This is a genomic window from Lentzea flaviverrucosa, from assembly GCF_003350445.1.
Classification (GTDB): Bacteria; Actinomycetota; Actinomycetes; order Mycobacteriales; family Pseudonocardiaceae; genus Lentzea; species Lentzea californiensis.
Window position 1 is genome coordinate 340,428 of sequence record NZ_QQAU01000009.1, and the last position, 47,097, is coordinate 387,524.

42 protein-coding genes (1 of these 42 cut by a window edge) are annotated in these 47,097 nt (G+C 70.6%); 21 read left to right on the forward strand and 21 right to left on the reverse strand.

Annotation, left to right across the window (positions count from 1 at the left end; translation table 11 throughout):
* Positions 1-608 carry the 5' portion of a ferredoxin reductase gene (locus DFR72_RS27720; protein ID WP_090063471.1) on the reverse strand. 460 nt of this gene lie to the left of the window's left edge, so only the first 608 of its 1,068 coding nucleotides appear in the window; its start codon is at positions 606-608; its stop codon lies off the left edge, out of view.
* 86 nt (positions 609-694) lie between these two features.
* Here DFR72_RS27720 and DFR72_RS27725 point away from each other — a divergent pair, with 86 nt between their 5' ends.
* Complete coding sequence (locus DFR72_RS27725; protein ID WP_090063472.1) at positions 695-1,837, forward strand: PucR-like N-terminal domain-containing protein; 1,143 nt, start codon at positions 695-697, stop codon at positions 1,835-1,837.
* Here the strand turns inward: DFR72_RS27725 and DFR72_RS27730 are convergent.
* The gene (locus tag DFR72_RS27730) at positions 1,834-2,502 is read right to left on the reverse strand and encodes an 8-oxoguanine DNA glycosylase OGG fold protein (protein ID WP_147290342.1); all 669 of its coding nucleotides are present in this window, start codon (positions 2,500-2,502) and stop codon (positions 1,834-1,836) included. The genes DFR72_RS27725 and DFR72_RS27730 overlap by 4 nt on opposite strands.
* Positions 2,503-2,597: 95 nt before the next feature.
* Between DFR72_RS27730 and DFR72_RS27735 the strand changes: the two genes are divergently transcribed.
* The 6 genes from DFR72_RS27735 to DFR72_RS27760 all read left to right on the forward strand — a co-directional run bounded on the left by DFR72_RS27735 (position 2,598) and on the right by DFR72_RS27760 (position 7,594).
* Positions 2,598-3,143, forward strand: coding sequence for an RNA polymerase sigma factor (locus DFR72_RS27735; protein WP_372511383.1), 546 nt, complete (start codon positions 2,598-2,600; stop codon positions 3,141-3,143).
* A gap of 151 nt (positions 3,144-3,294) precedes the next feature.
* Positions 3,295-4,086: a cupin domain-containing protein gene (locus tag DFR72_RS27740; RefSeq protein ID WP_090063475.1), complete on the forward strand. Its 792-nt coding sequence runs from the start codon at positions 3,295-3,297 to the stop codon at positions 4,084-4,086.
* A complete protein-coding gene (locus DFR72_RS27745) occupies positions 4,083-4,841 on the forward strand; it encodes an ABC transporter ATP-binding protein (RefSeq protein WP_090063476.1) in 759 nt (252 codons plus the stop codon). Before DFR72_RS27740 ends, DFR72_RS27745 begins: the two co-directional genes overlap by 4 nt.
* Before the next feature lie 82 nt (positions 4,842-4,923).
* Positions 4,924-5,685, forward strand: coding sequence for an ABC transporter ATP-binding protein (locus DFR72_RS27750; RefSeq protein ID WP_090063477.1), 762 nt, complete (start codon positions 4,924-4,926; stop codon positions 5,683-5,685).
* The gene (locus tag DFR72_RS27755; protein ID WP_090063478.1) at positions 5,682-7,034 is read left to right on the forward strand and encodes a hypothetical protein; all 1,353 of its coding nucleotides are present in this window, start codon (positions 5,682-5,684) and stop codon (positions 7,032-7,034) included. The genes DFR72_RS27750 and DFR72_RS27755 overlap by 4 nt, the downstream gene beginning before the upstream one ends.
* On the forward strand, positions 7,031-7,594 hold the full coding sequence (locus tag DFR72_RS27760) for a hypothetical protein (RefSeq protein ID WP_143086605.1): 564 nt from the start codon (positions 7,031-7,033) through the stop codon (positions 7,592-7,594). The genes DFR72_RS27755 and DFR72_RS27760 overlap by 4 nt, the downstream gene beginning before the upstream one ends.
* Here the strand turns inward: DFR72_RS27760 and DFR72_RS27765 are convergent.
* From DFR72_RS27765 to DFR72_RS27785, 5 genes are read right to left on the reverse strand one after another with little or no spacing between them, the layout of a single operon-like run.
* Positions 7,591-8,805, reverse strand: coding sequence for a GDSL-type esterase/lipase family protein (locus DFR72_RS27765; protein ID WP_090063480.1), 1,215 nt, complete (start codon positions 8,803-8,805; stop codon positions 7,591-7,593). The two genes, DFR72_RS27760 and DFR72_RS27765, sit on opposite strands and share 4 nt — an antisense overlap.
* 59 nt (positions 8,806-8,864) lie before the next feature.
* Entirely contained in the window at positions 8,865-9,521 is a 657-nt protein-coding gene (locus DFR72_RS27770; RefSeq protein ID WP_090063481.1) for a response regulator, read from the reverse strand.
* Positions 9,518-10,642 carry a sensor histidine kinase gene (locus DFR72_RS27775; RefSeq protein WP_090063482.1) on the reverse strand — a complete coding sequence of 375 codons (1,125 nt, stop codon included), beginning with the start codon at positions 10,640-10,642 and terminating at the stop codon, positions 9,518-9,520. Before DFR72_RS27775 ends, DFR72_RS27770 begins: the two co-directional genes overlap by 4 nt.
* A complete protein-coding gene (locus tag DFR72_RS27780) occupies positions 10,639-11,466 on the reverse strand; it encodes a CPBP family intramembrane glutamic endopeptidase (protein WP_090063483.1) in 828 nt (275 codons plus the stop codon). Before DFR72_RS27780 ends, DFR72_RS27775 begins: the two co-directional genes overlap by 4 nt.
* 10 nt (positions 11,467-11,476) lie before the next feature.
* A complete protein-coding gene (locus tag DFR72_RS27785) occupies positions 11,477-12,523 on the reverse strand; it encodes a MerR family transcriptional regulator (RefSeq protein WP_090063484.1) in 1,047 nt (348 codons plus the stop codon).
* A gap of 206 nt (positions 12,524-12,729) precedes the next feature.
* On the opposite strand from DFR72_RS27785, the gene DFR72_RS27790 reads away from it, so the two are divergent.
* The 9 genes from DFR72_RS27790 to DFR72_RS27830 all read left to right on the forward strand — a co-directional run bounded on the left by DFR72_RS27790 (position 12,730) and on the right by DFR72_RS27830 (position 23,621).
* Positions 12,730-13,701 carry a TerC/Alx family metal homeostasis membrane protein gene (locus DFR72_RS27790; RefSeq protein ID WP_090063485.1) on the forward strand — a complete coding sequence of 324 codons (972 nt, stop codon included), beginning with the start codon at positions 12,730-12,732 and terminating at the stop codon, positions 13,699-13,701.
* Between the two features lie 9 nt (positions 13,702-13,710).
* A complete protein-coding gene (locus DFR72_RS27795) occupies positions 13,711-16,191 on the forward strand; it encodes an excinuclease ABC subunit UvrA (RefSeq protein ID WP_090063486.1) in 2,481 nt (826 codons plus the stop codon).
* A 27-nt stretch (positions 16,192-16,218) separates the two neighbouring features.
* Positions 16,219-17,025 carry an IclR family transcriptional regulator domain-containing protein gene (locus tag DFR72_RS27800; RefSeq protein ID WP_090063487.1) on the forward strand — a complete coding sequence of 269 codons (807 nt, stop codon included), beginning with the start codon at positions 16,219-16,221 and terminating at the stop codon, positions 17,023-17,025.
* A gap of 74 nt (positions 17,026-17,099) precedes the next feature.
* Complete coding sequence (locus DFR72_RS27805) at positions 17,100-18,518, forward strand: amidohydrolase family protein (protein WP_090063488.1); 1,419 nt, start codon at positions 17,100-17,102, stop codon at positions 18,516-18,518.
* The gene (locus DFR72_RS27810) at positions 18,518-19,657 is read left to right on the forward strand and encodes a CaiB/BaiF CoA transferase family protein (RefSeq protein WP_090063489.1); all 1,140 of its coding nucleotides are present in this window, start codon (positions 18,518-18,520) and stop codon (positions 19,655-19,657) included. Before DFR72_RS27805 ends, DFR72_RS27810 begins: the two co-directional genes overlap by 1 nt.
* Entirely contained in the window at positions 19,644-20,411 is a 768-nt protein-coding gene (locus tag DFR72_RS27815) for a citryl-CoA lyase (RefSeq protein ID WP_090003909.1), read from the forward strand. Before DFR72_RS27810 ends, DFR72_RS27815 begins: the two co-directional genes overlap by 14 nt.
* A gap of 3 nt (positions 20,412-20,414) precedes the next feature.
* Complete coding sequence (locus DFR72_RS27820) at positions 20,415-21,281, forward strand: dioxygenase family protein (protein ID WP_090063490.1); 867 nt, start codon at positions 20,415-20,417, stop codon at positions 21,279-21,281.
* Positions 21,266-22,153, forward strand: a complete 888-nt coding sequence (locus tag DFR72_RS27825; protein ID WP_090063491.1) for a quinone oxidoreductase family protein — start codon at positions 21,266-21,268, stop codon at positions 22,151-22,153. The genes DFR72_RS27820 and DFR72_RS27825 overlap by 16 nt, the downstream gene beginning before the upstream one ends.
* 37 nt (positions 22,154-22,190) lie before the next feature.
* Positions 22,191-23,621, forward strand: a complete 1,431-nt coding sequence (locus tag DFR72_RS27830) for an FAD-binding oxidoreductase (RefSeq protein ID WP_245983553.1) — start codon at positions 22,191-22,193, stop codon at positions 23,619-23,621.
* Positions 23,622-23,767: 146 nt separating this feature from the next.
* Here DFR72_RS27830 and DFR72_RS27835 read toward each other — a convergent pair whose 3' ends face one another.
* On the reverse strand, positions 23,768-24,670 hold the full coding sequence (locus DFR72_RS27835; RefSeq protein ID WP_090063493.1) for a S1 family peptidase: 903 nt from the start codon (positions 24,668-24,670) through the stop codon (positions 23,768-23,770).
* 149 nt (positions 24,671-24,819) lie between these two features.
* Here DFR72_RS27835 and DFR72_RS27840 point away from each other — a divergent pair, with 149 nt between their 5' ends.
* Positions 24,820-26,091: a cation:proton antiporter gene (locus DFR72_RS27840; RefSeq protein ID WP_090063494.1), complete on the forward strand. Its 1,272-nt coding sequence runs from the start codon at positions 24,820-24,822 to the stop codon at positions 26,089-26,091.
* Here DFR72_RS27840 and DFR72_RS27845 read toward each other — a convergent pair.
* Entirely contained in the window at positions 26,037-26,483 is a 447-nt protein-coding gene (locus DFR72_RS27845; protein ID WP_245983554.1) for a GNAT family N-acetyltransferase, read from the reverse strand. The genes DFR72_RS27840 and DFR72_RS27845 overlap by 55 nt on opposite strands.
* 85 nt (positions 26,484-26,568) lie before the next feature.
* Positions 26,569-28,848 (reverse strand): proprotein convertase P-domain-containing protein, encoded by a 2,280-nt coding sequence (locus DFR72_RS27850; RefSeq protein WP_211335552.1) that lies wholly within the window; start codon positions 28,846-28,848, stop codon positions 26,569-26,571.
* A gap of 196 nt (positions 28,849-29,044) precedes the next feature.
* On the opposite strand from DFR72_RS27850, the gene DFR72_RS27855 reads away from it, so the two are divergent.
* Positions 29,045-29,929, forward strand: coding sequence for a helix-turn-helix domain-containing protein (locus DFR72_RS27855; RefSeq protein ID WP_090063495.1), 885 nt, complete (start codon positions 29,045-29,047; stop codon positions 29,927-29,929).
* Between the two features lie 33 nt (positions 29,930-29,962).
* Here DFR72_RS27855 and DFR72_RS27860 read toward each other — a convergent pair whose 3' ends face one another.
* Positions 29,963-32,017, reverse strand: a complete 2,055-nt coding sequence (locus DFR72_RS27860; RefSeq protein WP_177224490.1) for a fibronectin type III domain-containing protein — start codon at positions 32,015-32,017, stop codon at positions 29,963-29,965.
* An 83-nt stretch (positions 32,018-32,100) separates the two neighbouring features.
* Positions 32,101-33,387 carry an MFS transporter gene (locus DFR72_RS27865; protein ID WP_090063497.1) on the reverse strand — a complete coding sequence of 429 codons (1,287 nt, stop codon included), beginning with the start codon at positions 33,385-33,387 and terminating at the stop codon, positions 32,101-32,103.
* Positions 33,388-33,542: 155 nt separating this feature from the next.
* Here DFR72_RS27865 and DFR72_RS27870 point away from each other — a divergent pair, with 155 nt between their 5' ends.
* Positions 33,543-34,085, forward strand: a complete 543-nt coding sequence (locus DFR72_RS27870; protein WP_090063642.1) for a class I SAM-dependent DNA methyltransferase — start codon at positions 33,543-33,545, stop codon at positions 34,083-34,085.
* Here DFR72_RS27870 and purU read toward each other — a convergent pair.
* Genes purU through DFR72_RS27895 form a run of 5 tightly spaced genes read right to left on the reverse strand, consistent with a single transcriptional unit; the run spans position 34,082 to position 39,855 of the window.
* Positions 34,082-34,924, reverse strand: coding sequence for a formyltetrahydrofolate deformylase (purU, locus tag DFR72_RS27875; protein ID WP_090063498.1), 843 nt, complete (start codon positions 34,922-34,924; stop codon positions 34,082-34,084). The genes DFR72_RS27870 and purU overlap by 4 nt on opposite strands.
* On the reverse strand, positions 34,924-35,502 hold the full coding sequence (locus tag DFR72_RS27880; RefSeq protein WP_090063499.1) for a sarcosine oxidase subunit gamma: 579 nt from the start codon (positions 35,500-35,502) through the stop codon (positions 34,924-34,926). Before DFR72_RS27880 ends, purU begins: the two co-directional genes overlap by 1 nt.
* Positions 35,492-38,329 (reverse strand): 2Fe-2S iron-sulfur cluster-binding protein, encoded by a 2,838-nt coding sequence (locus DFR72_RS27885; protein WP_090063500.1) that lies wholly within the window; start codon positions 38,327-38,329, stop codon positions 35,492-35,494. Before DFR72_RS27885 ends, DFR72_RS27880 begins: the two co-directional genes overlap by 11 nt.
* Positions 38,326-38,607, reverse strand: coding sequence for a sarcosine oxidase subunit delta (locus DFR72_RS27890; RefSeq protein ID WP_089921464.1), 282 nt, complete (start codon positions 38,605-38,607; stop codon positions 38,326-38,328). The genes DFR72_RS27885 and DFR72_RS27890 overlap by 4 nt, the downstream gene beginning before the upstream one ends.
* Positions 38,608-38,616: 9 nt before the next feature.
* Positions 38,617-39,855 carry a sarcosine oxidase subunit beta family protein gene (locus tag DFR72_RS27895; RefSeq protein WP_090063501.1) on the reverse strand — a complete coding sequence of 413 codons (1,239 nt, stop codon included), beginning with the start codon at positions 39,853-39,855 and terminating at the stop codon, positions 38,617-38,619.
* A gap of 69 nt (positions 39,856-39,924) precedes the next feature.
* Here DFR72_RS27895 and DFR72_RS27900 point away from each other — a divergent pair, with 69 nt between their 5' ends.
* Positions 39,925-40,584 (forward strand): GntR family transcriptional regulator, encoded by a 660-nt coding sequence (locus tag DFR72_RS27900; protein ID WP_090063502.1) that lies wholly within the window; start codon positions 39,925-39,927, stop codon positions 40,582-40,584.
* Here DFR72_RS27900 and DFR72_RS27905 read toward each other — a convergent pair.
* Genes DFR72_RS27905 through DFR72_RS27920 form a run of 4 tightly spaced genes read right to left on the reverse strand, consistent with a single transcriptional unit; the run spans position 40,547 to position 46,825 of the window.
* On the reverse strand, positions 40,547-42,163 hold the full coding sequence (locus tag DFR72_RS27905) for a BCCT family transporter (protein WP_090063643.1): 1,617 nt from the start codon (positions 42,161-42,163) through the stop codon (positions 40,547-40,549). The two genes, DFR72_RS27900 and DFR72_RS27905, sit on opposite strands and share 38 nt — an antisense overlap.
* 5 nt (positions 42,164-42,168) lie before the next feature.
* On the reverse strand, positions 42,169-43,299 hold the full coding sequence (locus tag DFR72_RS27910) for an aromatic ring-hydroxylating oxygenase subunit alpha (protein WP_090063503.1): 1,131 nt from the start codon (positions 43,297-43,299) through the stop codon (positions 42,169-42,171).
* Entirely contained in the window at positions 43,296-45,743 is a 2,448-nt protein-coding gene (locus DFR72_RS27915; RefSeq protein ID WP_170176416.1) for a GcvT family protein, read from the reverse strand. Before DFR72_RS27915 ends, DFR72_RS27910 begins: the two co-directional genes overlap by 4 nt.
* Positions 45,740-46,825 (reverse strand): S-(hydroxymethyl)mycothiol dehydrogenase, encoded by a 1,086-nt coding sequence (locus DFR72_RS27920; RefSeq protein ID WP_090063504.1) that lies wholly within the window; start codon positions 46,823-46,825, stop codon positions 45,740-45,742. Before DFR72_RS27920 ends, DFR72_RS27915 begins: the two co-directional genes overlap by 4 nt.
* A gap of 141 nt (positions 46,826-46,966) precedes the next feature.
* On the opposite strand from DFR72_RS27920, the gene DFR72_RS27925 reads away from it, so the two are divergent.
* Positions 46,967-47,097: helix-turn-helix domain-containing protein (locus DFR72_RS27925; protein ID WP_245983571.1), on the forward strand; the 131-nt coding region annotated here is incomplete at its 3' end.

Consider the following 47,097-nt stretch of genomic DNA (forward strand, 5'->3'; position numbering starts at 1 on the left):
TGCAGCTCGACCAGCTTGAGCGCCTCGTCGGCGACCAGGTCGTGCAGGTCGTTGCGGAAGATCACGTCTTCCTTGCGCGGCGCGGAGTGCACCATCACGACGTCGGCGAGCCGCGCGTCGCGCAGCATGCCCATCGCGGGCGTGATGCCGCTGCCGGCCGTCAGGTAGAGCACCTTGGCGGGCTTGGTGGCGGGCAGGACGAACTCACCGGTGGCCTGGTCGAGCTGGATGACCGTGCCCGGCTTCGTCCTGCGGACCAGGTGGTTGCTGACCTTGCCGTCGGGGATGGCCTTCACGGTGATCGTGATGCGGCCGTCCGCGCGGTTCGTCGGCGACGTCACCGAGTACGCGCGCCACATGCGCACACCGTCGACGTCGACGCCGATCCGGACGTACTGACCGGCGACGTGACCGCGCCAGCCCTTGCCGGGCTTGATCACGATCGTCGCGGCATCGTCTGTCTCGCGGTGCACGGCCTCGATGCGGCCGCGCAGGTCAGCACCGGCGCGGAGGGGGCTCACCAGGTCGAGGTAGTCGGACGGCAGCAGCGGCGTCGTGACCAGCTCAAGCAGTTTCCACGCCCTGCTGCGAAGGGCGGCACTCGTCATGACTCCAGCTTGATGCGCCTCAGGGCGTAAAGTCCTGTCCGCAGGACGTGAATCTGCCGGGCTGGATTGTTCGCAGGGAACAAATCGTGACTCACGCAATGAGGAGGGCCACCGAACTGGCCCTCGATGAGAAGACCGTGACCGCGTTGCGGGCGGTCCTGAGGCCGACCGCCGACGAAGTGGTCCGCGCCATCATCACCGAGGTGCCGAGCTATGCCAACGCACTTTCCGGGCGCATGGGTGGCACCATCCGCCGTGCCGTTCGCACGGCGCTCGGACTGTACTTGGACCTCGCGAGCGGCACGGGCGGGGGCGGCGACGCCAGCGAGGCGGCCTACGAACTCGGCCGCGGCGAAGTCCGCGACGGCCGCTCCATGGACGCGCTGCTCAGCGCGTACCGGGTCGGCGCCCGCGTGGCCTGGCGAGGTCTGGCCGCAGGCGCCGTACCAGCGGGTCTGCCCGCCGCGGAGGTGGCGAAGTTCGCCGAACTGACCTTCGCCTACATCGACGAGCTGTCCGCCGCGAGCGCCGCGGGCCACGCCGACGAACTGGCCGCCCGAGGCCTCGCCCACGAACGCCACCTCGAACAACTGGCCCGGGACCTGCTGGCCGGCGCAAGCGCCGAGGTCCTGCTGACCTCCGCCGGACGCGCAGCCTGGCAACCCCCGACCACGCTGACGGTGGTCCTGCTCCCCGCGTTCCAGGCCCGCCCCGCCTACCGCTCGCTCGACCCCGGCACCCTCGTCCTGGACGACCTGCCGGACACGACCGGCGTGCTGTTCGTGCCCGACGCAGACCGCGCCCACCTGCTACGACAGCTCAACCACCGCAGCGCCGTCGTAGGACCAGCGCGCCCATGGATGCGTGCCTCCGCCTCCTACGAACGAGCCGTACGCGCGCGCTCCCTCTCCCCCGACATCCGCGACACCGAGGAGCACCTCGCCTCCCTCGTGCTGAGCGCGGACCCCGACGCCTACGCCGACCTGCGTGCCCGCGCACTGGCCCCCCTGCTGGCGTTGCCGGCCACAACGGCCCGGCGCCTCGAAGAGACGCTGCGCGCCTGGTTGCTGCACCACGGCCGGCGCGAGGAGGTGGCCGCTGCCCTCTTCGTGCACCCGCAGACCGTCCGGTACCGGATGGGGCAGTTGCGGGACCTCTTTCCGGATCTCGGGTCTCCGCAGCGGGTTTTGGAGTTGACGCTGGCGGTGGGTCTGCCTTTGACGGATTAGTTTTGGTCAACACTGAAGATATTGAACAGCGTGAGTTCGATCTCGTCGGGAGTGCAGTGGTTCTCGCGGCCCCATCTCGCCAGAAGGCCGCAGTAGCGCTCGTAGGTTTCCGCAGGCCAAGGGCCTTTGCGGTGCAGCGAGGTCCAGCCGCACCGTTCGCGCAGCACGGTCGCCACGCGGCGGTCGAGGATCAGGCACGGGTGGTCCGGTGCTCCCCCACCGGCGAAGTACAGGAACTTCGTGAAGAACGACGGGCCGAGGTACCGGATTTCGTTGCGGACACCAGGCCTGAACAGCGCGAACGCGGCGCCGGGGTCGCTGCGGGCCCGGTCGGCGGCTTCGGTCAGCAGTTTCTCGCAGCGCGGTACGTCCGCAGCGATGCTGGTGAGCCGTTGAGCGTTGAGCCGCAGATACCTGCCAGACCCCCAGGCCAGGGTCCGCCACAGCAGGGTGAACACGTCGTCGGCCGGTGCCCGGACGCCGGCCCTGGTGATCCGGTCTTCGACCGGCGGTGTGCCGGGAAGATGGCGCGCGCTGATCTCGTCGCGCCACCACTCAGGCTTGATCAGGACGGGGCTCTCCACGACCGCCGCGCCGCGAGCCCACTCCGGCAGGCTCAACGTCGACAGGTCTGTCATAGGCATACCGCCTGCATCGCCGACCACGTCAGCCGCCGTTACCCGGCGCGCCGGAGTGGCGCACGCCACAGCGGGACGAGAACCTGAGCCACGATCTCGACGTCTTGCGGAGTGTGAGAGCCATCCGGGGTGAGGCAGGCCTCGACGAGGAGCAGCTCGTGCGCCGGGTCGCACGAGGTGACCGCCGCGCGTTCGAGGAGCTGTACCGCCGCACCTCGCCGTGGTTGACCGTGCGGCTGCGCAGGCGTTGTTCGGACGAGCAGATCGTCGCCGAGGTGCTGCAGGAGACCTACCTGGCCGTGTGGCGGGCCGCGGACGCGTTCGCCGGTGCGGCGGCGGGCGGTACGGCCGTGGGGTGGCTGTGGACCATTGCCGCTCGCAGGCTGATCGACGCGTTCCGCCGCCGGGCCCACCACGCCACGCCACCCGCCGCGGCCGCGCCTGTTCCCGCCGCCGCTGCCGACGAGGAGGTGCTCGACGGGGTGGTCGGGGACGAGGTGGGGGACGCGCTGCGCCGCCTGGCGCCCGAGTTGCGGCAGGTGTTGCAGGCGATGGTGCTCGACGGGCTGTCGGTGCGGGAGACGTCGGTGCTGCTCGGGGTGCCGGAGGGCACCGTCAAGACGCGCGCCCGCCGGGCCCGGATCGCGATGAGGGAGGCCCTGACATGACGACGCACCGCGCCACGCCGGCCAACGGCACCGCCACTCGGCAACCAGGTACGCCCCACGGCAGCGCGGCCACCCATCAGCCCTGCCGAACCCCAGACCACCGGCCCGGCCCGCCCGAGCACCCGCACCACGCGACGCAGGAGGCGCGACCATGACCGCTCACCACCCCAGCGACCACCTCCTGCACCGCTACTCCGGCGGCAACGAGGACATCCCCGCCGACGAGCTGTGGGCCGTCGAGTCGCATCTCGAAACCTGCGCCCCCTGCCGCGCCAGGCTCGCGCCCGAGCCGATCGCCGAGGCGGTGTGGGCCGGCCTCTCGCCGCTCCTCGACCGCACCCCGCAGATGCCGCGCGCGCGGGCCTGGCGTCGGGTGCACGGGTGGGTCTCGCCTGCCGCGGGGCCGTGGCTCGCGATGATCCTGCTGGTCATCGCCGCCGCCATTGCGCTCGACCGGACCGGGTTCGCGGTGGGCGACCGGGTGTCGCTGGTCCTGCTGGTCGCGCCTGTCCTGCCGGTCCTCGGTGTCGCCGCGTCCTGGGGGCGTTCGCTGGACCCCGCGTGGGAGCTGACGGCCGCCACGCCTCGTGCGGGACTGCCTCTGGTCTTTCGCCGCACCGCGGCGGTGCTGGCCGTGGTGGTGCCGGGGCTGGCGGTGGCCAGTTTGCTGACCGGCGCCGGGTTCGCGCGGTGGCTGTTGCCGTGTCTGGCGTTCACGGTGGGCACGCTTGCACTGGGAACGTTGATCGGAGTCACACGCGCCGCGATCGTGTTGATCGTGGCGTGGGCGGTGGCGATCGTGGCGCCGACGATCGCGTTCAGCCGTACGGCCGTCGCGCTCGGTCCGGGCGCGACGCCCGTGTGGATCGTGCTGCTGGGTGCCAGCCTGGTGGTGCTCGTCGTGCGGAGGATGGCGTTCACGCGTCTGGAGGCGAACCGATGACCGCGCCCACCACTTACGCCTGGGAGATCGAGACCCGCGACCTGCGGGCCAGGGCCGGGCGGCGGATGGCCGTCGACGGCGTCACGCTCGCCATGGGGCGTGGCGTGCACGGGTTGCTCGGGCCCAACGGGGCCGGCAAGACGACGCTGATCCGCACGCTCGCGACCGTGTTGAAACCGCACTCGGGCGAGCTATCACTCCTGGGGGGCGTGAACCTCCGCCACCTCCGGCGCCGGATCGGGTACCTGCCGCAGGAGTTCGGGCACTACCGGCGGTTCACCGTGCGGGAGTTCGTGGCGTACGTGGCGTGGCTCAAGGAGATGCGTGACGTCCCGGCGGCCGTGCAGCGCGCCATCGAGAGGGTCGGACTCGCCGACCGGGCCGACGACAGGATGAAGACGTTGTCCGGCGGCATGATCCGGCGGGTGGGCATCGCGCAGGCGATCGTGAACGACCCCGAGATCGTCCTGCTCGACGAACCGACCGCCGGTCTCGACCCCGCCCAGCGCCTCAGGTTCCGCGAGCTGCTCACCGAACTCGGCACCGACGCGTGCGTGGTGGTCTCGACGCACCTGGTGGAGGACGTCGCTGCCGCGTGCACGGACGTAGTGCTGCTGTCCCAAGGAAAACTCGTCTTCCAGGGCACCCCGGACCAGCTCGCGGCCCGGGGCACCGAACGGCACGCGGGCGACAGTCCGCTCGAACGCGGCTACAGCGCCCTGCTCGACATCCCCGACCGGCCCGGCTACTGGTGACCGGCGTCACAGCATTCCGAGAACCTCGCGAGCCCCGCCGCCGTCTAGCCCGTCAAGAGCGGAAACACTTGAGGGAGAACGGATGCAGGCGATCCAAGCCGACAACCTGGTGGTGCGCGTGGGCGGGCGCAAGGGCCGCGACGCGGTGAACGGGCTCAGCCTCGGGCTCGGCCGCGGCGTGCACGGGCTGCTCGGCCCGAACGGAGCCGGCAAGACCACGCTGATCCGCACGCTGGCGACGGTGCAGTCCCCCACCTCGGGGACGTTGTCGTTGCTCGGCACACCGGCCGGCGGCAAGCTGAGGCCCGTCCGGCGCAGGCTCGGCTACCTGCCGCAGCACTTCGGCTACTACAAGCGTTTCAAGGTGCGGGAGTTCGTCGAGTACCTGGCGTGGCTGAAGGAGATGCCACCGGCGCTCATCCCCAAGGCCGTGCGGGAGGCACTCGAACGGGTCGGGCTGTCCGACCGGGCCGAGGACCGCATGAAGTCGTTGTCCGGCGGCATGGTCCGCCGCGTCGGCATCGCGCAGGCGATCGTCAACGAACCCGAGCTCCTGCTGCTGGACGAACCGACGGTCGGCCTGGACCCCGCGCAACGGCTGCGGTTCCGCGAACTCGTCGCCGAACTGGGCCGGGAGGCCTGCGTGCTGATCTCGACCCACCTGGTCGAGGACGTCGCCGCGGCCTGCACGGACGTGGTGCTCGTCAACGAGGGGTCCCTCGTCTTCCAGGGGAGTCCGGCCGATCTCGCCACCGCCGGCACGGCGTCGCACGTCGGTGACAGCCCGATCGAGCGCGGCTACACGGCACTGATCAGCGCGAAGTCCACCGGCGGTGCCTGGTGACCGGGCTGCGCATCGAACTGCGGCGCTCGACCGCGCTCTGGGCCGGGCTGCTCGTGCTGGTGTCCGGCACGGGAATGCTGCTGCTGATCACGTCCGCGAGCTCGAGGTGGACGGCCAACTCGACGTCGGCGGTGCTCGAACTCCGGCTGCCGCTGGCCTACGTGTGGGCGCTCGTGGTCGGATTGGCCGTCCTGCAGGGAATGCGGGACAGCCGCGCGAGGGTGACCGAACTGTTCACCGCCACCTCCCGGCCCGGCTGGGTCAGGCTCGGCACGCTCGCCTCGGCGGTGGCGGGTGTCGTCGCGGTGGCGGGCGCGCTGCTGTGCGCGGGACTGGTGGCCACGGTCGCGTTCGGCGGAGGCTTCGTCTCGATCGGGTTCGTGCCGCTCATGGTGACCGCGGTGCTCGCCCTCGCGTCGAGTGTCCTCCTGGGACTGGCGGTGGGCCGGTTCCTGCCGCACCCGCTGACCGTGCCGGTGGCGCTGGTGGCCACGTTCATGGTCGCGACCAGCGCGGGCCGGGCGCTCGAAGTCCAGTCGCCCGGTGACGAGATCTCCCGGCTGGCACTGCTCACGCCCGTTCTCGACCCGCCGGATTCGGACCTCGTCACGACGTCGACGGCGGTGGACCTGGGTCAGATCGTGTGGTTCACCGGCCTGGGCGTGACGGCGTTCCTCCTCCTCGTCGCACGAACCCACCTCGGCCGCCTGGCCTCTCTCGTGCCGGCCGGTCTGGCGGTCGTGCTCGCCCTGTCGATCATGCCGGTCAAGTACTCCGAGGTGCTGGTGACGGACTCGATCGCGGGGAAGCTGGTCTGCGACGGCGAGGTGTGCCTGAGCCAGGTGCACGCCGTCAGCCTCCCCGTCGTCGCCCCGGTCGGCCGTGACGTCCTGGCCAAGCTCTCGGTGCTGCCCGACGCGCCTTCCGAGGTCCGGGAGGACACGTCGGCGATGGCTCACCTGACCGCCCCCCAACGCGATCGCCGCATCGTCTACGTGCAGTCGCAGGGCTTTCCCAGGCCGCTGAGCATGACGGGTGACCAGCTGCGGCTGGAACTGCTGGCCGGTGCGGGCATCGCCGGTTGTGCCGGCCCGAACACCTTCGACACCAGCGGGGGCGTCGTCCGCTACGTGACCGCCGGGTACTTCAACGGGGAACTGGCCGAACTGGCCTCCGAACCCCTCATGTGGAACAACAGCCGGCTGCGGGGCGACGTCGACGAGGCGTGGCGGCAGTTCCGCGGCCAGCCCGCGCAGGAGCAGCTGAACCGGGTCGTACAGGCGCGGCAGATGTTGCTGGCGTGCGAGGACTCCGAACGCGTGCTGGACGTGCTGAAGGCAAGCCGATGAGGCCGCTCGCGTTGTACGCGCAGTCTCGTGGAGTCCCTGCGGCGCTGGTGGTCCTGCCCGTCGTGGTGCTGATCGCGTGGTCGGCGCTGCACTCGCCGTGGACGCCGCTCAGCGCGTCGCTGACGACGCTGGCCGCCGTGCTGGTGACGACGGCCGGTCTCGCGGGCCAGGACCCGGAACTGGACAGGTCCACCGCCGTGCCGTGGCCGTGGTGGCGCCTCGGGCACCTCCTGCTCGCTGCGGTGGTGGCCGCGATCTCGGTGCTGTTGGTGCAAGAACTCGGCTACGAACCGTTCGTCGCCGCGTTCGTCGTGCGCGACACCGCGGGCATGATCGGTCTGGCCGGTCTCACGGCGGCGGTGGCCGGAGCCCGGCTCGCCGCCACCGCCCCGGTGCTGTGGTGGGCGGTGGCGGCGATCATGCCGCCTGCCGATTCGGTGCTCGGCCGCGTCGTCACGTGGCCGCTCGGCGCCCCGGACGACGTGGTGACCCGCTGGACGGCGGGAGTGCTGTTCGTGGGCGGGATCGCCGCGTACAGCGCGCGCGGCGGCCGTCGTTAGCCGATGGTCTCCAGCGCGACGTAGTCGGCGATCGCCCGCTGTGCCTTGATGTTCACGTGCACGCCGTCACCGACGTCGTACTGGGCGTTGACGCTGTTCGGCCTGATCGGGTCCTCCAGCACCTGGTCGAAGTCCTGCACCGAGGCGCAGGCGTCCGAGCAGTCGCCACCGCGCTTCACGAAGTCGTTGACGGCGTGGCGGTCCACGTTGTTCTGGTCGCTGTAACCGGGCCGGGGCGTGATCGGCGTGACGTGCACGGCGATCCCGGCCTCGCGCAGCCGCTGGAACACCGCACGGTAGCTGGTGACGATGTCGGCGGCGGTGCACCCGTTCGCGAGGTCGTTCGTGCCGTAGTAGTAGATGACATCGGTGACGCCGTGCAGCGCCAGAACATCCCTTTCCAGCCGTGCCAACGCATCCAGGCCGACGAACGGCGCCGGGGTGTTCGGGCAGACGGAACTGGTGGTGCCGCTGATGCCGGCGTTGGCGACGGCGAGCTGAGGTCCGGACGAGGCGACGATGCGGCGGGCCAGCACGTCGGCCCACCGCTTGTTGGTACCGAGCTCGGTGCAGCCGGGGCCGCACACAGTGCTGCCCACGCCGTCGACGACCGAGCTGCCGAACGGCACGACCGTCCCCTTCAGCCGCGGGTTGAACACGTCGACCGCGCTGACCACGTAGGTCGACTGGACCGTCTGCGTGTACGCGTCACCCTGGCCGGCGGTGTGGTCGCCAGAGCCGGGCGGGGTCAGGTAGTTGTCGCGAAACGCGGAGTCGTGCCGGCCGGGCACGACCTCCCCCGCGACGTGCATGCTGACCGCGAGATCGGTGTCCGGCTTGGTGTTCAGCGACGTGCGGTCGCTCCACACCTCGCCGCCCGCGGGGATCGTCACGGTGCGGCGGCCTCCGAACGTCAGGTCGCGCGTGCTCTCCACGGCCGCGCCTCCCGCGCTCAGCGCGACAGTGGTCCGGTCGATCGTCAGCGGCTGCCTGCCGAACGTGTTCTGCACCCGGACGCGGACCGCGCTGCCGCCCTGGCTGAGGTGCGTGATCATGCGCATCGACTGGTCGTGCAGCGTGACGGGGGCGAGGTTCTGCTGCGACTGCGCCCACGAGGTGAACCAGACGGGCCGGTCCGCCACCGCCGACGGTGTCAGCAGCGCGCCCACGGCCAGGACGGTCGACACGATCGCGAGGTTCCGAGTTCTCATCCCCCGGTCCTATCGCCTGGTGACGACCAAGTCACGTCTTGTGATCACCAGGTGAGACGCTACGTCACGAGGCCCCGGCGATAGGCGTAGACGACGGCCTGCACCCGGTCGCGCAGGTCGAGTTTGGTCAAGATGCGCGACACGTACGTCTTCACCGTCTCCTGGCTGATGACCAGGGCCGCGGCGATCTCGCTGTTCGACAGGCCCTCGGCGATCAGCCGGAGGACTTCGAGTTCCCGCGGCGCCAGCTGGGTCTGCGGGACCTCCTCGGCCGGCCGGATGCGCGCCGCGTACCTGCCGACGAGCTGCCGGGTCACCTCCGGCGCGAGCAGGGCGGCACCGCTCGCCACGGTCCGGATGCCCTGCAGCAGCTGGGCCGGTGGCGCGTCCTTGAGCAGGAACCCGCTCGCACCGGCCCGCAGCGCCTCGTAGACGTACTCGTCGAGGTTGAACGTCGTGACCACGAGGACCTTGACCGGGTCGGGGACACCGGCGCCCGCCAGCAGCCTGGTCGCGCCGATGCCGTCGAGCACGGGCATCCGGACGTCCATCACGACGACGTCCGGGCGCAGCCTGCCGGCCAGGTCGACCGCGGCGCGCCCGTCCCCGCACTCCCCCACGACCTCGAGGTCCGGCTGGGCGTCGATGATCGTGGCGAACCCGGTGCGGATGAGCGCCTGGTCGTCGCACACCAGCACGCGGACCGGTGCGGTCACGCCGGGTTCCCCGCGGGGATGCGCGCCCTGACCACGAAACCGCCGTCGCGCTGACCCGCCGAGAACTCGCCGCCCAGCACGTCGACGCGTTCGCGCAGCCCGGCCAGGCCGCGGCCGCTGCCTCCGACCGCCGTGGACGACCTCGCGCCCTCGGTACCGACCTCCACGGTGATTTCCCTTTCGCCGTAACGCACGTGCACGTTCGTCGGGTTGCCGTGCGCGTACTTCAACGCGTTCGTCAGCGCCTCCTGCACGACCCGGTACGCGACGGCCTCGGCGCTGCCCGCGTCCCGCGTCGCCTCGCCCTCCTCCGCGAACTCCACGGGCTGCCCGGCCAGCCGGGTCTGCTCGACGAGCGTGCGCAGGTCCCCGAGCGCTTCCGTGCTGTGGTCGGGGTTCAGCAGGTCGAGCAGGTGCCGCAGGTCGGTCAGCGACCGCCGGCCGGTGTCGGTGATCGCCTGCAACGTCTGGTCCAGCCGGTCGGGGGCGGCGGTCAGGTACCGCGCGGCCTCCGCCTGCACCACCATCGCCGTCACGTGGTGGGTCACCACGTCGTGGAGCTCGCGGGCGATCAACGTCCGTTCCGCGACACGGCTCGCCGCGGCGACGTGCCGGCGGCGTTCCTCCTCGGCACTGCGCGAGAGCCGCAGCCACGCGCCGATCGCCCACAGGGCGGCCACTGCCAGGTAGAACGTGACGAACCCGGCCACGCCTTCCGTGGCCCCGTTCAGTTCCAGCGCGACGGCCAGCCCGGCGTACCCGGCGGAGAGCGCGATCACGGTGCCGCGCCGGTGGTGCGACAGGTGCAGCCCGGCGCTGATCAACGCGATCGACAGGGCCGTGCCGGCGACGGTGTGGTAGCCGCGCAGCTGGTCGGCGGCGAACGCGACCGACACCACCGCGAGGCAGACCAGCGGCCACTTCCGGCGGAAGACCAGCGGCAGGCACTCCAACGCGATCACCGCGATCGCGAGGGCGTCGAACGGCCGGTTCGGCAGTCCGCCGAGCTGCGTTCCCTTGTCGTGCAACGCGGGCACCAGCGATGCCAGCGCGAGCAGCAACGCCAGTGGCGCGTCCTGGACGCGGACGTCCCAGGCGCGCCACCGCTGAAGGCTGATCACGCGGCGAGAGTAGCGGCCGGCGCGGTACGGCCCCGGCGCGGCATGATGTTGCCGCGGCGCTTGGCCAGCCACAGGAACGCCGCCGTGACGACCAGGCCGGCCAGCACCGAGTACACGCTCGCCTCCGGCCCGAACGCCCCGCCGGTGACGAGCGCGGGGCCGGACGTGACGCCGTCCAGCAGCCCCTGCGGCGCGTCCTGACCGGAGACGCTGGTGCTGAAGATGCCGCCCTGCGCGAAGTTCCAGGCGAAGTGCACGCCGATCGGCACCCACAGGTTGCGCGTGGCCACGTACGCGGCGCCGAGCATGAGCCCCGCCTCGATCGCGATGGCGAGCGAGCTCCACACCGTGGCGTTCTGGTTGAAGATGTGAGCGAAGCCGAACACCAGTCCACTCAGGACCAGGGCGAGCCACGTGCCGAGGTGCTCCTCGACGATGCGGAACACGACGCCGCGGTACATCAGCTCCTCGGTCACCGCGACGGCGACCATGAACCCGAGGATCGCGATCATGCCGGGCACCGAGCCCCAGCCGCGCACCTCGTAACCGCCGAGGAAGGTGATGTTCAGGATCACCGCCCCGAACATGGCGAGTCCGACGAGGACACCGCGGCCGAGAGCGCCGGCGGCGATCTTCAGCGAGACCTCGGCGGGCTCGCGGCGTTCGGTCCTGCGCACCACCCAGGCGTACGTGGCCAGTGCCAGCGCGGCCGCGACGACACCGGCGACGAGCGTGAGCGGCGCGTTCCAGCCCAACGCCTGCACGCCGGCGGCACCCACGAACGAGACGGCCGCGACCAAGAGGAACTGCTTCAGAAATCGCATGGCCGGAACGTTAGGGATTTCGCGCGTCCGGAACGTCCCCGTGCGGTGGACATTCGTGTGTAGCTCGCTCGGGGGACACGCTGGCGTTCAGCGCCGCGGACAGCCAGGCGAACGGCATGAACTCGGCGGCCTCCTGGGCGGTCCCGTCGATGATCGCCACCAGCGACTGGTACCGGATGTACGGATCGGTGGACGTGGCGGCCTCCTCGATCGACTCCAGGTGCAACCGCTCGATGTCCATCACATCGGCCGCCAGCTTCTCCCGGTACTCAGGACTGTCCGGGGTCTCGGTGATCTCCCCCAGGTGAGCCGCGTAGAGACCGGCGATCTCGCGCCCCCGCGGCGAGTCCGCCGGCTCACCGGCCTGCTGCGCCTCCTGCGCCCGCACGAAGATCGCGCCTCCCCGTTCGAACGCGCCCACCATCTCCGCCGACGTCATCATCGCGGCGGCCGGCCCGGAGAAGGTCTCCCGCAACGCCTTCTTCACCTCACGGCGGAAGTCCGCGTCCTGCAGGAGGTTCGCCAGCTCGATCCACGCCTCCAGCTGCTCGGTGGACGGCTCGTCCGGCAGGACCAGACGGCCGTTGCGCATGAGCCCGAGGAACTCGGGGCTGACCTCGAGGCCCTCGCTGATCTCGTTCCAGAAGTCGTCGAACAGCCGATCGCGCTCCCCGTCGGACATTCCCACCAGCTTGTGCATGAGGATCACCTGCTCGGCCTCGGTGTGCTGCCGGGCGATCGTCCGCAGCACGGCCTTCCTGGAGCGGATGCGACGGGCCTGGTCGTCCAGGCGGGACAGGTGCGCGGTCGCGAGGTCGGACAGCGTCACCCGTCCCTCCAGCAGGCGCCGGATGTCGTCCAGGCCCGCGTCCAGCTCGCGCAGCGTGCTGACGAACTCCAGCCGGGCGATCGCGTGGACGTCGTAGAGCCGGTGCCCCGCCGCGGTGACCTCGGCGGGGGCCACGATCCCCTCGTCGGAGTAGAACCGGATCGCGCTGACGCTCAGCCCCGTCCGGCGCGCCACCTCTCCGATCGCGTACAGCCTGATGTCGTTCATGAGGCCACTATCGGACCTCAAGCGGCTTGAGATGCAACCCACACGACCGACTTACTTGAGCATTACCAACCCTTTACCTATGCTGACCCGCGAGGGGAGTACTTCCCAAGCGCCTGCCCGGTCAGTACGGACACCCCGAGGTGTCCTCGGGAGGCCACCCGCACCGGGTGAAGGAGACCTCGAACGATCGTGTTCGAGGAGGCTTTGTGCCCGTGCACTCCGTGGCATCGCCCGGTCTGTGGTTCGTGAGCATCGCGGCGTTGCTGGTCCTGCTGGTGGTCGACTTCCTGGTGACCCGCCGCCCGCACGAGGTGTCCGTCAAGGAGGCCGCGGGCTGGTCCGTCTTCTACCTGGCGCTGCCGCTGGTGTTCGGGCTCTGGCTGTGGTTCGAGTTCGGCAGCGGTCAGTCGCTGGAGTTCGTCACCGGGTTCGTGGTGGAGAAGTCCCTCTCGGTGGACAACCTGTTCGTCTTCATGCTGCTGCTCGCCGCCTTCAGCGTGCCGGCGGAGATCCAGCAACGCGTGCTGCTCTACGGCATCGTCGGCGCGTTGGTGCTGCGCGGCATCTTCATCGCGGCCGGCGCCGCGATGCTGTCAGCCGGGACCTGGGCGTTCCTCGTGTTCGGGCTCGTGCTGCTCGTCTCGGCGGTGAAGATCCTGCAGACGGCGCTCGCCGGTCACCCCGAGGCCAAGGACACCTCGAAGATGCGGTCGGTGCGGCTGCTGCGCAGGCTGATGCCGGTCACCGACGACTACCGCGGCACCAGGATGACCGTCCGCGAGAACGGGCGCAGGGCCCTCACCCCGCTCGCGATCGTGGTGGTGGCGATCTTCGCGACCGACGTCGTGTTCGCGATCGACTCGGTGCCGGCGGTGTACGGCATCACCGAGGACCCGTACCTGGTGTTCACCACCAACGCGTTCGCGTTGCTCGGCCTGCGCGCGCTGTACTTCGTGCTGCAGTCGTTGCTCACCAAGCTCGTGCACCTCAACCACGGCCTCGCGGTCATCCTGGCGTTCATCGGGGTGAAGCTGGTGCTGCACTGGGCGCACGGCGTGTGGCCGGCCGTGCCGACGATCCCGACCCCGGTCTCGCTGGCCGTCATCGTGGTGACGCTGGGCGTCGTCACCGTGACGAGCCTGCGTTCCCGCCGCGAGGAAACGGTCGCCGGCCCGTAAGTTCGGTGGATGCAGGAACAGCCTTGGGCCATCGAGGTGCGCGGCGCGCGGGTGCACAACCTCCAGGACGTCGACGTCACGGTGCCGCTGCGCAAGCTCGTCGCCATCGCGGGCGTGTCCGGATCGGGCAAGTCGTCGCTCGCGATGGGCGTGCTCTACGCGGAAGGGTCGCGGCGCTACGTCGAGGCGCTGTCGACGTACACCCGCCGCCGGATGTCCCAGGCACCGCGGGCGGCCGTCGACACCGTCCGGCACGTCCCGGCCGCGCTCGCCCTGCGGCAACGGCCGGGCGTGCCGGGGGTGCGCAGCACGTTCGGCACCTCCACCGAGCTGCTCAACGTGCTGCGCCTGCTGTTCTCCCGGCTCGCCTCACACCGCTGCCCGAACGGCCACCGGCAGGAACCCACGATCGCCGTGGCGCAGGAGCTCGACCTGACCTGCCCCGTCTGCGACGTCACGTTCACCCCGCCGGGCGCGGAGTCGCTGGCGTTCAACTCCGACGGCGCGTGCCCGCACTGCACCGGGACCGGTGTGGTGCGGGAGATCGACGAGGACCGGCTGGTCCCCGATCCCTCGCTCACGATCGCCGGCGGGGCGGTCGCGCCGTGGTCGCTGTTCGGGCTCGCCGTCATGCCCGAGGTCGTCGGGGAGTTCGGTGTGCGTACCGACGTGCCGTACGCCGACCTCACCGACGAGGAACGCGAGATCGTCCTGCACGGTCCCGCGGAGAAGCGCCAGATCCGCGTGCCGTCCAAGGCCGGCCGGGTGTTCGACCTGAACTTCACCTACCGCAACGCGCGGCTGGCCGTCCAGGAGGCGATGGACAACGCCACCACCGAACGCGGCCTGAACCGCGTCACCAGGTTCATCACCACCCAGACCTGTCCCACCTGCCACGGCACCCGGCTGAGCCCGCAGGCGCTCGCCCCTCAGGTCGGCGGGATCGACCTCGCCGAGGCCACCGCCAAGACGCTGGACGACCTGGTCGCCTGGGTTCCGCTCGTCGTGCGGTCCCTGCCGCCGGACATGCTCGCGATGGCCCAGAGCATCACCGGTCAGCTGCTGGGGACCGCGCGGCGGCTGGTCGAGCTCGGCCTCGGGTACCTGAGCCTCGATCGGGCGTCCTCGACGTTGTCCACCGGCGAGCGGCAGCGCGTGCAGCTCGCGCGGGCGGTGCGCAACGAGACGACCGGCGTGCTCTACGTGCTGGACGAGCCGTCCATCGGCCTGCACCCGTCCAACGTGGACGGACTGCTCGGCGTGGTGCGGGACCTGTTGCGGGACGGCAACTCCGTGGTGCTCGTCGACCACGACGTCCAGGTGCTGCGCGAGGCCGACTGGCTGATCGAGATCGGGCCCGGTTCCGGAGCGGAGGGCGGGCGCGTTCTCGCCACCGGCGACGTCACCGCGCTCGCGGAGGACCCGGACTCGTTGCTGGGCGGCTTCCTCGTCGGCCGCGAACCGGTCGTCGTGCGGCCTCGGGCCGGTGACGACGAGATGTTCGAGCACGGCCGCATCCACCTCGCCACCCGTCCGTTGCACACGGTCCACGCCTTGGACCTGGACCTTCCGCAGGGGCGCCTCACCGCCGTCACCGGCGTGTCCGGCTCGGGGAAGACCACGCTGGTCCTCGAGAGCCTCGTGCCCGCGCTGGAGGCCAAGAACTCCGGCACGAGGCTGCCCGCCTGGGTCGAGGAGGTCGACGCCGGATCGATCACGCGGGTGAACGTGGTCGACGCGACCCCGATCGGCGTCAACGTCCGCTCCACCGTCGCCACCTACAGCGGTGTCCTGGACGACCTCCGGCGCGCCTACGCGGCCGGCGCGGAAGGCCTGACCGCGAGCGACTTCTCCTACAACACCGGGTCGTTGCGGTGCCCGCGCTGCGAGGGCACCGGCGAGATCTCGCTCGACGTGCAGTTCCTGCCGGACGTCGACATCGCCTGCCCGGACTGCGGCGGCACCCGCTACTCCCCCGCCGCGAGCGCGTTCCGCCGCACCGAGGACGGGATCACCCTGCCCGGGCTGCTCGCGCTGACCGTGCGGCAGGCCGTCGAGCACGTGCGGGACATGCGCCGGGTCCGCACCCGCCTGCAGGCGTTGATCGACCTGGGCCTGGGCTACCTCACCCTGGGCGAGGCCACCACCGCGTTGTCCGGCGGCGAGGCGCAGCGGCTGAAGCTCGCCTCCGAACTGGACCGCGACCAGGCGAACGCGCTGTTCGTGCTGGACGAGCCCAGCGTCGGCCTGCACCCGCTCGACGTCCGCACGCTGCTGTCGGTGATCGGGCGCCTCACGGACAGGGGCGCGACCGTCGTCGTCATCGAGCACGACCTCGACCTGATCGCCAACGCCGACCACGTGGTCGACATGGGACCCGGCGGCGGAGCGGCGGGCGGCACGATCGTCGCCGCGGGAAGTCCGCAGGAGGTCGTCTCGGCACCGGGCAGCCTGACGGGCCGGTACCTCGGCAAACACCTCACTGCTTAACGGACAAGTGTCCGATATCGTGAGCACATGCCTGCTCGCCCTGACACCGGCCCCGACTTCATCGAGGCGCTCGCCCGCGGCCTGGACGTGATCCGCGCGTTCCGGCCGTTGCGCCCGGTGATGACGCTCAGCGAGGTCGCGTCGGCCACCGGGCTCGCACGGCCGACCACGCGCCGCATCCTGCTCACGCTCGCCGAACTCGGGTACGTGCGGCAGAGCGAGGCCGGCTTCGCGCTCACGCCGCGGGTGCTCGACCTCGGCGTCGCGTACGTGCGGTCGATGGGCCTGTGGGACGTGGCCCGACCGCACATGGAACGGCTGTGCGCCCGCACCAACGAGTCCGTGTCGATCGCGCAGCTCGACGGGCCGGACATCATCTACGTCGCGAGGGTCGCCGTGCCGAAGATCGTCACGCTGTCCGTGCAGATCGGCACGCGGTTCCCGGCACTGCCGACCTCGCTGGGAAAGGTGCAGCTCGCCGCCCTCGCGCCGGACGAGCTGGAGGCCGTGCTGGCGCAGCCGACCCGGTCCGGCCTGATCTCGCGCTGGCAGCCGGACGTGGCCGAGCGCGACGCCGAGCTGCGCGACGTCCGGGCGCGCGGGTGGGCGCTGACCGACGAGCAGCTCGCGCTGGGCATCCGGTCGGTCGCGGCGCCGTTGCGCGACGGGAGCGGCAGGGTCGTGGCCGGGATCAACGTCAACTGCCACGCGTCCGAGACGTCGGTCGAGCACATGGTCGAGCACCACCTGCCGCTCCTGCTGCAGGTCGCGGGCGAGATCAGCGCCGACTTCGCGCGGCTCGGCACGGTGCCGCACGAGGTCGTCGCGTCCTGAGGGGTTGACCAGCGGCCGTCGACGGTTGACGATTCAACGGACACCTGTCCGTCAGACGGTCAAGGGAGTTCCCGATGAGTTCCGTCGTCCTGAGAAACGGCACTGTCCTGACCATGGACGGCCGCCAGCCGCTCGTCGACCACGACGTCCTCGTCGCCGGCGACCGCATCGCCGCGATCGGGCCGAGGCTGGAGGTGCCGGAGGGGACCGTCGAGGTCGACGCCACGAACGGCATCGTCATGCCGGGCATGATCGACACGCACCGGCACATGTGGCAGACCGCGATGCGCGGCTACGGCGCGGACTGGACGCTCACGCAGTACTTCGTCTGGTACTACCTGGAGTGGGGCAAGGTCTTCCGGCCGCAGGACATCCACGCGGGCAACCTCCTGGGCGCCGCCGAGGCGCTCGACGCCGGGGTCACCACGACCGTCGACTGGTCGCACGGCCTGCAGACCACCGAGCACGCCGACGCCGCCGTCGACGCGTTGCAGGCGGTGCCCGGGCGGTTCGTGCTGGCCTACGGCAACATCCAGGACAGCCCCGCCGCCTGGACCGCCACCCCGGAGTTCCGCGACTTCGTCTCCCGCCGCATCACCGGCGACGACATGCTGGGCTTCCAGCTCGCGTTCGACGTCACGGGCGACCCGTCGTTCCCCGAGAAGGCCGCCTTCGAGGTCGCCCGGGAGCTCGGCGTCCCCGTCACCACGCACGCCGGTGTGTGGGGCGCGACCAACGACGACGGCATCAGACTGATGTACGACAACGGCTTCATGACGCCGCAGTCGATCTACGTGCACGCGGCGACGTTGTCCGCCGACTCGTACCACCGCATCGCGGCGACCGGCGGCTCGATCTCCGTGTCGACCGAGAGCGAGCAGAGCGCGGGCCAGGGCTACCCGCCCACCTGGGCGATCCGCGAGCACGGCATCCCGGTGTCGCTGTCGATGGACACCTCGGTGTGGTGGAGCGGCGACCTGTTCTCGGCGATGCGAACGACGTTGGGCGCCGACCGATCGCGCGAACACATGGCCGCGCACGGCAACAACGACACCGTCACGCACTCGTCGCTGCGGGCCGAGCAGGTCGTGCAGTGGGCGACGATGGGCGGTGCTCGGGCGTTGGGACGCGACGCGGACCTCGGCAGCCTGGAGGTCGGCAAGAAGGCCGACATCGTGTTGCTGCGCAACGAGAACTCCCCCGCGATGTTCCCGATCCTCAACCCGTACGGGCACGTGGCGTTCCAGGCGCAACGGTCCGATGTGGACACGGTGATCGTCGACGGCCGGATCGTGAAGCGCGACCACAGGCTCGTCGGCGTCGACCTCGACTCCATCCGCGCCCAGGTGTCGGGCACCGTCGACCACCTGCGGGCGCAGCTCGGCGAGGAGGCGTGGGCGAAGGGCATGAACCCCGATGTCCCGGAGTCCAAGGTGCTGGACAACCCCTACACCTACACCGAGTACCGCGGCGACACCCGGACGTCCGTCTGATGGGCGGTCCACTCGAAGGCCTGCTCGTAGCCGACTTCTCGCGCGTGCTGGCGGGCCCGTACGCGACCATGCTGCTGGCCGACATGGGCGCCTCGGTCGTCAAGGTCGAGGGACCGGCCGGCGACGAGACGCGCACGTGGACGCCGCCCGTCCGCGACGACGTCTCCACCTACTACCTGGGCGTCAACCGGGGCAAGCGGTCGATCGCCCTCGACCTGCGCTCCGAGGACGACGCCGCGCTGGGACGGGAGCTCGCCCGGCGCGCCGACGTGGTGATCGAGAACTTCAAGCCCGGCGGCCTGGCCAAGTACGGGCTCGACCACGCCTCGGTCAGCGCGTCGAACCCGCGCGTCATCTACGCGTCGATCACGGGTTTCGGTTCCGGGGAGGGCAGGCACGTCCCCGGTTACGACCTGATGGTGCAGGCGATCTCCGGGCTGATGAGCCTGACCGGAGACCCGGACGGGCCGCCGTACCGCGCGGGCATCTCGGTGTTCGACGTGATGGCGGGCAACCACGCCGTGATCGGCGTCCTCGCCGCGCTGCGCCACCGCGACCAGACCGGGCAGGGCCAGCTCGTCGAGGTGAACCTGCTGTCGTCCGCGCTGACGGGACTGGTGAACCACAGCTCCGCGTTCGTGGCGGGGGACGTCGTGCCGTTCCGCATGGGCAACGCGCACCCCAGCGTGTTCCCCTACGAGCCGCTGCCGACCGCCGACAACGACCTGATCGTCGCGGCGGCCAACGACGGCCAGTTCCGGCGCCTGTGCGAGGTCCTGGAGTTGTCCGAGGTGCCGGACGACCCGCGGTTCGCCCGCAACGCCGACCGCACGCGCCACCGCGAGGAGCTGCGGCCGATCCTGGTGGAACGGCTGCGGGCCCGTGGCGCCGTCGAGTGGTTCGACCTGCTCGTCGCCGCCGGGGTGCCCTGCGGGCCGATCAACACGATCGACGGCGGGTTCGCCATGGCCGAACGGTTCGGGCTCGACCCCGTCGTGGTCGTCGGGGACGTGCCGACCACCCGGCACCCGATCCGCTTCTCGGAGACACCGGCGGTCTACCGGCTGCCGCCGCCCGAACTGGACGAGCACGGCGAGGAGCTGCGCACGTGGCTGGAGGAGGACCGTGACGGTCTATGAAACGGCGCTCGGCGCGTCCACGCCCGACACGATCACGTTGCTGGGGCAGGACCTCGCCCGTGACGTGATGGGCACCGTCGGGTTCGGTGAGCTGGCGTTCTGGCTCGCCACCCAGCGCAGGCCGAGCCCCGGCGAGACGCGGCTGTTCGAGGCGGTGCTGGCCGCCCTCGCCGACCACGGGTTCACACCGACCGCCATCGTCAGCCGCCTGACCTTCCTGTCGGCCCCCGACTCCGTGCAGGGCGCACTGGCGGCGGGGCTGCTCGGCGGCGGTTCGCGGTTCCTCGGCGTCACCGAGGACGCCGGCCGATTCCTCAACTCCGTGGTCAGCGCTCACGCGCCCCGGGAGGACTGGGACGCCCTCGCGCTGGAAACCGTTCGGGCGCAGGGGAAGGCCCGCATTCCCGGGCTCGGGCACCACGTGCACAAGAACGGCGACCCCCGCACGCCACGCCTGTTCGAGATCGCCGAGGAGGAAGGCCTGGTCGGGCCGCACCTCTCGCTGTTCGCCGCGATCGGGCGCGTTCACCCGCAGGTGCTCGGCAAGACGTTGCCGCTCAACGGTGCCGGCACGTGCGGCGCGGTGCTCGCCGACCTCGGCCTGCCGCTGGAGTTGTTGCGCGGCTTCGCGTTGCTCGCCCGCACCGCCGGCCTCATCGGGCAGCTCGCCGAGGAGCTGCGCAACCCCGTCGCCAACCAGATCTTCCTTTCCGTCGACACGAATACCAGGTCTGTCGCGCCTGTCGAGGAGTGAGCAATGCAGCTCGTCACCGAGGACAACATCACCGCGCTCGCGGAGCAGCGCTGGGCCACCGCGAAGGACCCGCGGACCGCGCAGCTCATGACCGCGCTCATCCGGCACCTGCACGGGTTCGCCCGCGAGGTGCGGCTCACCGAGGCCGAGTGGATGACCGCGGTTCAGTGGCTCACCGCGACCGGGCAGATCAGCGACTCCAAGCGCGAGGAGTTCATCCTCGCGTCGGACGTGCTCGGCCTGAGCATGCTGGTCGTGCAGATGAACCACCGCTTCGACGCGGGCGCGACACCGGCGACCGTGCTCGGGCCGTTCCACGTCGACGGCTCCCCCGAGCTCGGGTTCGGCGGTGACATGTCCGACGACGTCGACGGAACTCCGCTCTACCTCACCGGAACCGTGCGATCGCTGGACGGTGCGGCGGTGTCCGGGGCCGTGCTGGACGTGTGGCAGGCCGACGCCGAGGGCGCGTACGAGGCGCAGCTCGAAGTGGACGAGGCACGGCTGCGCGCGAAGTACCGGGCCGAGGCGGACGGCACCTACTGCGTCCGCACGATCACGCCGAAGGGGTACGCGATCCCGATGGACGGGCCGGTCGGCGCGTTGATCGAGCAGACCGAGATCAGCCACTTCCGGCCGGCGCACGTGCACTTCCTGCTCACCGCCGAGGGGTACGAACCGCTGATCACGCACCTGTTCGAGGAGGGCGCGGAGTACCTCGACAGCGACGTCGTGTTCGGCACCAAGCAGGAGCTCGTGGTCAGGTTCCAGCCGCGCGAGCCCGGTCCGACGCCGGACGGCGGCACGTCCGCGGTGCCGTGGGTGCTCGCCGAGTTCGACTTCGTGTTGCAACCGTGCGCGCCGCAGTAGTCGTTCGTCCCGGTCAGCCTCCGTCGCTCGTTGACCGGGACGAGCCCTTCGGCGAGGTCGTCGTGGACGTCCTCGCCGCGCCCATCACGCCTCTGGACCGCCTGTGCGCCAGCGGCACGTCCTACTTCGGCGTGCCCGCGACGCCCTACGTGCCCGGGGTGCAGGGGGTCGGGACCGTCGGCGGGCGGACGGTGTGGTTTCCCACCAGTGCCGGAATGGCACCCGGCGACGGGAGCATGGCCGCGAAGGCGGTGGCGCGGGAGGAGGACCTGGTGTTCCTGCCGGACGTCGACCCGGTCGTGATGGCGGCGCTCGGGTTGTCCGCCGTCGCCGCGCACATGGCGTTGAGCAGCCTGGCACCGGGCGAGACCGTGGTCGTGCTCGGTTGTGGCGCCGTCGGTCAGGCCGCGATCCAGCTCGCCCGGCTCGCCGGTGCCGGACGCGTGGTGGCCGCGGCGCGTTCGGCGGAAGCCCGTGCACGCGCGGTGCGGGCGGGAGCGGACGTCGTGGTGGCGCTGGAGGACGTGGCCGGCGCCGCCCAGGGCGCCGACCTGCTGATCGACCCGCTGTTCGGCGCTCCCGCCGCCGCGGCCGCCCAGGCGTTGCGGCCAGGTGGCCGGTGGGTGAACCTAGGCGGATCAGCCGGCGAGACGTCCCCGATCACGTCGGCCACGTTGCGCAGCAGGTCGTTGCGGTTGTCCGGCTACACCAACAACGAGCTGACCGGGCGGCAGCGGGCCGACGCCATCGCCGTGATCGCCCGGCACGCGGCCGATGGCGTGCTCACCGTCGACCACGAGGTGGTGCCGCTGGACGGCGTCACCGACGCGTGGGACCGCACCGCTCACGGCCGGGTCGTGCTGACCGTGTGAAGTCGCCGGGCTGATCATGGCGTGCCACCATGATCAGGTGGATCGACGCAGGTTTCTGAAGGTCGCGGGCCTCGCCGGTGCCGGTGCCGCACTCGCGGCCTGCACCTCCTCCCCCACTTCGCCCGTTCCGCCACCGTCCAGTTCGTCCGTTCCGAGTGGACCGCCCGACTGGACCGCCCTGCGCTCCCGGCTGTCCGGCAGACTCGTGCTGGCGGGCGACGACGGGTTCGCCTACCAGGGCTTCAACCCCGTGTGGGACGCCCGGAAACCCGCCGCCGTCGCCAAGGTCACCTCGGCGGCGGACGTGCAGGCCTGCGTCGAGGCGGTTCGCGGACGTGCGGCCGTCGCCGCCCGCAGCGGAGGTCACAGCTACGCCGGGTACTCGTCGCCGCCCGGCGGCCTGCAGGTCGACCTGCGCGGCATGGCCGGCATCGAGGTGTTGCCCGGTGACCAGGTGCGGATCGGGTCCGGCGCCGCCCTCGGTGACGTGTCGAGGACGCTGGTCGCGTCCGGGCGGTGCCTGCCGACCGGCACGTGCCCGTCCGTCGGGATCGCGGGCCTGACGCTCGGTGGCGGCATCGGCGTTCTCTCCCGCAAGTACGGGCTGACGTGCGACCACCTGGTGTCGGCGACGGTGGTCACGGCCTCCGGAGAACTGGTCACGACGTCGGCGCAGCAGGAGCCCGACCTGTTCTGGGCGTTGCGCGGCGGCGGTGGCGGCAACTTCGGGATCGTCACCGAGTTCGTGTTCTCCACGGTGCCCGCGCCGGACGTCACCGTGTTCTCGCTGTCGTACCCGGCCGGTGCCGCGGCGGACGCGCTCGGCGCGTGGCAGGCGTGGATCGCGAAGGCACCGAACGAACTCTGGTCGAACGTCGTGGTGCGCGGCGGCGCCCAGCCGAGCTGCCGGATCGGAGGGTGCTTCGTCGGCCCCACCGGTGCGCTCACCTCGCTGGTGAACCAGCTCCCGGCGCCGGCGCAGCGGTTCGTCCAGGCCCAGACCTACGCGGAGGCCACGCAGTACTTCGCGGGTGGCCCGATCACCCGCGAGTCGGCCGTGGCGTCGTCGCGCGTCGTGGGTGAGCCGATCAGCGACCCCGCGAAGGCCGTGGACCTGCTGGCGGGCCAGTCGGAGGAGACGTACCTGATGTTCGACGGGCTCCGCGGCGCGGTGGCCGACGCCGCGCCGGACGCGACCGCGTTCCCGCACCGCAAGGCTCTCGCGAACGTGCAGATCTACCTCAAGACGCCGCCCGAGGCCGCCGAACAGGCGCGCGGCACGCTGGCGACGATCCGCGACGGGCTCGGCGCGCTGGTCGGCGACGCCGGGTACGTCAACTACATCGACCCGCAGATGCCGCGGTGGGCGCAGGCGTACTACGGCGGCAACCTCGCCCGGCTGCAGGACGTCGCGGCCGAGTACGACCCTGATCACGTGTTCACCTTCGCGCAGGCGGTGTCCCGGTGACACCGGACCAGTGACGTCGTGACCGTTGGCGCACAACGATGGTGACGCCGCACGCGACACGTCCGGCACGGTGGACCGGGCCGGACGCCAGCGCGTGCGGCGCCGGATCAGGTTGCGTCCCGTGAGCAGGCGGGACGCCGCCTGAGTCAGGGGATGCGTGCGCCCACCGCGGCGAGCGCACGGGTGACGGGCTGGAAGAACGTCACGCCGCCGCTGCGGCAGTCGCCACTGCCGCCCGAGGTCAGGCCGATCGCGTTGCCGTTGACGGTGAAGAGCGGGCCGCCGCTGTCGCCGCCCTCCGCGCACACGGTCGTCTGGATGAGACCGGTGACGCGTCCCTCCGGGTAGTTCACGGTGGCGTTGAGACCGGTGACACGACCGGCGCGCAGTCCTGTCGTGCTGCCCATGCGCTGGACCTGCGTGCCGACCCGGGCCTCGGCGGCGCGCTGGATCCGCACCTTGCGGCCGTTGCCGGTGTCGACCTCGCTGGGCGCGTCGGTGTTGCGGTTGTTGTAGGTGAGCAGGGCGAAGTCGCCGTTGCCCGGGAACGTCGAGCGCGCGACGGTGGCTGCGGCGCGACCACCCGGTGTGAGGGAGAACTGCCTGCCCGCGGCCGTGCAGTGGCCTGCGGTGAGGATGCCGGGACGGCCGTCGTCCGTGACGACGTTGAAGCCGAGCGAACAGCGGCTGCCGCCGGCGAAGATCCCGTCGCCGCCCTCGGCGAACAGCCTGAACGTGCCCGCGGTGCGTTGCAGCCTCACCCCGGCGCCCATGCCCTTCACCGTGGACACCAGGTTGTCCCACTTGGCGCCGGTCACGGTGCTGTCGGCGGTGACGAGGACCTCGTTCGTCGACGGGTTGACGGCCCACGCGGTGCCCGGCGCGGAAGCCTTCTCCCGCAACGTCTCGGTGGCCTGCGCGGGGGCCGTGCGCACCTCCGGTGCCGCCTGGCTCGCGGTGAACGTCGAGGCGGTGATCGCCACGGCGACGAGTCCGATGGCGCCCGCGATCACCTTGACCCGGCGGTTGTCGTCGTGGTGCTTGCCCATGTGGCGCCCTCTCGTTACCGGATTGAGATCCGCTCCTGTCTGGGTGTACGTACGGCGAGGCGCTCCGGTTTAGGTGAATCGCCGGAACAGGAATGATCGACGACCCGCCTGCGGATGTCCTCTTAGGACACACAGGTCAAGATGGGGGCATGAACTCGCTGTTGCTCGCCGCCGCGTTCGCCATGGTCGTCAGATCGCTGGCGGCGAACCGGCTGGACCGCTGGAACCTCGGCGCGCCGCTCGTGATGGTGCTGGCCGGGGTCGCGGTCGGCCTGTTCGAACCGAACGCCATCGCGGAGGGCCTCAACACCGAGTCGGTGCAGCACGCGGCCGAGATCATCCTCGCGGTGCTGCTGTTCGTCGACGCCACGGAGGTCCGCGCGGGCCGGCTGTGGGGCGCCTATCCCGGCCTCGTGGCGCGGGTGCTGCTCGTGGCCATGCCGGTGAGCATCGCGGTGGCCGCGCTGCTGGGCTGGCTGCTGTTCCCCGCCCTGCCGTGGGCGGTGCTGCTGCTGGTCGCGTGCGTGACGGTGCCGACCGACTTCGCCCCGGCGGAACGGCTGGTGCGCGATCCGGGGCTGTCGGTGCGGGTGCGCGGCACGCTGAACGTCGAGAGCGGCTACAACGACGGCATCGTGTCGCCGCTGTTCCTGTTCGCGCTGATCCTGGCCGGGGACCACACCCAGGAACGCACGCCGCTGGAGGCGCTGGGCACGGTGCTGCCGTTCGCGGTGAAGGCCCTGGTCGTCGGTGTGGTGATCGGCGCTCTGCTGGGCTGGCTGATGGACCGGGCCCACCAGGCGGGCTGGGTGAGCGACCAGTCCGCGCGCGTCGCCGTGCTGCTGGCGCCGCTGCTCACCTTCACCGCGACGGTCGCGATCGACGGCAACGGCTTCGTCGCCTCGTTCGTCTGCGGCATCGCCTTCCGGTACGTGCACCGGCTGCTCAAAGCCCGCCGGGTCCACACCGGCCGGGCCGAGGCGCGCACGGACGCGCTGAACACCGACCTGCACCTGCTCGAGGACGTCACCGGGCTGCTGACGATGACCATGTGGTTCGTGGTCGGCATCGCGGCGGTGCTCACGTTCTACCTGGGCGTCTCGTGGCAGGTCCTGCTCTTCTGCGCGGCCGTGCTCACCGTGGTCCGCCTCGGGCCCGTGTTCCTCGCCCTCACCGGCTCGCGGATGCCCCGGCGCGAACGCCTGCTCGTCGGGGCGCTGGGGCCGCGCGGCACGACCACGATCGTGTTCGGCCTGCTGGCCTTCAACCGGCTGCCGGAGGGCGACGCCGCCGACACGATCCTGACGATCACCGTGGTCTGCGTGCTGGGCAGCGTCGCCCTGCACGGCGTGGGGGCAGCGCCGTTTCAGAGGCTCTTGGCGAAGTGGAACGCGGGGATCACGAAGCCCGACGCCAGGTAGAGGCGGTGCGCGTCGTGCCTCGGCGTCCCGGAGTCGAGGTGCACGCCCGCGCAGCCCAGGCGGCGGGCTTCCTCGTCGACCCACCGCAGCAGGGCGCCCGCGTGGCCCCGACCGCGAGCGGACGGCAGCGTGCTCAGGTCGTCGATGTAGAGGTGCGGCCCGGCGTAGAGGTTGGTCATGTGCCGGAATCCGGCCAACGAGACGAGACGGTCCGTCTCGTCGTAGGCGACGACGAGCCGGTAGCCCTCCCGCCGCTGGGCACGGACGAGCTCGGCGAACTCGCCGGCGTCGGTGAGGTGCGGGCGGAGTTCGCGCATCACGTCGAACGCCAGGGCGGTGTCCCCGCCATCCAGTTCGGCGATGGTGCGGGTGATGGTGTCGCGTGTGGTCACGGTGACGATGTTCGCCGAACAAGTGGCCTCTCAGAATACCCAGTGCAGGTATAAACCAAGAGGCCACTTCCCGAAGCCGGCGGACCTACGGGGCCAGGTTGACGCCCCACGTGTCGATCCTGCCGACATCGGACGGCCCGAGGTCCTGGACGCGGAGCTTCCACGTGCCGTTCGCGGTCTCGCCCGACACGTTGGCCGTGAAGGTGCGGTCGATGTCGTCCGCGGAACCGCCGGAGCGGTTGTGCAGCGTGTACGACGTGCCGTCCGGTGCGATCAGGGCCACCGTCAGGTCACCGACGTACGGGTGCACGATCCGCACCGTCACCACCGAAGCGGCGGACGGAGTGGAGGAACACCCGGAGATCACGACGTCGCTGTTGACCGCCGCACCCGCGTCCGGGATGGCGACGTCGTTGGGGTTGGTGCCGGAGCAACTGCCGCCACCGCCGCCCGTGACGGTCAGCGAGTAGGTGGCCGTGCGGCTGGCCGAACCGGCAGCCGTGACCGTCACCGGGTAGGTGCCCGCCGCGACGGACGCCGTGGTGCTGATGGTGAGCGTCGAGCTCGATCCCGTTTGGACGGACGCGGGGCTGAACGAGGCCGTTGCGCCGGAAGGAAGCCCGGACGCGGACAGCTGCACGGTCTGCGGGTCGCCGCTGACCGTCGCGGTGCCGACCGTGGCCGAGACCGACGAGCCCGCCGCCACCGAACCGGACGCCGGTGACACCGACACGGAGAAGTCCGCGCCCGGCGTACCGGTACCGACAGCCGACTTCCACACGGTGTAGGCGATGCCGTCGACGGCGCGGTTGAGGTGCGTGTCGCTGATGTTCGCGGTGGTGTCGCAGGACGCGTGGTAGCAGGGGTCGAACGCGCCGCCCGAGGTGCCGCCCCACTTCGTCGCCTGCGCCGCGGTCTTGCGGGCGCTCGCACCCATGGCGTAACCGGACGCCGGGATGCCCGCGTTGGTGAAGGACGCGTCGTCGGAACGGTTGCGGCCCTCGGTGTTCTCCTCCGGCTGCAGACCCAGGGAGTCCCAGTACGCCTTCATGTGCGTGGACTGCGCCGAGGTGATGTTGTTGATGAAGTAGCCGCCGTTGACCGAGCCCACCATGTCGAAGTTGTGGTAGGTCTTGATCTTCGTGCGCTCGGTGGACGGGAGCTGCGAGACGTAGAAGCGCGAGCCGTTGAGGCCCTGCTCCTCGTCGGTCCACCAGCCGAAGCGGACCTTGTTCAGCATCGACGGGTTGCGCTGGGCGAGCACGAGCGCGGTCTCCAGCAACGCCGACGAGCCCGAGGCGTTGTCGTTGATGCCGGCGCCCGCGGACACGCCGTCGAGGTGGGCACCGAACATGTAGACGTTGTTCGCGTTGCCACCGGGCCATTCCGCGATCACGTTCGGACCGGCGCCGGTGGTGCAGCCCGAGGTGCAGGGCTGCTCGGTGACGGTGTAGCCCGCCGCGGTGAGCTTGTCCTTCACGTACGTCACCGACGCGCGGTAGCCGGCCGAGGTCGAACGCCGGTTGCCGCCGTTCTGCGAGGCGATCGTGCCGAACGCGGTCAGGTGCGCCTTGACCGCGTTGATGTCGATGTCCGGGATCTGCGGGCCGGTGCCGCCGGTGACCGTCAGCGTGTAGGTCGCGGTCTTGGTCGAGCCGCCCGCGGCCCGCACGGTGATCGGGTAGGTGCCCGACGAGATCGACGCCGTGGTGCTGATCGACAGCGTGGAGTTCGTGCCCGTCGTGACGGACGAGGGGCTGAACGACGCGGTGGCGCCGGAGGGCAGGCCGGTCGCGGTCAACGCGACGGTCTGAGCCTGGCCCGCGGTGGTCTGGGTCTGGACGGTCGTCGAGGCCGTGGAGCCCGCCGCCACCGAACCGGAGGCGGGCGAGACGGCGACGGAGAAGTCGTTCGCCGGGGTCGAGCCGCCGAGGTTCAGCGACCACGTGTCGATCCGGCCGACGTCGTTGTTCGCGTTGTCGTTGACCCGCAGCTTCCACGTGCCGTTCGAGGTCTCGCCCGACAGGTCGACGGTGTAGGTCTGGTCGATGTTGTCCGCGGAACCGCCGGAGCGGTTGTGCAGGACGTAGGCGGAGCCGTCCGGGGCGACCAGGCTGACCTGGAGGTCACCGACGTAGGTGTGCACGATCTTCACCGGCACCGTGGCGGTGGCCGACGGGACCGAGGCGCACTCGCTGATGGCGATCGGCGACTCGACGGTCGTGTTGTCGCCGATCGTCACGTCGCTGTCGTTGGTGCCGGAGCACCCGGCCAGCGCGGCGGGTGCGGCCGATGCAGGGACGGCCAGCGCTGCCACGGTCATCGACACCAGTGCTGTGGCGAGCAGAGATCTTCTTCTTCGCACAGTCGGGCTCCTTCGCAGGGATGCAGGGTCACGCGACCGTAGCCGTCGAAGTCACGGCCGACATCCGGCCTTTCGGATGGTTGTCGTCACGATTGAGCTGCGTCGATCCGCCGATGTCCGATTTCACTTTTAAGTCACGGCTTCCGTTGCGCCATCAGAGGGATAGCGTCGAGAACCCGGCAGGAAGGAGACATCGATGTCGCTCTCCCCAGACACGCCTCCCGGCTTCGCGGACACCCTGCGCGAGGCCGTCGCGGCACGCGGCCTGTCCCTGGAACGGATCCGCGACCACCTCGCCCGCCGCGGGGTGTCGGTCAGCCTCGCGACGCTGAGCTACTGGCAGACGGGTCGCAGCCGTCCAGAACGCCGTGCGTCGCTCACGGCCGTCGGTCATCTCGAAGAAGTGCTGGCGCTCGAACCCGGTGCGTTGTCGGAGCTCCTGGGGCCCGCCCAGCGCGGAGGCCGGCGTCAGAGCACCATCAGCGCGTTCTGGCCGGTGCCGTCGGTGATAGACGACGTTGTCGGCGGGGTCGACACGCGCTGGGACTCGCGGCTGACCCGGATCAGCCAGCACGACCGCGTGACGGTCGGACCGGAGCGCGGCGAACGGTCCTACGTGTCGCGGCAGGTGCTGCGGGCCGAGGAGGACGGACCGGACCGGTGGGTGGTGATCCTGCACCTCGACGAGCACGACCGGCCGTTGCCGTCGATCAGGCCGCTGCACAACTGCCGGCTCGGACGCGTCGTGACCCGGCCTTCCGAGGGACTTCTCGTGGCGGAGCTGATGTTCCGGACGCCGTTGCGCCGGGGTCAGACCGTGATCACCGAGCACGAGCTGGTCAACCAGGCGCCATACCCGCCGGCCACCAACTACTCCCGCAAGTTCCGCCGGCCGGTGCACGAGTACGTCCTCGAGGTCACCTTCGACGCCCTGGCCTTGCCCCGCACCTGCCGCCGGGTCGTGCGGGACGCGGACGGTGGGCGGCAGTCGTTCGGCGTCCGGCTGGACGAGGGGAACTCGGTGCTGGGCGTCGCCCTGAAGTTCGGGCCCGGTTGCTACGGGTTCGAGTGGACCTGGTGAGCGGCTGACCGCCCACCAGGTCCGCTCTCCTCCTCAGACCGTGAGCGACCAGCTGCTCAGGACGCCCGTGTCACCGGGACCGTTGTCCCCGATGCGCAGCGTCCAGGTGCCGCTCGCGGTCTCCCCTGCACCGGGGACCACGGTGAACGTCTTGCCCGCCGGGAACGGGTGGCAGCTGTAGCCGCCGCCGGGCGTGCGCATCAGCGCGTACGCGCGGCCGCTCGGGGCGACGAGCGTGACGTTCAGGTCTTCCAGGCACGTGTGGGTGGCCTCCACCTTGACCGTGACGGGGTTCTTGGCGGGGCCGGTGGCGGTGGATCGCACCGCGCTGACGGCCACCTGGAAGTCGCGGATCGGGTAGTCCGTGTCGTTGGTGAACGTGCGGCCGCCGGTGTTGCCGGACGACGTGCGCGCGTTGACCTCCGCCGACTGCTTCGACTGGTTTCCGGCCGCGTCCACCGCACGGATGGAGAACGTGTACGCGGTGTCGGCGTTCAGTCCGGTCACGGTCGCGGTGGTGCCCGTGACCGTCGTGGCGACCGTGCTGCCGTTGAGCACCTCGTAGCCCGTCACGCCGACGTTGTCGGCCGACGCGTTCCAGGCCAGCGAGACGCTCGACGCCGTGACGCCGGTCGACCGGAGGTTGTCCGGCGCGGTCGGCGGTTCCTCGTCCGCGGTACCCGGCTGGGTGCGGGCGGTGACGGCCGCGCTGGCCGCCGATGCGTTGCCGGCGGCGTCCTTGGCCTTGATGGTGAACGTGTAGTCGTTGTCCGCCTTGAGACCGCTCACGGTCGCCGTGGTGCCGGTGACGGTGGTGGCGAGCGTGCCGCCGTTGTAGACGTCGTAGCCCGTCACGCCGACGTTGTCCGTCGAGGCGTCCCACGCCAGCGAGACGCTCGACGCGGTGGTGCCGGTCGAGCGCGCGTTGCCGGGGACGCTGGGCGCGGCGGTGTCGTCCGAGCCCCCGGTGACGAGGGTCAGGTTCCACTTGCGCAGGGCCTCGTTGACCGGCTGGAAGATCGACAGGTCGGCGTCGTTGGTCGGGTTCTGCACGCACTGCGACGGGCCGCCGTCGTGCAGGCCGACCGCCTTGTCGCCGAGCAGCCACGCGCCGCCGGAGTCGCCGCCCTTGGAGCACGCGGTCGTCCAGGTGAGCCCCTCGATCACCAGGCCGCCGCCGTAGTCCACGGCCTTGTTCGTGTACTTGACCTCGCCGCACTGCCACTTCGAGGTGTTGCCCGAGTGGCAGACGCGGTCGCCGACCATCGCCTCGGCCGAGCCGGTCACCGTGATCGCGGGCTGGCCCCAGGTGTTGACCGCCGCGGACAGGTTCCAGCCGGCCTCGGTCACCGCGACCACGCCCATGTCGCCCTCGCGGGCGTTCACGCTGCGCGAGCCGCCGACGTTCGAGGTGCCGATCCTGTTCTGCTGCCCGGACTGCCCGTACGCGGCCTGGTTGGCGTCGTTGGTGCAGTGCCCGGCGGTGAGGAAGTGCTTGCCGCCGTTGGCGTCCGTCGCGGCGAACCCGACCGAGCAGTACGTCTCCGACCCCGGCCACCACGGGCTGCCGGCCTGCACGGTGCCGGCCTGCTGCCGTTGCTGGGACTTGGTCTCCGAGACGTGGACACCGTCGCCGAGTGCGCGCGCCTTCTCCAGGAACCGTTCCGTGGCTTCGGTTTCGCGGGTGGTGTTGACCGTGACGTCGACCTGGTTGTCCCGCACGTCGACACCCCAGCTGTACACGCCGGGCACGCCGTCGCCGATCAGCTTCTTGACGTCGCCGAGCAGCTTTTCCAAGTCGGCGGCACTGCGTCGCACCACCACGGCGTTGATGCCCTCGGCACGTGCCTGGCGTGCGGCTTGCTCGTCCGGGACGGCGACGGTGAGCTTGCCCGCAGCCGAGTCGAACCAGTGGCCGGCGAGCCGGCCGCGCAGGTCCTGCGACAGGCCCTTGAACCGCTGGTGTGCCTCGTTCTGCTGCTGGGAGCCGACGTCCGGCTGGACGGCGGCTGCCGCGCCCGGAACGACCGTGAACGCACCGAGCGCCAGGACCGATCCGCACGCGGCAGCGATGATTTTGCTGCGCATTCGCATGAGTGGAACTCCTTCAAAGGCAGGGTGTGGAAACGGTATTCCGGCCTGCCTCGAAGGCGCATTGTTTAACTGTTCAGTCAGCGCGGCCAGCGCGCGTGTTCGTCGTTGATGCGGAACTCGTGGGCGTGTTTCCACACAACGCCCTCGGCATCACGATGTTCGTGCTCGACCACTTCCGGATCGTGCGTGGGCCAGAAGTTCACGGCGATCATCGCGGCCACTGCGGTCACCGCGCCGAGAACCAGGAAGGCCGTGGCCGTGCTAGCGGACGTCGCCACCCAGCCCGCAAGCGGGTAGCAGAGCAGCCAGCACGCGTGGGACAGCGCGAAGTCCGCGGCGAACAACGCCGGGCGGTCCGCGGGATCGGCGGAACGGCGCAGGAGGCGCGCGCCCGGCGTGAGGGCCAGCGAGCACCCGGCTCCGATCAACGCCCACAACACCAGCAGCGTCTGCCAGTGCCAGGCGAACACCGTCCCCGCGAACAGCACCACGACCAGCACGACCGCCGCGCGCAACACCACGACGCGATCGGCGAAGCGGTCGAGCAGCCTGGGCAGCGCGAGTGCCGCGACGAGCGACCCCAGACCGTTGGCGGCCAGTGCGACGGCGACGTCGGACGCATCGCGGCCGAGGCCGTCCCGCACGTGCGCCACGGTGTTCACGAACACCATCGAGCCCGCGGCCGCCGCTGCCAGGTGCACGGCGAGAAGCCCGCGCAGCCGCGGGGTGGCGAGGTAGATGCGGATGCCACGGGTGGTGGCGTCGTACCAGTTACCCTTGCACGGCAACGGTTTCGGGCGCGGCAGCACCACGGACAGCACGAGCAGGGCCGACGCCGCGAAACCGAGGGCGGTGCCGAGGAACAGCTCGTGGAAGCTCACCAGCGCCAGAGCCGCGGCGGCGAGCGCCGGGCTGAGGAGGCTCTCCAGGTCGTAGGCCGTGCGCGACAACGTGATCGCGCGGGTGTAGTCCCGTTCGCCGGGCAGGACGTCCGGGATGGTCGCCTGGAACAACGGCGTGAACGCGGCGGACCCGGCCTGCAGCAGGAAGATCAGCACGTAGACCTGCCACACCTCGCCGACCCACGGCAGCACCGCCGCGACCCCGGCGCGGACGACGTCCAGCGCCACCAGCACCGCCCGGCGAGGCAGCGCGCCGAGCAACGCCGTGGCGACCGGCGCCACGGTGACGTAGGCGATCATCTTGATCGCCAGCGCGGTGCCGAGCACGGCCCCGGCATCGGGTCCGGCCAGGTCGTAGGCCAGCAGACCGAGCGCGACGGTCGCCAGTCCCGTTCCGGTCAGCGCCACCACCTGGGCGCCGAACAGATTCCGGTAGACCGGATCGCGCAGAACGGAAATCACGGCCGAACTATAAGCAGGAGAACAGGTTTGCGTCGACGGTGCAACAGCCGAACACTGGCAACAGCAATGGACTCACATTAATTCGTTGTAGGGTTTTCGCCGTGCCCACCCCGTACGACGCCGTCGCCTCCCTGTACGCCGAACTGTTCAGCGACATGCTCGACACCAGGCCTCTCGAACGCGCGATGCTCGCCGCGTTCGCCGAACTCACCGAAGGCCCGGTGGCGGACCTCGGCTGCGGCCCCGGCCACCTGACCGCGCACCTGCACTCGCTGGGGCTGGACGTCTCCGGCCTCGACCTCTCCCCCGCCATGATCGCCCTCGCCCGCGAAGCGCATCCGGAACTGAGGTTCGAGCAGGGGACGATGACCGCGCTGGACCTCGAAGACGGCACCCTCGGCGGCATTCTGGCGTTCTACTCGCTCATCCACATGCCGCCGCACGAGCTCCCGGCCGTGTTCGACGAGTTCTTCCGCGTGCTGGCACCGGGAGGCCATCTGCTGCTGGGGTTCTACGCGGGTGACGATCCCGAGCCGCGGGAGTTCGACCACAAGGTGACGCTCGCCTACCGCTGGTCGCCCTCCAGCCTGGCGGATTTGCTGGGGAAGGCCGGTTTCGCCGAGGTCGGACGGCTGGTGCGGGAACCGGTCGAGGGCGAACGGTTCCTGCAGGCCCAACTGCTGGCGCGCAAGCCCTAACGGAAGACGACGGTGCCGTTGCCGTTGAGCAGGACGCGGTGCTCGCAGTGCCAGCGGACGGCCCGCGACAGGGCGAGGGCCTCGGCGTCGCGGCCCGCGGCGGTCAGTGCGCGCGGGTCGTAGGAGTGGTCGACGCGCAGGACCTCCTGCTCGATGATCGGGCCTTCGTCGAGGGTCGGGGTGACGTAGTGGGCAGTGGCGCCCACGTACTTCACGCCGCGGTCGTAGGCCTGGTGGTAGGGCTTGGCGCCCTTGAAGCCCGGCAGGAATGAGTGGTGGATGTTGATCACACGACCCGCGAGCTTCGAGCACAGGTCGTTCGACAGCACCTGCATGTACCGGGCCAGCACCACCAGGTCGATCTGGTACTCCTCGACGAGCTCGACCAGCCGTTGTTCGGCGGCGTGCTTGGTGTCGGCGGTGTTCGGCACGTGCACGAAGTCGAGGCCCGCCGCCTCCGCCATGGGCCGCAGGTCCTCGTGGTTGGACACGACGGCGGCGATCTCCCCGCCGAGGCTGCCCGCGCGCCAGCGGAAGAGCAGGTCGTTCAGGCAGTGGCCGGCCTTCGAGACCATCACGAGGACGCGCGGCGGCCGGTCGTCCCACAGGTCGAACTCCATCGCGAACTGGCTCGCCACCTTCGCGAACTCCGTCGCGAGGTCGTCGGCGCCGGAGGAGTCGCACGAGAACGCGGTGCGCAGGAACAGCTTCCCGCGCACGTCGTCGTCGAACTGCTGGTGCTGGACGATGTCGCAGCCGTGGTCGACCAGGAACGACGTCACGGCGTGCACGATGCCCGCCCGCTCCGGGCAGTGCAGGGTCAGCGTGAACTGGGCCATCACGCCACCGCCAGGTACTCGGCGCACGCGTCGCTGAGCCACGCCGCGAAGTACTCGGCGAACGACGAGCGCACCAGGACCTTGTACCGGTCCTCGCCGGTCACCTGCAGGACGATTCCGGTCCTGGCGAGGAGTGTTTGCACGCAAGTGCCGACGGGAGCCGAAGCCGGGTGCAGGTCCACGGAACATCCGTGAGCCAGCACTTGCCGGGCGAGCGGCCCTTGAAGAACCACGGTCGTGCGTTGAGCCGAAGTGTCCACAACGGACCCTCCGGCAGTCCCGAGCGCGCCACGCGACACCTCCTCGATCGTGACCTGCAGGCCGGGCGAGGCCGTGACGAGGAACTCGTCCGGTCCGAGCCAGAGCACCTCGACGTCCCCGAATCGTCCGGTGCCGGAGGCGAAAGTGCAAGCGGCGGAAGGAAACGGGACTCCGAGCGCCGAGCCCGTCGCCGCGATGGCGTCCGGGTCGGACACGCGGACGGTGAGCTGCGAGCGGAACGGCACCTCGGCGACGTCCAGCACCGGGGCGAGTGCCGCCAGCCGGTCGTGCCAGGCGGCGAGCGGACTAACCGTCACGACGGGCTCCTTCCTTGTCGTACAGCACGGATTCGGTGACGGTGACCGGCACCAGCGAGTCCTCGACGGGCACGTACAGCGTCTCGCCGATGCGTTCGTGGCCGGAGCGCACCAGCGCCAGCGCGAACGTGCGGCCGAGTGCCGCACTGGGGTAGCTGGAGGTGACGTGGCCGAGCATCCGGACCGGCGGTTCGGGCAGCCGGTCGGTCTCCACGATCTGCGACCCCTCCGGCAGCAACACGGCCGGGTCGACGGGCAGGAGCCCCACGAGCTGCTTGCGGTCCGAGCGGTTGTTCTCGGCACGGGCGAACGAGCGTTTGCCGATGAAGTCGGGCTTCTTCTTCGACACCGCCCACGACATGCCCAGGTCCTGCGGCGTGACCGTCGCGTCGGTCTCCTGCCCGATGATCGGGTAGCCCTTCTCGGCGCGGAGCACGTGCATGGTCTCGGTGCCGTACGGCGTGATCCCGTACTGCTCCCCCGCCGCCGTCAACGCCTCCCAGACGGCGATGCCGTACCACGCGGTCACGTTGATCTCGTAGGCCAGCTCACCGGAGAAGCTGATCCGGCACACCCGCGCCGGCACACCGGCGACCTCCGTGTCGCGCCAGGTCATGAACTCGAACGCCTCGTTCGAGACGTCCAGTGAAGGAGCCACTGCCGCCAGCACGTCCCGGGATCGCGGCCCCACCAGCGGGATCGTGGCCCAGTGCTCGGTGACCGAGGTGCAGTGCACGTCGAGGTGCGGCCACTCCGTCTGCAGCCACTCCTCCATCCAGTCGAGGATCTTGGCGGCGTTGCCGGTGGTCGTGGTGACGAGGTACCGCTCCTCGCCGATCCGGATCACGGTGCCGTCGTCGATCACCATCCCGTCGACGCCGCACATCACGCCGTAGCGGATCCTGCCGACCTTCAGCGTGCTCATCATGTTCGTGTAGAGCATGTCCAGGAACTTGCCGGCGTCGCGGCCCTGCACGTCGATCTTGCCGAGCGTCGAGCCGTCCATCATGCCGACGCCCTCGCGCGTGGCCTTGCACTCGCGCAGCACGGCCGTGTGCAGGTCCTCGCCTTCCTGCGGGTAGTACCAGGGCCGCTTCCACTGGCCGACGTCCTCGAACAACGCCCCGTGCGCCACGTGCCACGGGTGGATCGACGTGACGCGCACCGGGTCGTGCAGCTCACCGCGGTCCCGTCCGGCCAAGGCAGCGAAGGAGACCGACGTGTAGGGCGGGCGGAACGTCGTGGGCCGCTGGTCCTCCAGCTCCACCCCCAGCGCCTCCGCGACGATGCCCGCGGCGATCATGCCGGACGTCTTGCCCTGGTCGTGCGCGGTGCCGATGGTCGTGTAGCGCTTGATGTGCTCCAGCGAGCGCAGGCCCGCACCCGTCGCCCGCAGCACGTCCGCCACGGTCGAGTCCCGTTGCAGGTCGACGAAGCTCGCGTCGTCGTTGCCCGGCACCCGCCACAGCACCAGGCCGGAACGGGCCGTGCAACGCGAGTCCGACACCGGCAGCGGCACCTGGCCACCCGGTGCGTACCCGGCGGCGGCCGCGGCTCGCGCACCGGCGTCCCGTCCCTGCCGTGCACACGCGCCGAGGTCCAGTTCGCCGGTCGCGGAGCCGGCGACCCGCACGGTGGGAAGCTCCTCGCCCGGCACGAAAGCACCGAGTTCGGCGTCGTAGCGCAGCTTGCCGCGCGCCTGGCTGAACAGGCTCACCACCGGGTTCCAGCCGCCCGACACCAGGACGGTGTCGCACGCGACGGTGACGTCCGGCGAGGTGACGGCCAGCGGAGTGATCCGCACCCCGCTCACCCGGCCGTCGCCCTCGGTCCCGACGACCACGTGCCCGGCGCGGACCTCGATGCCCCGGGCCGCGCACTCCGCCGCCAGCCGTGCGGGGGTCTCCGGACGGGCGTCGGCGATCAGCGCGATGTCCACACCGGACTCGGCGAGGTCGATCGCCGCGCAGTACGCGCTGTCGTTGGTGGTGAACACGACCGCCCGCGAACCGGGCAGCACGCCGTAGCGGTGCAGGAACGTGCGGGCCGACGAGGCGAGCATGATCCCGGGCCGGTCGTTGTCGGCGAAGGCCACGGGACGTTCGTGCGCGCCGGTCGCGAGCACGGTCTGCCTGGTCCTGATCCGCCAGACCCGTTGCCGGGCGACCGAGACGGGCGCCGCGAACCCCAGGTGGTCGGTGCGCTTCTGCAGCGCCAGCACGAACCCGTCCTGGTACATGCCGAACGCCGTGGTCCGCTCCAGCACCAGCACACCCGGCGTGCTCTTCAGCTCCGCCACGACGTCCGCGACCCACTCCGCGGACGGCCGGTCGTCCAGGTACTCGTCCACGCCCAGCAGCGCGCCACCGGCCTGGTTCTGCTCGTCGACCAGTACGACCCGCGCACCACTGCGAGCGGCGGTCAGGGCCGCCACCAGGCCCGCGGGCCCGGCGCCGACGACCAGGACGTCGCAGTGCTCGTGCTTCGCGTCGTACCGGGCCGGGTCCTGTTCGGGCGACAGCCGTCCCTGCCCCGCCAGCCCTCGTGCCACCAGGCCGTCGTACAGCTCGATGGTCGTGGCCAGCAGCATCGGTTCGGAGAACGGCGCCTCGACCTGCACCAGCGACGTCGGGTCCTCGGACCCCGCCGCGACGATGCCGCGCGGCCGGCCGAGCTTCACGCTGCTGCCGATCTCGTGCACACCATGAGCGAGCAACGCCGACGCGAGCGTGTCGCCGGGGTGCCCGGTGTACGGGCGCCCGTCGAAGGTGAAGTGCAGCAGGGTGTTCCGGTCGATCGAACCACCGGTGGGGGTGCGGAGGGTCATGCGGTCACCTCGGGCATGGGCTCGCCCACGCGGTAGACGGCCAGCAGGTCGTGGGTGCGGGTGTCGCGGACGGCGTTGAACCACCGGCGGCACCCGGCGTTGTGACTCCAGCGCTCGGCGAACGGGCCGCTCGGGTTCTCCCGGAAGAACACGTACCGCGCCCATTCCTCGTCGGTCAGCGCCGACGGGTCCTCGGGGTAGGCGACGTGGGCCTGGCCGCCGTAGTGGAACTCCGCTTCCTCGCGCGGCCCGCACCACGGACACGGGATGAGTTGCATGTCGGCTCCTCAGTGCGCCACGGCGGCGGCGCCGTGCTCGTCGACGAGAGCGCCCGTGGTGAAGCGCTCGAGGGTGAACGGCTCGTTGAACGGGTGCGGCTTGTCGTGGGCGATGGTGTGCGCGAAGCAGTCACCGACACCGGGGGTGGCCTTGAAGCCGCCGGTCCCCCAGCCGCAGTTCAGGTACAGGCCGCCGACGGGCGTCAGGCCGACGATCGGCGAGGCGTCGGGGCTGACGTCGACGATGCCCGCCCAGGTCCGCAGCAGGTGGGCACGCGCGAAGACCGGGAACAGCTCCAGCGCCGCCGACATCTGCTGCTCGATGATGTGGAAAGAACCCCTTTGCCCGTAACCGTTGTAGCTGTCGATGCCCGCGCCCATCACCAGTTCTCCCTTGTGCGCCTGGGAGACGTAGACGTGCACGGCGTTCGACATCACGACGGTCGGGTGGACGGGTTCGAGCAGCTCGGAGACCAGGGCCTGCAACGGGTGCGAGGCGAGCGGAAGGCTCAGGCCGACCATCTTCGCGAGCACCGAGCTGTGGCCGGCCGCGCACAACGCCACCTTGCCGGCGGCGATGCGGCCGCGTGACGTCTCGACCGCGGTGATCCGGCCGCCCGAGGTCTCGAGCCCGGTGACCTCGCAGTTCTGGATCAGGTCGACACCCATCGCGTGCGCGGCGCGTGCGTAGCCCCACGCCACGTAGTCGTGCTTCGCGATGCCCGCGCGCGGCTGGTAGGTCGCACCCAGCACCGGGTAGCGGACGTCCGGCGAGGTGTTGACGATCGGGCAGATCTCCTTGACGCCGGCGGGATCCACCCACTCCGCGTCGATGCCGTTGAGCCGGTTGGCGTTGACCCGGCGGACGCTGTCGCGCACGTCCTGCAGGCTGTGCGCCAGGTTCAGCACACCGCGCTGGTCGAAGAGGATCGGGTAGCCGAGGTCCTCCTCCAGGCCCTCCCACAGCTTCAGCGAGTGCTCGTAGATGCCGGAGCTCTCGTCCCACAGGTAGTTCGACCGGATGATCGTGGTGTTGCGGGCCATGTTGCCGCCCGCGAGCCAGCCCTTCTCCAGCACCGCGACGTTCGTGATGCCGTGCACCTTCGCGAGGTAGTACGCGGTCGCGAGGCCGTGGCCTCCACCGCCGACGACCACGACGTCGTAGGAGGACTTCGGTTCCGGGTCGTCCCAGAGGAAGTCCGGGTGCTCCGGCAGGTGCGCTCCGGGCGGCTGAGCCGAGCTGGTCATGCGCGACGCCTCCAGCTGAGTCTTCTGGTCGACTACTGGTATATCAGTCTGTGCGTTACGGTAGGTCACATGAACGCACGGGTCAACGACGAGCCCGCCTCCGTCTCACTCACCGAGCAGGCCTACGCGGTCCTGCGGGATCGCCTGGTGATGCTGGAGATCAAGCCGGGCGAGCCCATCAACGAGGACAGGCTGCGCACCGAGCTCGGCGTCGGCCGCACCCCGATCCGCGAGGCCCTCAAGCGGCTGGAGCAGGAACGGCTCGTCGTCGCCTTCCCGCGGCGCGGCACGTTCGCCACCGACGTCAACATCTCCGACCTCTCGCACATCTCCGAGGTGCGCAGGACCCTGGAACCCCTGGCCGCGGCAGCCGCGGCCGACCGCGCCACGGCGCAGGACAGGGCCGCGCTCACCGACCTGCGCTCGCGCCTCGACACGGCGGCGCCGACGGGCGACAACACGGAACTCCTGCGCACCGACGTCGGCGTGCACCGCGCGATCTACGGGTGCGTGCACAACCCGTTCCTCGAGGACACCCTGATCTCCTACGACAACCTGGCCACCCGGATCTGGTGCGTCTTCCTGCCGCGGCTGTCCGGAATGGCCGGTCACGTCGACGAACACGTGCCCCTCCTCACCGCGATCGTCGAGGGCGACGCGAAGAAGGCGAGCGAACTCGCCTCCCAGCACGTCATCGGTTTCGAACAGGCGATTCGGGCGTTGATCTAGCGATCTGGTCGACGGTGTGGGCGCAATGCTTCTCCCACAACACCATCGGGTCGCTGCGCAGGTCCTTCGCCAGCGCCACGCACAGCACGACCATCACCAGCGCGAACGGTGCCGCGGCGATGATCGTGAGGTTCTGCAGCCCGGTCAGCGCGGTCGCTCCCCCGCCGCCGACCAGCAGCATCACCGCGGCGACACCACCGGTCGCCACGCCCCAGAAGACCACCAGCCGCCGGTGCGGTTCGATGGCTCCGCGCTGCGACAACGACCCCATCACCAGCGAAGCGGCGTCGGCGCCGGACACGAAGAAGATCGCCACCAGCACCATCACGACCACACCGGAGACGGCCGCCAGCGGGAACTGGTCGAGCACGCCGAACAGCTGCGACTCGGGGTTCGCCGCGCCGGCCAGGTCGGTTCCGCCGCGCTGCAACGTGATCGCGGTGCCACCCATGATCGTGAACCAGACCAGGCTCACCGCGGACGGCACCAGGATCACGCCGCTGACGAACTGCCGGATCGTCCGGCCCCGGCTGATCCGCGCGATGAACATGCCGACGAACGGCGTCCACGAGATCCACCAGGCCCAGTAGAAGATCGTCCACGACGACAGCCAGCCCTCCATGGCGCTCCCGCCGGACGCGGCGGAGCGGGAGACCATCTCGCCCATCTCGCGGAAGTAGTCACCGATCGCCGCGGGCACCAGGTTGAGGATCAGGATCGTCGGCCCGACGACGAACACGAACACCGCCAGCACCGTCGCCAGCACCATGTTGATGTTCGACAGCCACTGGATCCCCTTGGCCACACCCGACACGGCCGACGCCACGAACGCCGCGGTCAGCACCGCGATGATGCCGATCAGCACGCCGGCACCGGGGTTCTCGGAGACGAACCCGCCCGCCTTCAGCCCGCTGCCGATCTGCAACGCGCCGAGCCCCAGCGAGGCCGCCGACCCGAACAGCGTCGCGAAGATCGCGAGGATGTCGATCACCCGGCCCAGCGGACCCTCCGACACCCGGTCACCGAACAGCGGTGCGAACGCGGCACTGATCAGCTGCTTGCGGCCACGGCGGAAAGTCCCGTACGCGATCGCCAGACCGACGACGGCGTAGATCGACCACGGGTGGATCGCCCAGTGGAACAGCGACGTCGCCATCGCGGTCTCGACCGCCGCGTCCGAGCCGCCCTCGACCGTGCCGGGCGGCGGCTTCACGAAGTGCGACAGCGGCTCCGCGACGCCGTAGAACATCAGGCCGATGCCCATGCCCGCGCTGAACATCATCGCGACCCACGAGACCGTCCGGAACTCCGGCCGCTCGTCGTCCTGCCCGAGCGGGATCCGGCCGTAGCGGCTGAAGGCCAGCCACAGCGCGAAGATCACGAACCCGGTCGCCGCCGTCAGGAACGCCCAGCCGGTGTTGCGGATGACCCAGCCGAGCACCGCGGTCGAGACGCTGCCGAGGCTCGCCGTACCGAGCACTCCCCAGGCGAGGAAGGCGGCGGCGATGACCGCGGACACGGTGAAGACGATGCGGTCCGTGTGTGTTTTCTTGGTGGGTAAGAACTTCGGTTCGGGCATGGTGTCTACCACCTCGTAGTGGATGTGACTTCCTGAACCCAGCGGTGGAACTCCCCGATGTGGTGCTCGGAGGGGACCAGCACACCCCCGTTCGCGTAGGCCCGCGACGACATCGCGGGCTGACACCGTTCGCAGGCCTCGAAGTCCTGCTCGTTGACCCGGTGGAAGAGCTCGACGGACCGCGACACGTCCTTGCCGGTCGCGACGACGTCCTTGGCGTAGAGCCAGTCGCACTCGACGATCGTGCGGTCGGCGGCCATCGGGAACATCCGGTGGATGATCACGTGGTCCGGCACGAGGTTGATGAACACCTGCGGCCGCACGGTGATCGCGTAGTACCGGCGTTCCTGGTCGGAGGCGACGCCGGACAGGTTCTCGAAGCCCTCGCTCCCGTCGATCGTGAACCCCTTGATCTCCTCGCCGAACACCGCACCGTGCCCGACGTAGTACTGCGCGGCGTACCCGTCCGCGAACTCCGGCAGGACCTCCGTGAGCTCGGGGTGGATGGTCGCGCAGTGGTAGCACTCCATGAAGTTCTCGATGATGAGCTTCCAGTTGGCCTTCACGTCGTAGGTGATCCGGCGGCCCAGCTCCAGTTCGCTGACCTGGTAGTTGCCGATCGCGTCGAGGTTGCCCAGGCGTTCCCGCACGTCCTGCTGCACGGTCTCCTCGAACGACGCGGGCTCGTCGGCCAGCGAGATCCAGGCGTAGCCGAGCCACTCCCGCAGGTGCACGGTCTTGAGCCCGTACTCGACGCGGTCGACGTCCGGCATCGACGTGAGGTTCGGCGCGGCGACCAGCTTGCCGTCCAGGCCGTAGGTCCAGGCGTGGTACGGGCACTGGAAGTTGCGCTTGACCGTGCCGGTCTCCTCGGTGCACAACTTGGCGCCGCGGTGCCGGCAGATGTTGAGGAACGCGCGCAGCGAGCCGTCGCGGGAGCGGGTCACGAGCACGCTCTCGCGTCCGATCTGGACGGTGCGGAAGTTGCCGGCGTCCGGGAGATCGGCGCTGCGGACCGCGCAGAACCACATCCGCTCGAAGATGTTCTGCTGTTCCAGCGCGAAGATCGCCGGGTCGGTGTAGGTGTTGCCGGGCAACGTGCGGATGAGGCTGGAAGGCAGTTCGGTCTGGGTCATGAGCGGATCCGCTTCATCTCGGGGTCGAACAGCGGTTCGGACGACACGACGGCCTGGACGCGGTCGCCGAAGTACTCGATCTCGACCGGCGCGCCCTCGACGGCCACCTCCGCAGGCAGCCACGCGTACGCGATGTTCTTGCCGATCGAGTACCCGCGAGCCGCACTGGTGACGTACCCGACCGGCACCCCACCCGCGAACACCGGTTCCGAGCCCATCACGACCTGGTAGTCGTCGTCGATGACCAGGCAGGCGAGCTTGCGGCTCACGGTTCCCTCGGAACGACCCTCCAACGCCTTGCGGCCGTGGAAGTAGCCCTTGTTCATCCGCACCGCGAAGCCCAGCCCCGCCTCGAACGGGTCGTGCTCGGTGGTGACGTCGGCGCCCCACGAGCGGTAGCCCTTCTCCAGCCGCATGCTGGTGAACGCGCTGCGGCCGGCGGCGATGACACCGTGGCGCTGCCCGGCCTCCCAGAGCGTGTCCCACAGCCTGCGTCCCATGTCGGCGGTCGTGTAGAGCTCCCAGCCGAGCTCGCCGACGTACGACAGGCGCATCGCGGTCACCGGCACCTCGCCGATGAACGCTTCCTGGGCCTTGAAGTAGCCCATCGCCTCGTGGGAGAAGTCGGTGCGGGTCAACGGTTGCAGGAGGTCGCGGGCCAGAGGTCCCCACAGGCCGATGCAGCACGTGCCGGGGGTGATGTCGGTGATGTGCACGCCGCCGTTGGGAGGCATGCGCCTGCGCAGCCAGTCGAGGTCGAGCGGGCCGTTCGCGCCGACCTGGAACCGGTTCTCGCCGAGGCGGGCGACGGTCAGGTCGCTGCGCACTCCCCCGTCCTCGTTGAGCAGCAACGTGTAGACCACCGCGCCCGGCTTGCGGTCGAGCTGGTTGGTGGTCATGGTCTGCAGGAACGTCAGCGCCTCCGGGCCGCTGACCTCCAGCCGCTTCAGCGCGGTCATGTCGAACATCGCGACCCGCTTGCGCGCGACGAGGGCCTCGGCGCCGGCGATCGGGGACCAGAACCGGGACGCCCACTCGTTGCGTTCGGGGATCTCCGCGACCTCGGGCAGTGAGGCGTTGGCCTCGTACCAGTGCGGCCGCTCCCAGCCCGACGCTTCGAGGAACACCGCGCCGAGTTCCCGCTGCCGCTCGTAGAACGGGCTGGTGCGCAACGGCCGCGGGTTCTCGGCGGGCTGCAACGGGTGCAGCACGTCGTAGACCTCGACGAACGCCCGGCAGCTGCGTTCGTGCACGTAGCCGGGCGAGCGCTGGACGTCCTCGAACCGGTTGAGGTCGCAGCCGTGCAGGTCGATGCCCGGCTGCCCGTCCACCAGCCACTCGGCCATGGCCTTCGCGACACCGGCCGAGTGCGTGATCCACACGGCCTCGGCCACCCAGAACCCGCTGAGGCCGGGGTGTTCGCCGAGCAGCGGGTTGCCGTCCGGGGTGAAGGAGAACAGGCCGTTGACGCCCTCCTCGACCTTCGAGTCCGCCAGCACCGGCAGCAGGTCGACGGCGGCGTCCCAGGAGGTCTCGAAGTCCTCCGGGGTGAACGCGATCTCGGACGGCATGGTCGGCGCCACGTCGAAGTCGAGGATGTCGTCCGCCGAGATCGGCATCGGCCGGTGCCCGTACGCGCCGATGCCGACGCGGTCGACGTGCTCGCGGAAGTACAGGTCCGCGTCCTGGTGGCGCAGCAACGGCTTCGACATCTCGGACAGCTCGGTGTTGACGCCCTTCAAAGCGGGCAACGGGGCTGTCTTCGCGTACTGGTGGGCCATCGGGATGAGCGGGATGTCGAGGTCGACCATCCTGCCGATGCGCGGGCCCCACATGCCGACGCAGGACACGACGATGTCAGCCTGGAAGGTGTCGTGCTCGGTGACGACGGCCTTCACCCGGCGACCGGTGCGTTCGACGCCGGTGACCTTGTGGTGTGCCAGGAACTTCGCGCCGCGCTCCATCGCCCTGCGTGCCTGCGCCTCGGCCGCGCGCAACGGCTTCGCGATGCCGTCACCGGGGATGTGGAACCCGCCGAGGACCTTGGCCGGGTCGAGCAACGGGTGCAGCCGCGCGCACTCCTCCGGGTCGCGCAGGAAGCTCTCGACGCCCCACGACGTAGCCCAGCCGTGTCGGCGCTTGATGTCCGTCCAACGTTCCGGGGTGGTGGCGACCTCCAGGCCGCCGAGCTGCTGGAAGCACCACTGGTCGTCCATCGTCAGCGCCGTGTACTTCTCGACGGTGTACTTGGCGAACGACGTCATGGTCCTGCAGCCGGTCGTCTGGAAGACGAGGCCCGGCGCGTGCGAGCTCGACCCGCCCGTCGCGAACAGCGGTCCCTGTTCGAGCACGGTGACGTCGGTCCACCCCCGCGCGGTCAGTTCGTCGGCCAGCGCGCACCCGACGATGCCCGCGCCGATCAGCACCACTCTCGGCCGGCTCACAGGACCACCACCGAACGGAGCACGCGGCCGTGGTGCATGTCCTCGAACGCCTTCTCGACGTCGCCCAGCCCGATGGTCTCCGAGACGAACGCGCCCAGGTCGAGCCTGCCCTGCAGGTACAGGTCGATCAGCATCGGGAAGTCACGTGAAGGCAGGCAGTCGCCGTACCAGGACGACTTCACCGCGCCGCCGCGCGAGAACACGTCGATCAACGGCAGTTCGAGCGACATGTCCGGAGTCGGCACGCCCACGAGCACGGCGAGGCCGGCGTGGTCACGGGCGTAGAACGCCTGCTGGAACGTCTCGGGGCGGCCGACCGCGTCGATCACCACGTCGGCACCGTTGCCCTCGGTGAGCTCGCGGATCGCCTCCACGACGTCCTGCTCGCGGGCGTTGATCGTGTGCGTGGCACCGAACCTCTCCGCCCACCGCAGTTTCGTGTCGTCGAGGTCGACGGCGATGATCGTGCGCGCCCCCGCCAGCCGGGCGCCCGCGATGGCCGCGTCACCGACACCGCCGCAGCCGAGCACGGCCACGCTGTCGCCGCGGGTGACGCCGCCGGTGTTGATCGCGGCCCCGATGCCCGCCATCACGCCGCAGCCGAGCAGGCCCGCGACCTCCGCCGGTGCCTTCGGGTTCACCTTCGTGCACTGTCCTGAGTGGACGAGCGTCTTCTCCGCGAACGCGCCGATGCCCAGCGCGGGTGACAGCGGTGTGCCGTCCTGCAGCGTCATGGGCTGCGCCGCGTTGTGGGTGTTGAAGCAGTACTGCGGGCGGCCGCGCAGGCAGGAGCGGCACGCACCGCACACCGCGCGCCAGTTCAGGATCACGAAGTCGCCGGGTTCGAGGTCGGTCACGCCGTCGCCGACGGCCTCGACGACGCCCGCGGCCTCGTGCCCGAGCAGGAACGGGAACTCGTCGTTGATCCCGCCCTCCCGGTAGTGCAGGTCGGTGTGGCAGACGCCGCAGGCCTGCACCTTCACCAGCGCCTCGCCCGGACCGGGGTCCGGCACGAGGATCGTCTCCACCGTGACCTTGGCCCCGCGCCCCGCCGCGACGACACCGTTCACCGCTTGTGCCACTTCGTTCGCTCCTGTCAGAGGTGGGGTTCTGAACTGTTCGGTGGTTTGTGATCATGTGTGATCGAACGTGTTCGTCTGTGAGTGGGATGGCCCTTCGCGTTGATGGGAACAGGTGTTCGGTAGGGTGATCGGGTGTCGTGCGTGATCCAGGCGTACCGGTACGCCCTGGACCCCAACCCCGGCCAGGAGCAGGCGTTGCGGTCGCATTGCGGTGGTCAGCGGCGCGCGTTCAACTGGGGCCTGGCGCGGATCAAGGCGAACCTGGAGCAGCG

Excerpts from the sequence above, each read along its gene's own strand:
- DFR72_RS27740 (WP_090063475.1), top strand. The coding sequence starts at position 3,295 with ATGACCGCTCACCACCCCAGCGACCACCTCCTGCACCGCTACTCCGGC.
- DFR72_RS27745 (WP_090063476.1), top strand. The coding sequence starts at position 4,083 with ATGACCGCGCCCACCACTTACGCCTGGGAGATCGAGACCCGCGACCTG.
- DFR72_RS27750 (WP_090063477.1), top strand. The coding sequence starts at position 4,924 with ATGCAGGCGATCCAAGCCGACAACCTGGTGGTGCGCGTGGGCGGGCGC.
- DFR72_RS27760 (WP_143086605.1), top strand. The coding sequence starts at position 7,031 with ATGAGGCCGCTCGCGTTGTACGCGCAGTCTCGTGGAGTCCCTGCGGCG.
- DFR72_RS27765 (WP_090063480.1), bottom strand. The coding sequence starts at position 8,805 with ATGAGAACTCGGAACCTCGCGATCGTGTCGACCGTCCTGGCCGTGGGC.
- DFR72_RS27780 (WP_090063483.1), bottom strand. The coding sequence starts at position 11,466 with ATGCGATTTCTGAAGCAGTTCCTCTTGGTCGCGGCCGTCTCGTTCGTG.
- DFR72_RS27785 (WP_090063484.1), bottom strand. The coding sequence starts at position 12,523 with ATGAACGACATCAGGCTGTACGCGATCGGAGAGGTGGCGCGCCGGACG.
- DFR72_RS27795 (WP_090063486.1), top strand. The coding sequence starts at position 13,711 with ATGCAGGAACAGCCTTGGGCCATCGAGGTGCGCGGCGCGCGGGTGCAC.
- DFR72_RS27800 (WP_090063487.1), top strand. The coding sequence starts at position 16,219 with ATGCCTGCTCGCCCTGACACCGGCCCCGACTTCATCGAGGCGCTCGCC.
- DFR72_RS27805 (WP_090063488.1), top strand. The coding sequence starts at position 17,100 with ATGAGTTCCGTCGTCCTGAGAAACGGCACTGTCCTGACCATGGACGGC.
- DFR72_RS27810 (WP_090063489.1), top strand. The coding sequence starts at position 18,518 with ATGGGCGGTCCACTCGAAGGCCTGCTCGTAGCCGACTTCTCGCGCGTG.
- DFR72_RS27820 (WP_090063490.1), top strand. The coding sequence starts at position 20,415 with ATGCAGCTCGTCACCGAGGACAACATCACCGCGCTCGCGGAGCAGCGC.
- DFR72_RS27835 (WP_090063493.1), bottom strand. The coding sequence starts at position 24,670 with ATGGGCAAGCACCACGACGACAACCGCCGGGTCAAGGTGATCGCGGGC.
- DFR72_RS27840 (WP_090063494.1), top strand. The coding sequence starts at position 24,820 with ATGAACTCGCTGTTGCTCGCCGCCGCGTTCGCCATGGTCGTCAGATCG.
- DFR72_RS27855 (WP_090063495.1), top strand. The coding sequence starts at position 29,045 with ATGTCGCTCTCCCCAGACACGCCTCCCGGCTTCGCGGACACCCTGCGC.
- DFR72_RS27860 (WP_177224490.1), bottom strand. The coding sequence starts at position 32,017 with ATGCGCAGCAAAATCATCGCTGCCGCGTGCGGATCGGTCCTGGCGCTC.
- DFR72_RS27870 (WP_090063642.1), top strand. The coding sequence starts at position 33,543 with ATGCTCGACACCAGGCCTCTCGAACGCGCGATGCTCGCCGCGTTCGCC.
- purU (WP_090063498.1), bottom strand. The coding sequence starts at position 34,924 with ATGGCCCAGTTCACGCTGACCCTGCACTGCCCGGAGCGGGCGGGCATC.
- DFR72_RS27885 (WP_090063500.1), bottom strand. The coding sequence starts at position 38,329 with ATGACCCTCCGCACCCCCACCGGTGGTTCGATCGACCGGAACACCCTG.
- DFR72_RS27890 (WP_089921464.1), bottom strand. The coding sequence starts at position 38,607 with ATGCAACTCATCCCGTGTCCGTGGTGCGGGCCGCGCGAGGAAGCGGAG.
- DFR72_RS27895 (WP_090063501.1), bottom strand. The coding sequence starts at position 39,855 with ATGACCAGCTCGGCTCAGCCGCCCGGAGCGCACCTGCCGGAGCACCCG.
- DFR72_RS27900 (WP_090063502.1), top strand. The coding sequence starts at position 39,925 with ATGAACGCACGGGTCAACGACGAGCCCGCCTCCGTCTCACTCACCGAG.
- DFR72_RS27905 (WP_090063643.1), bottom strand. The coding sequence starts at position 42,163 with ATGCCCGAACCGAAGTTCTTACCCACCAAGAAAACACACACGGACCGC.
- DFR72_RS27910 (WP_090063503.1), bottom strand. The coding sequence starts at position 43,299 with ATGACCCAGACCGAACTGCCTTCCAGCCTCATCCGCACGTTGCCCGGC.